At 60.1% G+C, this 56,982-nt stretch carries 41 protein-coding genes, 1 rRNA gene and 2 pseudogenes; 32 read left to right on the forward strand and 12 right to left on the reverse strand.

Going from position 1 to position 56,982, the window contains the following annotated elements; translation table 11 throughout:
* Positions 1 to 75 (forward strand): 5S ribosomal RNA (gene rrf / locus AC07N8_RS26935); the annotation flags it as partial.
* 79 nt (positions 76 to 154) lie between these two features.
* Here rrf and AC07N8_RS26940 read toward each other — a convergent pair.
* The 5 genes from AC07N8_RS26940 to AC07N8_RS26960 all read right to left on the reverse strand — a co-directional run bounded on the left by AC07N8_RS26940 (position 155) and on the right by AC07N8_RS26960 (position 7,166).
* Positions 155 to 622, reverse strand: coding sequence for an SRPBCC family protein (locus tag AC07N8_RS26940; RefSeq protein ID WP_493146689.1), 468 nt, complete (start codon positions 620 to 622; stop codon positions 155 to 157).
* A 23-nt stretch (positions 623 to 645) separates the two neighbouring features.
* On the reverse strand, positions 646 to 4,056 hold the full coding sequence (locus tag AC07N8_RS26945) for an amino acid adenylation domain-containing protein (protein WP_493146691.1): 3,411 nt from the start codon (positions 4,054 to 4,056) through the stop codon (positions 646 to 648).
* A 14-nt stretch (positions 4,057 to 4,070) separates the two neighbouring features.
* Complete coding sequence (locus AC07N8_RS26950) at positions 4,071 to 5,000, reverse strand: diiron oxygenase (protein ID WP_483843942.1); 930 nt, start codon at positions 4,998 to 5,000, stop codon at positions 4,071 to 4,073.
* Positions 4,997 to 5,773: a DUF3050 domain-containing protein gene (locus AC07N8_RS26955; RefSeq protein ID WP_493146693.1), complete on the reverse strand. Its 777-nt coding sequence runs from the start codon at positions 5,771 to 5,773 to the stop codon at positions 4,997 to 4,999. The genes AC07N8_RS26950 and AC07N8_RS26955 overlap by 4 nt, the downstream gene beginning before the upstream one ends.
* 682 nt (positions 5,774 to 6,455) lie before the next feature.
* Positions 6,456 to 7,166, reverse strand: a complete 711-nt coding sequence (locus AC07N8_RS26960; RefSeq protein WP_493146694.1) for a GntR family transcriptional regulator — start codon at positions 7,164 to 7,166, stop codon at positions 6,456 to 6,458.
* Between the two features lie 218 nt (positions 7,167 to 7,384).
* Here AC07N8_RS26960 and lapG point away from each other — a divergent pair, with 218 nt between their 5' ends.
* From lapG to AC07N8_RS26975, 3 genes are all read left to right on the forward strand, one after another.
* Positions 7,385 to 8,077: a cysteine protease LapG gene (gene lapG / locus AC07N8_RS26965; protein ID WP_483843939.1), complete on the forward strand. Its 693-nt coding sequence runs from the start codon at positions 7,385 to 7,387 to the stop codon at positions 8,075 to 8,077.
* A gap of 14 nt (positions 8,078 to 8,091) precedes the next feature.
* Complete coding sequence (gene lapD / locus AC07N8_RS26970) at positions 8,092 to 10,038, forward strand: cyclic di-GMP receptor LapD (protein WP_493146696.1); 1,947 nt, start codon at positions 8,092 to 8,094, stop codon at positions 10,036 to 10,038.
* A gap of 402 nt (positions 10,039 to 10,440) precedes the next feature.
* Positions 10,441 to 10,722 carry a DUF6124 family protein gene (locus AC07N8_RS26975; RefSeq protein ID WP_493146698.1) on the forward strand — a complete coding sequence of 94 codons (282 nt, stop codon included), beginning with the start codon at positions 10,441 to 10,443 and terminating at the stop codon, positions 10,720 to 10,722.
* Between the two features lie 150 nt (positions 10,723 to 10,872).
* On the opposite strand, the gene AC07N8_RS26980 is transcribed toward AC07N8_RS26975, so the two are convergent.
* Complete coding sequence (locus AC07N8_RS26980; protein WP_007948790.1) at positions 10,873 to 11,211, reverse strand: hypothetical protein; 339 nt, start codon at positions 11,209 to 11,211, stop codon at positions 10,873 to 10,875.
* A 149-nt stretch (positions 11,212 to 11,360) separates the two neighbouring features.
* A complete protein-coding gene (locus AC07N8_RS26985) occupies positions 11,361 to 24,254 on the reverse strand; it encodes a retention module-containing protein (RefSeq protein ID WP_493146700.1) in 12,894 nt (4,297 codons plus the stop codon).
* Positions 24,255 to 24,972: 718 nt separating this feature from the next.
* On the opposite strand from AC07N8_RS26985, the pseudogene AC07N8_RS26990 reads away from it, so the two are divergent.
* The 11 genes and pseudogenes from AC07N8_RS26990 to AC07N8_RS27040 all read left to right on the forward strand — a co-directional run.
* Positions 24,973 to 25,130, forward strand: a pseudogene (locus tag AC07N8_RS26990) (TolC family outer membrane protein); the annotation flags it as partial.
* 36 nt (positions 25,131 to 25,166) lie between these two features.
* Entirely contained in the window at positions 25,167 to 27,323 is a 2,157-nt protein-coding gene (locus AC07N8_RS26995; protein ID WP_493146702.1) for a type I secretion system permease/ATPase, read from the forward strand.
* A complete protein-coding gene (locus tag AC07N8_RS27000; protein ID WP_493146703.1) occupies positions 27,313 to 28,680 on the forward strand; it encodes an HlyD family type I secretion periplasmic adaptor subunit in 1,368 nt (455 codons plus the stop codon). The genes AC07N8_RS26995 and AC07N8_RS27000 overlap by 11 nt, the downstream gene beginning before the upstream one ends.
* Positions 28,681 to 28,917: 237 nt before the next feature.
* A complete protein-coding gene (locus tag AC07N8_RS27005) occupies positions 28,918 to 29,805 on the forward strand; it encodes a TauD/TfdA dioxygenase family protein (protein WP_493146705.1) in 888 nt (295 codons plus the stop codon).
* Positions 29,806 to 29,823: 18 nt separating this feature from the next.
* Entirely contained in the window at positions 29,824 to 30,849 is a 1,026-nt protein-coding gene (locus AC07N8_RS27010) for an ABC transporter substrate-binding protein (RefSeq protein ID WP_483843932.1), read from the forward strand.
* A 5-nt stretch (positions 30,850 to 30,854) separates the two neighbouring features.
* A complete protein-coding gene (locus AC07N8_RS27015) occupies positions 30,855 to 31,715 on the forward strand; it encodes an ABC transporter ATP-binding protein (RefSeq protein WP_410922937.1) in 861 nt (286 codons plus the stop codon).
* A 20-nt stretch (positions 31,716 to 31,735) separates the two neighbouring features.
* Positions 31,736 to 32,602 (forward strand): ABC transporter permease, encoded by an 867-nt coding sequence (locus AC07N8_RS27020; RefSeq protein ID WP_493146707.1) that lies wholly within the window; start codon positions 31,736 to 31,738, stop codon positions 32,600 to 32,602.
* A gap of 203 nt (positions 32,603 to 32,805) precedes the next feature.
* On the forward strand, positions 32,806 to 33,726 hold the full coding sequence (locus tag AC07N8_RS27025; protein ID WP_483843930.1) for a LysR family transcriptional regulator: 921 nt from the start codon (positions 32,806 to 32,808) through the stop codon (positions 33,724 to 33,726).
* Between the two features lie 219 nt (positions 33,727 to 33,945).
* Complete coding sequence (locus tag AC07N8_RS27030; RefSeq protein WP_493146710.1) at positions 33,946 to 35,481, forward strand: MFS transporter; 1,536 nt, start codon at positions 33,946 to 33,948, stop codon at positions 35,479 to 35,481.
* A 26-nt stretch (positions 35,482 to 35,507) separates the two neighbouring features.
* The gene (locus AC07N8_RS27035) at positions 35,508 to 36,572 is read left to right on the forward strand and encodes an HlyD family secretion protein (protein ID WP_493146712.1); all 1,065 of its coding nucleotides are present in this window, start codon (positions 35,508 to 35,510) and stop codon (positions 36,570 to 36,572) included.
* On the forward strand, positions 36,569 to 38,128 hold the full coding sequence (locus AC07N8_RS27040) for an efflux transporter outer membrane subunit (RefSeq protein WP_493146713.1): 1,560 nt from the start codon (positions 36,569 to 36,571) through the stop codon (positions 38,126 to 38,128). The genes AC07N8_RS27035 and AC07N8_RS27040 overlap by 4 nt, the downstream gene beginning before the upstream one ends.
* Before the next feature lie 72 nt (positions 38,129 to 38,200).
* Here the strand turns inward: AC07N8_RS27040 and AC07N8_RS27045 are convergent, their stop codons facing one another.
* Together AC07N8_RS27045 and AC07N8_RS27050 are read right to left on the reverse strand one after the other, a co-directional pair.
* Entirely contained in the window at positions 38,201 to 38,506 is a 306-nt protein-coding gene (locus AC07N8_RS27045; protein WP_483843926.1) for an XRE family transcriptional regulator, read from the reverse strand.
* Positions 38,499 to 38,723 (reverse strand): annotated as a pseudogene (locus AC07N8_RS27050) (type II toxin-antitoxin system RelE/ParE family toxin); the annotation flags it as partial. The gene AC07N8_RS27045 and the pseudogene AC07N8_RS27050, both read right to left, overlap by 8 nt.
* Positions 38,724 to 38,915: 192 nt before the next feature.
* Here AC07N8_RS27050 and AC07N8_RS27055 point away from each other — a divergent pair.
* The gene (locus tag AC07N8_RS27055) at positions 38,916 to 40,487 is read left to right on the forward strand and encodes a glycosyltransferase family 39 protein (RefSeq protein WP_493146715.1); all 1,572 of its coding nucleotides are present in this window, start codon (positions 38,916 to 38,918) and stop codon (positions 40,485 to 40,487) included.
* A 22-nt stretch (positions 40,488 to 40,509) separates the two neighbouring features.
* On the opposite strand, the gene AC07N8_RS27060 is transcribed toward AC07N8_RS27055, so the two are convergent.
* Positions 40,510 to 41,268, reverse strand: coding sequence for a slipin family protein (locus tag AC07N8_RS27060; protein WP_483843924.1), 759 nt, complete (start codon positions 41,266 to 41,268; stop codon positions 40,510 to 40,512).
* Between the two features lie 2 nt (positions 41,269 to 41,270).
* On the reverse strand, positions 41,271 to 41,804 hold the full coding sequence (locus AC07N8_RS27065) for an NfeD family protein (RefSeq protein ID WP_483843945.1): 534 nt from the start codon (positions 41,802 to 41,804) through the stop codon (positions 41,271 to 41,273).
* A gap of 198 nt (positions 41,805 to 42,002) precedes the next feature.
* Here AC07N8_RS27065 and AC07N8_RS27070 point away from each other — a divergent pair, with 198 nt between their 5' ends.
* From AC07N8_RS27070 to AC07N8_RS27120, 11 genes are all read left to right on the forward strand, one after another.
* Positions 42,003 to 42,464: an aminoacyl-tRNA deacylase gene (locus tag AC07N8_RS27070; protein WP_310272054.1), complete on the forward strand. Its 462-nt coding sequence runs from the start codon at positions 42,003 to 42,005 to the stop codon at positions 42,462 to 42,464.
* A gap of 140 nt (positions 42,465 to 42,604) precedes the next feature.
* On the forward strand, positions 42,605 to 42,850 hold the full coding sequence (locus AC07N8_RS27075; RefSeq protein ID WP_493146718.1) for a DUF2789 domain-containing protein: 246 nt from the start codon (positions 42,605 to 42,607) through the stop codon (positions 42,848 to 42,850).
* A gap of 80 nt (positions 42,851 to 42,930) precedes the next feature.
* The gene (locus AC07N8_RS27080; RefSeq protein ID WP_483843923.1) at positions 42,931 to 43,176 is read left to right on the forward strand and encodes a type II toxin-antitoxin system prevent-host-death family antitoxin; all 246 of its coding nucleotides are present in this window, start codon (positions 42,931 to 42,933) and stop codon (positions 43,174 to 43,176) included.
* Positions 43,166 to 43,447 (forward strand): type II toxin-antitoxin system RelE family toxin, encoded by a 282-nt coding sequence (locus tag AC07N8_RS27085; protein WP_493146720.1) that lies wholly within the window; start codon positions 43,166 to 43,168, stop codon positions 43,445 to 43,447. The genes AC07N8_RS27080 and AC07N8_RS27085 overlap by 11 nt, the downstream gene beginning before the upstream one ends.
* Before the next feature lie 202 nt (positions 43,448 to 43,649).
* The gene (locus AC07N8_RS27090; protein WP_123436297.1) at positions 43,650 to 44,078 is read left to right on the forward strand and encodes a MarR family winged helix-turn-helix transcriptional regulator; all 429 of its coding nucleotides are present in this window, start codon (positions 43,650 to 43,652) and stop codon (positions 44,076 to 44,078) included.
* Positions 44,075 to 46,147, forward strand: coding sequence for an FUSC family protein (locus tag AC07N8_RS27095; RefSeq protein ID WP_483843920.1), 2,073 nt, complete (start codon positions 44,075 to 44,077; stop codon positions 46,145 to 46,147). The genes AC07N8_RS27090 and AC07N8_RS27095 overlap by 4 nt, the downstream gene beginning before the upstream one ends.
* Positions 46,144 to 46,353 carry a DUF1656 domain-containing protein gene (locus tag AC07N8_RS27100; protein ID WP_046033221.1) on the forward strand — a complete coding sequence of 70 codons (210 nt, stop codon included), beginning with the start codon at positions 46,144 to 46,146 and terminating at the stop codon, positions 46,351 to 46,353. Before AC07N8_RS27095 ends, AC07N8_RS27100 begins: the two co-directional genes overlap by 4 nt.
* Positions 46,350 to 47,237 carry an efflux RND transporter periplasmic adaptor subunit gene (locus AC07N8_RS27105; RefSeq protein WP_123436299.1) on the forward strand — a complete coding sequence of 296 codons (888 nt, stop codon included), beginning with the start codon at positions 46,350 to 46,352 and terminating at the stop codon, positions 47,235 to 47,237. Before AC07N8_RS27100 ends, AC07N8_RS27105 begins: the two co-directional genes overlap by 4 nt.
* Positions 47,234 to 48,682 carry an efflux transporter outer membrane subunit gene (locus tag AC07N8_RS27110; protein WP_483843919.1) on the forward strand — a complete coding sequence of 483 codons (1,449 nt, stop codon included), beginning with the start codon at positions 47,234 to 47,236 and terminating at the stop codon, positions 48,680 to 48,682. The genes AC07N8_RS27105 and AC07N8_RS27110 overlap by 4 nt, the downstream gene beginning before the upstream one ends.
* 82 nt (positions 48,683 to 48,764) lie before the next feature.
* Positions 48,765 to 49,400, forward strand: coding sequence for an NADH:ubiquinone oxidoreductase subunit N (locus AC07N8_RS27115; RefSeq protein WP_483843918.1), 636 nt, complete (start codon positions 48,765 to 48,767; stop codon positions 49,398 to 49,400).
* Positions 49,401 to 49,693: 293 nt separating this feature from the next.
* Positions 49,694 to 51,202 (forward strand): YdgA family protein, encoded by a 1,509-nt coding sequence (locus AC07N8_RS27120; RefSeq protein ID WP_493146724.1) that lies wholly within the window; start codon positions 49,694 to 49,696, stop codon positions 51,200 to 51,202.
* Between the two features lie 75 nt (positions 51,203 to 51,277).
* On the opposite strand, the gene AC07N8_RS27125 is transcribed toward AC07N8_RS27120, so the two are convergent.
* On the reverse strand, positions 51,278 to 52,807 hold the full coding sequence (locus tag AC07N8_RS27125; RefSeq protein WP_493146726.1) for an FAD-dependent oxidoreductase: 1,530 nt from the start codon (positions 52,805 to 52,807) through the stop codon (positions 51,278 to 51,280).
* A 139-nt stretch (positions 52,808 to 52,946) separates the two neighbouring features.
* On the opposite strand from AC07N8_RS27125, the gene AC07N8_RS27130 reads away from it, so the two are divergent.
* The 5 genes from AC07N8_RS27130 to AC07N8_RS27150 all read left to right on the forward strand — a co-directional run bounded on the left by AC07N8_RS27130 (position 52,947) and on the right by AC07N8_RS27150 (position 56,714).
* Entirely contained in the window at positions 52,947 to 53,507 is a 561-nt protein-coding gene (locus AC07N8_RS27130) for a YbhB/YbcL family Raf kinase inhibitor-like protein (RefSeq protein WP_483843915.1), read from the forward strand.
* A gap of 88 nt (positions 53,508 to 53,595) precedes the next feature.
* On the forward strand, positions 53,596 to 55,299 hold the full coding sequence (locus tag AC07N8_RS27135; protein WP_493146728.1) for a vWA domain-containing protein: 1,704 nt from the start codon (positions 53,596 to 53,598) through the stop codon (positions 55,297 to 55,299).
* Between the two features lies 1 nt (position 55,300).
* A complete protein-coding gene (locus tag AC07N8_RS27140; RefSeq protein WP_483843913.1) occupies positions 55,301 to 55,867 on the forward strand; it encodes an RNA polymerase sigma factor in 567 nt (188 codons plus the stop codon).
* Entirely contained in the window at positions 55,864 to 56,445 is a 582-nt protein-coding gene (locus AC07N8_RS27145) for a hypothetical protein (protein ID WP_493146730.1), read from the forward strand. The genes AC07N8_RS27140 and AC07N8_RS27145 overlap by 4 nt, the downstream gene beginning before the upstream one ends.
* A 20-nt stretch (positions 56,446 to 56,465) precedes the next feature.
* A complete protein-coding gene (locus AC07N8_RS27150; protein WP_483843911.1) occupies positions 56,466 to 56,714 on the forward strand; it encodes a hypothetical protein in 249 nt (82 codons plus the stop codon).
* Positions 56,715 to 56,982: the final 268 nt, after the last annotated feature.

Raw genomic sequence — 56,982 nt, forward strand, 5'->3', positions numbered from 1 at the left:
GAACTCAGCAGTGAAACGATGCATCGCCGATGGTAGTGTGGGGTTTCCCCATGTGAGAGTAGGTCATCGTCAAGATTGAATTCCGAAACCCCTGTCTGCTAATGCAGACAGGGGTTTTGTCGTTTCAGGCCTGCGTTATCGATCGAACTCAGGCTTACACAAACAGCTTCAACACATTACTCATCGAATCATCAGCAAACCCCTGCACAAACGCCTTGAACCCCGGCAGAGCCTCCACGCCCTCCTGCGCCGGTTCGGCGATGATGGTCCAGGTCGCACGGGACTTGCCCACTCCCAGCGGCTCAACATTCATGGCTGCCCACAAATTGGCCACGCCCAAGGTGTTGTAGATCGTGGTCCAGGTCATGTTCAACGCGTGGTCATCCCGCGAGTTGAGTTGTTCGACCACCAGGTTGCCGTCCTTGAAGAATTTCTTGCGCAAGGACGACACGCCCTCGCCCGTCATCTCAATGTGCGACAGCGCCGGAATGAACTGATCGAAGCCGGCAAAGTTGCCGACGATTGCCCAGACTTTTGCGGCTTCGGCCGGCACTTCCACCGACGACACCACGTAGCAGCCTTGAGGGTTTTTGATCAGGGTATCGGGTTGCAGAATGCTCATGGTTTTACTCCGTTTGGGTTGAATCAGATGAAGTTGATTTCTTTCAGGTAGTCGCAACCACGACGCAGCAGCGCCGGGGTTTTTTCCGGGTAGTGCGCGCCCATCTGCTGTACACCCGCCTGGGCATTGGCATGGCCGATCATCGAGATGTCGCCGATGTCTTCCTCAAAGCCGTTGAGGTAAAAACCGAGCACGCCGAACAGCGCGTTATCGCTATCGACCCGGCCCAGTTGCTGCTGCCAGTGCGCGACGCTAACCATCGAGAATTCCCGCCCGGCTTCGCGAAAGGACGCCACGTAGTCGTCCCAGCTCAGGGGCTCGGGGTTGTGCAGGTTGAACACGGCTTTTTCAGGCTGATAACGGCTGGCATGGAACGCGATGAACCGGGCGAGAAAGTCCACCGGCATCAGGTCGAAATTCAGCGCGAACTCCGGCACCTGGCCGAGCTGGATCGAGCCTTTGAGCATCAGCATCAAACGGTTTTTGTGCGGCTGACAGACACCCGTGAGGCTGTTGAAACTGATGTTGCCGGGGCGATAGAGATTGACCCACACCCCACGCTCGCGAGCCCGTTCAAGAATCCGTTCGCCGACCCACTTGGAGAGGTTGTAGCCGTTCTTGATATAGATCGGTGGTGTCTGCGCTGCGGGCAATTCCAGCACCCGGCCATCGGCGGCAATCGTGCTGGACGCCGAGAGCGTCGAGACGAAGTTGAAGACCTTCTTGCTGCGCCCTTCACACAACCGAAGGCACTCGAAAATCGGTTCGACGTTGTCCCGCGCCAGTGATTCGTAATCAAGTACGTGATTGACGTTGGCTGCGTTGTGCACCAGCGCGCCGAACTCTCGATCAAGGCGTTCGTAAACGTCATCGGACAGCCCCAGAGACGGACGAGTGATGTCCGCGGCATACACCCGCACCCGGCTCAGGTCCAGGTGCTCCAGACGGTTCTCGCGCAGTGCATGAGCAAAGCGCTCCGCCGCCGATTGCCCTCCGCCATCGCGCACCAGGCACGCGACTTCAGTGGCGCCCCAACCCAGCAGCGCCTCGACGATATGCACACCGACGAAACTGTTCGCGCCGGTGACGATCACCTTGTGCACATCGCCCATTTGGCTGACAGGCAACGGCTGAATATCCAGCTCACGGAAGGCATCCGCCAGGGCCTTTTCACTCAGCACTTCTTCAGTGCCGGAGCCGCGCACCAAGGTTGCCAACTTCGCAATGGTTGGCAGTTCAATGAAGCGGTTGATCGAAATACTGCGCCCGAACTCCTCGCGCAATCGCAGCAACATGCGCGATAACAGGATCGAATGGCCGCCCAGATTGAAGAAGCTTTCGTCGGTTGAAATGTCGCTGGCCGGCAGCTCCAGCAACTCGGCCCAGATCTCCAGCAGCAAGGCCTCATCGGCACTGACTGGTAAGCGCCGTGCGGTGTTTTCCAGGACGTTGACCGGCATCGCAAGCAACGCTTTGCGATCGACTTTGCCATTACTGGCGAAGGGCATACTGTGCAGTTCGGTCCACGCACCGGGCTGCATGTAGTCCGGCAAAAACTGCAACGCGTGAGCCTTCAAGGCCTCGCGAGCGGCACCGGGTCGGTCCTCCTGAGGCTGCGCGAGGAAGGCCAGAATGCGTCGCTGACTGTCGATGACCACCGCAACCTGGCGGTATAACTGGCTGTCGCGCAGGCAGCGTTCGATCTCTTCCGGTTCAACCCGAAAGCCGCGAATCTTCACCTGGTTATCCCGCCGGCCACACAGCTCGATGCCGTCGCCGGTCCACTTCGCCATATCGCCGGTCCGATAGGCGCGCAGGCTTTGGCCGCTTGGCAAGCTCAGGTTCAGATAGCGTTCGGCCGTCTGCTGCGGGTTGTTCAGATACCCCAGGCACACACCCGGCCCGACGATGTACAACTCACCGACGGTGTGGTCGGAGACGGGTTGCAAGTCCTCATCGAGAATCAGCACCTGACTGTTGGCAATCGGTGCGCCGAGGGTCCGGTTGCTGTCGCCGGGACGCAACTGTCGCGCGGTAATCAGCACCGTGGCTTCGGTCGGGCCATACAGGTTGTAGAGCTTGCCCTGGCGCGTCAGTTGCTCGATCACGTACGGTTCGCAAACGTCGCCGCCGGTCATCACATGATCCAGCCCCTGTAACTGATCCAGCGGCAGAATGCTCAGCAGTGCCGGTGGCAAAAATGCGTGGCTGAGTTGCTGGTGGCGGATCAGCTCGACCAGTTGCAAGGGGTCGCGGCGTTGGTCGTCACTGGGCACGATCAGCTCTGCACCCTGCAGCAGGGTCGGGAAAATATCGATCAGCGACGAGTCAAAACTCAGCGACGAAAACTGCAGCACCCGACTCTGTTCGGCGAGTTGTACGTAGTTGGCGTACCACGCAGTGAAGTGTGCAAGGTTGGCCTGACTGAGCAACACGCCTTTGGGATGCCCGGTGGTGCCCGAGGTATAGAGCGCCATGCACGGCGCATCGAGATCGGGCCGCTGACGCATCAAGGGTTGTTGGAGATCCACGTCCTCGATGTCGATGCGGCTGATATCCAGCCCCGGCATGTCGCTGGCGAGCGGGTGCTCGCCGTCATGCAGCAACAACACGGCCCCGGCGTTTGAAAGTATGTACTGCTGACGTTGCAGCGGATGGCTCGGCTCCAGCGGCAAATACACCGCGCCGCTGCCAAGAATCGCCAGAATCCCCGCATACAGCGCGCTGCATTTCGGCAGGCAGATCCCGACCACCAACGGTCCCTGATGCTTATCGAGCAGCGGTTGCAACTGCTGTTGGATAGCACGGCTATAGGCATGCAGTTGCCGATAGCGCAGCGTCGTACCGTCGATGCTCAGCGCGGGTCGTTCGGCGGATTGAACAAGGCGTTGTTCAAGGCGCTCGATCATCGGAATCTGCCCCAGCTCCAGCAGCCAGGGTTGAGCGGTGATGTTGAGCTGATGGACAAACGCCAGGTGTTCAAGCCACACCAGCGTGTCCACACGCTCAAAGTGGGCCGGCGCGGCCGGTTGTGCGTGCAAAAAATATTCGGCATCCCGGGAGAAGCGGCTGACCAGCAGCGCGACGTGATCCACCAGTTCCGCCACCGCTCGCAGGCGTAATGCCTGGCCGTTGCCGTAGGGCTCGTCGGCGATCGGCACGCGCGTGAACAGTGTCGAGTTGTACGAGCACAGCAGGTCCAGCGACGGCAAGCCGCCAGCCTCCGATCCACTGATACCCAGTTGCAGCGTCAGTCGCGGTGTTGCACCGAAACCCGAAAACGGTAGGCTCGCGTCGTCGATCAGCAAATCAAACGATGGCTGCTCAGTGAGCGTGTCGAACCGCACCAGAGAATGACCGTGTTGTTCAAGTTCCAGCGCCAGGTCGGTCAAGGCCTGGCTTTGCCCAATGAGCAAAATGTCGAGACGTCTCATGGATGTTCTCCTCGTTAAACCAGGTAGTCGCTGAGGGCGTCTTGCACGCACGGCGAATCGAGCAGCGAACTGCTACGGAAAAACCGCACGATGTTGGCGACCAGCGGATGATGACGATTGATCGGGAAGGCCAGCCCCGAGACTTCGCTCTTGAGTGCCTGACGCGCCGCGTCGTTGATCTGCAAAGACTCGATCAACCGGAAGTCGAAGGACTTCTGAATGTCGTTGGTCAGGTAATGGCCGATGAACACCGGCAGGATCTGCGCGATGCAATGGCGGTCTTCTTCGCTCGCGGTGTGCCAGTAGATGCGCACCAGGCGCGCCCAGAAGCCGGAGTGGCGACCTTCGTCCAGCAAGTGATCGGCCATCAGGCCTTTGATCGATTGCTTGACCGTGTCGTCCTTGGCGAACGCCGCGACATCGCCGGTCACGGTGTTCTCGGCAATGGCCACGCAGATCAATTCGACGGCACTGCGCAAGTGTTCCGGCGCGAGCGCCACGGCTGCCGGAATGGCGCGACTGAGCTCGATTTCGTCGGGCAATACGATCGGCGTGATGCCGGTCATGGCGACGGTCTGCTGCATGAAGTCCATGGCCACCAAGGCGTGGTAATCCTCGTCCACCACCACGGTCATGGCGTCGTAACGGCAGGCGAACGGGAACGCCACGGCGAAGCGATTCTTGGCGATGCTGCGCGCGGTCTTATCGACGATTTCGGTTTCGAAAATCACCACGTCGTTGATGAATTTGTAGAGCGTCTGCACCAGCGCGAAGTCCCGTTGCTCCGGGCATTCGCGCAGGAAGGTTTCGCTCAACACCAGCGGCTGGCGACTCAAGGGATAGATCAGCTTGTCATCGTTTTCCAGCACCCGCCGTGGGCGAGTGCGGATGGTCGCGCGGCTCTCCCAGGCATCGGCAAAGGATTGGTAATCGGCGGCGTTCATGCGCTCACCTCACGCAACGGCTCGCCCATGCTCAGGCGCAGGCCGTCCCACAGGGCGATGCGGCTTTCCACGGCAGCAATCGCGCTGGCGTAGACGTCCTCCTCCCGTTGCGGATTGCCATCGACCAACCGCGCGAGGAGTTTTTCCGCCGCCGGGCCGTGGTCTTCGGAATCGACTTCGATGTGCCGTTCCAGGTAATAACGGAAGGTCGGCGCTTGCTCGATGCCGATGCCCCAATCGTCGAGAATCCGCTGGAACATCTGCGGAATCACACTCTCACGACCGTGCAAAAACGCCGCTGCAACGCTATGTCCCGGTGCATGCAGCGCCGTGTGCAAGGTGTGCCGCACGAACTGCGCGGCGGCCGGGTCGACGTCCACGCTTTGCAACGCGACGTCGTAGCTCACGCCTTCTTGTTGCAACGCGACAAAGCGCTCCACGGCGACGGTGCTGGCCCCGACTTCGCGCATCGCATCCAGGTACAACTCAAAGTGGCTGTAATGACCCTGGGCCGGACGGTCATCGGATTCTTCACCCAGCACGATCTCGTTGATCAGGCGCGCAGCCTGCGGGTCTCGAGGCGGCAGCCAGGGAAGTTGGACGCAAGTCAGTTCCTGTTGCAGACGCTTGGTCAACGACATGAAGTCCCAGACTGCAAAGACATGGGTTTCCATGAAACGTTGAAGTACCGACAGCGAATGTATTTCAGAGAAAATTGGATGTGCACTAAGTTCGGCTTTCTTCTGGATGAGACGGTCTTTATTCGCTTTCATGAGTGAGCCTATAAGTAATCTGAGATGCCGTTAAGGAAGTTGCGATCAATCCGCGCCTGGCGTTTAAAGTTTTCAGTAGCCGAGCAAGTGCCTCCATCTAATTGATCGGTTTTCGTGGTTATGATCCGCAGGTCAAGCCTTGCAGGCCTGTGTGCAGTGCGGCGAACAAAAACTAATACACGAACAAAGTTCCCGGCAAGTCATTTTTTAATTAAATAAAAGTTCATATTTACTCGGCGCGACAAGTTCCAATAAAACTTTAACTGGCAGTTTTATTTGGGCGTAGTTGCTCCTTCCAACTAATTAAAGTCAGAATTGAAATGAAGAGTGAATGCCTCACTCGAAGCAACTTTCTTGGTTGAATCAGTGACATGACTTTAGAGGGTGGAAGTTGGCTGGGATCAACGCCGATGCTTCCTTTCCCGTGACAAGACTCCTTCCGTAGGTTCTTGTTGCGGGGACTGTTGCGCAGGTGCGCAGCGTCGCCCGTTCATTGGTTGTTGGCAGTCCAAGAGTGAGCGTAAATCACGGCAGCCGCTATCTCCGAGGCGTCATCTTCTCGGTGCAGTTATTGGGCTTGGGAGGGGAAAAGCGAGGGCAAGGCTTTAGAGCGGGGCTGAGCGCAGTCGTGACAAGCGAAAACGAGCAGTTTGTTCTGCTCGTTCTGGCTTGCCGGCACGGTTTACCGGGCGGTTTTCTTGTTCAGTGCATCAGGGCTGGCGAGGTAGCGCGTAATGACCTCGACGCCCCGGTTGAGGTGATGTTCGAGCAGCTTTACTGCGCGCTCGATATCGCGATCTTCCACGGCCAGCAATAGCGCCCGGTGATCGTCCTGGGACAGTTTGCCCAGGCCCATCGCTTCGAGGTTGAAACGCAGGAAGCGTTCTTCTTCGTTCAACCCTTCTTCGATCAGGCTCAACAAGCGACGGTTAGATGCCTTGCAGTACAGCGACATGTGGAACAAACGATTGAGACGGCCGATCTCGCTGTAGTCCTGCTCTGTCTCCATATCATCGATATGACGGGCAGAGGCTTCGAAGTCTTCTTTTTCGAGTAAGGGAATCGACAATCGCAGGGCCTCGGATTCCAGAAGAATCCGCAGCGCGTAGGTTTCCACGGCGTCGCCCTGAACCAGCGGTGCTACGACGGCGCCTTTATGGGCGACAACGTTGAGCAGCGCCTGGGCTTCGAGTTGGCGCAAGGCTTCGCGCACGGGCATACGGCTGACGCCGAACAGGTCGGCCAGGTCTTGCTGGCGCAACGCGGTGCCGCAAGGGATGCGCCCATCGAGAATCGCCGAGCGCAGCGTTTCTTCGATCACCGAACGTGCGAGGTGAGCGGGAATCGGCCCGCTGACTTTGATATTGCTGAGAGGGTTGGTCTTGTGTGGCACTACTCGCACCCTATTCGACTGAAATATTTGGATCCAAATGGACACTAGAGACTGCGATGAGGCTTGTCAAACAAGTCAGGTTTTCAATCGCAAGCTTTTCATGTCATTCACAATACAAAGTCTAGCCCGTCGCCCGTGATTGCACCGTGCCATTGTCTTTTGCCGGGCTAACCTGCACCATCGGCCAAATTCCATTTGCCTGCTCTGGATGCCTCGCATTGGCGGTACGTTTCGCAATCCCACGGATCTTGCGCTGGCTGTGCTGCGCGCTGCTGCTGGCCGGCATCATGCTGGGCGGCCTGCAGGCCGATTGGGACTTTTCGCTGATCAGCCGTCGCGCTCAGGCCCTGTACGGGCCGTTGGGTGAAGGGCAGCAGCGGATCGACGCCTGGCAGCATTTACTGGCCACGCAGAAGCAGGTCAGCGAGCTGGAGCAGCTCAAAGTGGTCAACCTGTTCTTCAACAATCAGGTGCGCTACGTCGAGGACATCGACCTGTGGCACGACGTCGACTATTGGGAAACGCCCATCGAAGCGCTGTGGAAGGGCGCCGGCGATTGCGAAGACTATGCGATTGCCAAGTATTTCAGCCTGCGCCATCTCGGCGTCTCCAGTGACAAGCTGCGCATCACCTACGTCAAGGCCTTGCGCCAGAATCGGGCGCACATGGTGTTGACCTACTATTCAAGCCCCGAGGCCATGCCGCTGGTGCTCGATAGCCTGATCAACGAGATAAAACCGGCCAATCAACGAACCGATCTGTTACCGGTCTACTCTTTCAATGCAGAAGGTTTGTATTTGCCGGGCGCCAAGGGCAACAAAAAGGTCGGTGACACCAAACGCCTGTCCCGCTGGCAGGACGTGTTGAAGAAAATGCAGGCCGAAGGTTTCCCGGTCGAAACGACAAACTAGGAGCACGCGCTCAGATGTCTTTGTTCAAACAGCTGTTGATCGCTATCTGTCTGTTCCTGGTGGTCGCCTTCACCGGCAGCTTCATGGTCAGCCTGGAAAGTTCGCGCACCCAGTACGTCAACCAGTTGCGTTCCCACGCCCAGGACGCCGCGACGGCGCTGGCGCTGTCCCTGACACCCAACATCGACGACCCGGCGATGGTCGAGTTGCTGGTCAGTTCGATTTTCGACAGCGGCTACTACGCGAGCATCCGCGTCGTTGACCTGAGCAACGACAAAACCATCGTCGAGCGCAGCGGGATTCCGGCGGTGAACAATGTGCCGGACTGGTTCGTCAAAATGATTGGCCTCGAAGCCGCTGGCGGCGATGCGATTGTCAGCCGTGGCTGGGAGCAGGCGGCGCGGGTCGAGGTGGTCAGCCACCCGATGTTCGCGTTGGCCAAGCTGTGGCAGAGCGCGCTGGGCAGCCTCGGCTGGTTGTTGGTCTGCGGTGCCGTGAGTGCGGTGCTCGGCGCGCTGTTATTGCGCCGCCAATTGAAGCCGCTGGACTACATGGTCCAGCAATCCCACGCCATCGCCCGTCGTGAGTTCCTCAGCCTGCCTGAGCTGCCGCGTACTCCGGAACTGCGCCGCGTGGTGCAGGCGATGAACCAGATGGTCGAGAAGCTCAAGGCGCTGTTTCAGGAACAGGCTGAGCGCAGTGAAAAACTGCGGGTCGAGTCCTATCAGGACAACCTGACGGGGCTCGCCAACCGTCGTTTTTTCGAGATGCAATTGAACGCCCGGGTGAGCAATCCGGAGCAGGCCAGTTCCGGTTATCTGTTGTTGCTGCGGGTCAAGGACCTGGCCGGTTTGAACCAGCGCTTGGGCGGTCAGCGCACCGACCAGTTGTTGAAAGCGGTGGGCGAGCAGTTGTCCCGCGAGTGTGCCAAATACCCGGAAACCCAGAACCTGGTCACGCGGATTCGCGGCGGCGAGTTCGCAGTGTTGGCGCCGGGGCTGGTGCGCGAAGAGGCGTTGCAACTGGCGCAGAACCTCGACAGTGCGTTGGCGAGCCTGCATGCGACAGGCGCCACCGACGTGGCCTCGGTGGCTTCTATCGGGCTGGCGCCGTTCGTTCATGGCGACTCACCGCAAGCGGTGCTCGGGCTGGGCGACCAGGCACTGGCGCAGGCCGAAAGTCAGGGCGAGCCGAGTTGGGCATGCCTGGATCACAGTGCGTCGGCCAGCGTCGGCGATGACCATCATGCCTGGAACAACTTGCTGGATCAGGCGTTGAATCAGCGGCGCTTCCAGCTGTATTTCCAACCGGTCGTGGCCAGCCAGGACACGCAACTGGTGCTGCATTACAAAGTGCTTTCGCGCCTGGTCGATGAGCAGGGCCAGACCATTCCTGCCGGGCGCTTCCTGCCGTGGCTGGAGCGTTTCGGCTGGACCGCGCGGCTGGATCGGCTGATGCTGGAATTGGTGCTGGAGCAGATGGCGGGCCACGAAGAGTCGCTGGCGTTGAACCTGTCGTCAGCGACGCTGGGCGATCCGCAAACGCTGAATAAAATCTTCGAGATTCTGCGCACGAATTCCAATCTCGGGCCGCGCCTGACCCTGGAAATCGGCGAGGAACAATTGCCCGAGCAGGCGATGCTGGAAGAGCTGACGCGGCGTCTGCGAGAACTCGGCTTCTCCCTGAGCCTGCAACGCTTTGGCGGGCGTTTCAGCATGATCGGCAACCTGGCGCGGCTGGGGTTGGCGTACCTGAAAATCGATGGCGGCTACATTCGGGCGATTGATCAGGAGAGCGACAAGCGCTTGTTCATCGAGGCGATCCAGCGCGCGGCGCACAGCATCGATTTGCCGCTGATTGCCGAGCGGGTCGAGACTGAAGGGGAGTTGTCGGTGATTCGGGAGATGGGGATTTATGGGGTTCAGGGGCAGTTGTTTGGTGAGCCCAAGCCTTGGCAGTGAGGCGGATGCCGCCTTCGCGAGCAGGCTCGCTCCCACAATTGAAATGCATTCCTATGTGGGAGCGAGCCTGCTCGCGAAAGCGTCAGTGCAAGCACCGGAAAATCTGAAGGAAAATTCCTAGGAGATTTCCTTCGAGTTGCGTCGGTTTTGGTGAACTTGTTCCGGGTAATGCGCAGGTCTAGTCTGGCCTTGTCACTGAATAATCGGTGACACGGACGTGCAAGTCCGGGTAAAAGACGACGCGCAACGCCATTGTTTTATGGCGGCTGTGCGTGGGAGATCTTTCTTCCGAGAATGATCTGCCGGGGTCCGTCTGCCCGGTCTTGCACACTCGCGCACAGCTGCCACCCCATTCGCGTGCAAGCGAACGGTCGTAGCTCCCAATACAGATGGAGATACAACATGTTCAAAGTAACGCCAAATCCGCCTTCTCCCCGCAGAGGCCACCTCTTCACCGTCTCCCCCGATATCCCCACCGAAGCCCTCCTGGCCAACGCCTCCGAAGACCTGCGCTCCATCAGCGCCATCGCCGCCGACCTGGCAGACGATGTCGACGGTTCACGCCGCTGCGTCGCGCTAGCGATTAGCCGAATGGCTGATGGGGTTCATTTGTTGGTGGAGCGAGCGCTGGATCACCTTGAATCGCCAGAGTTGACGCCGGGTTCGGGAGGATTGGCAGGATAAATTTGTGTTGGGTTGAAGTCCGCTTTCGCGAGCAGGCTCGCTCCCACAGTTGATTTCCAGTGAACACAATTATTGTGGACGACTGAAGTCCCATGTGGGAGCGAGCCTGCTCGCGAAGGCGCCAGCCCAGACACCCAAAAAGGCGGGGCCTTAGATCAACCCCGTCTCTTCATCATCAATCAAATGACTCAACCCGCCCAACGCCTCGCGCGCCTGGGTCCGGTCCATCAATTTGGCCTGTGCCGCCGGCGGCAGGTCGGTGACGCGGATCACGCCTTTGCTGGTCAGCACCTGGATCAAGTCGTCGAGTACCCGGATCATTTCCAGGTCGCTCTGCTTGAGCTGTTTGAGGCTGGTTTCCATCACTTCGTTGGCATACCAGGCCTGGATTTCATGGTGGTCGGCCGGCAGTGTTTCCGTGGCCTCGGCGTAGGCCGCGGCTTCCACGCGCACTAACTGGCCTTGCGCATCGCGTTGCACGTAGAACATGTGAGCATCCCTCAGAAATGAACCAGCCTCATGCTGTCAGCAGCATAGGCCAACTGCACGCGAGTATGCGGTGCGGCGACGAAATCGTCACCGTGGAGAACGGCACAAACGTGACGGCCGCCCCATAAGGGCGGCCGTTTTTCGTGGGATCAGCTGTTGTTGTGGTCGACTTTGATGGTGGGATCGCTGCCGGCAATCAACGTGTGGATGTTGGCGCTGGACCAGTTGTTGCCTTCCAGTTTGATCGTCACGTCCGGCGTTGCGGCAGCCGCGTCGCCAGAGTTGAACTTGCCACCGGAGCTGACTTGCAGCGACGACACGCCATCCACCGTGCTGATCTTCAGGAAGTTGTCGATGGTGCTTCCAGTCTCGCCCTGCAACAGATCACGCAGGTCGATGCGGTCGCCTTCGCTGGCCTTGAAGTCCTTGATCACGTCGTTGCCGGTGTCGCCCGACTTCCACACAAAGGTATCGGCACCCGAACCGCCAATGAGGATGTCGTTGCCCGAACCGCCCATCAGCGTGTCGTTACCGCTGCCGCCGAGCAGGATGTCATTGCCCTTGCCGCCGTCGAGGCTGTCGTTGCCACCCGAGCCGAAGAGAATGTCATTGCCCGCACCACCCAACAGGGTGTCGTTGCCGTCATGGGCACCGGACACATCAAACGCGTTGTAGTGCTCGGTGATGAACTGATGCACGTTGCTGGTGGTGACCTTGGTGACGTCCACGCCGGTCTGCTGGGCGACGAACGCCTGCATCGCCTGATAACCCTCACCGGCAATGCCGTTGAAGCTCACCAGGTCGCCGAACAGGATGTCGTTGCCGTCGCCGCCATTGACCGTGTCGGAACCCGGCTGCGTCGTTTCGGTGTGACCGATGATCGAGTTGGCCAGGTCTTTCGGATCGATGTTGGTTTGCGGCGTATGGTCCGTGTCGTACGGTTTCAGGTCGGAGAGGGTGACGTCTTTGTTCAGGCCGATCGCCTCGACATTCGACAGGTTGCCCAGCAGCGCAAAGCTGCTGTTGGCGTTGTCGGTGGTGTTCGAGTTTGAGTTGTTGCCGCTGCCCGCGAGGCTGGAAATCTCGTACGTGCCATCGCCCTGAGCGTGAACGGTGCCCAGGGTGCTCGAACTCCAGCCCCACCATGAACTGTAGGTTTGCAGCGTCGCGGTGCCCGCACTGTTGATGTTCAGGATGTGAGTGCTGTCGATGGTCGTGGAGAACGTGTCGCCCGGCTTGTAGTTGCTGGTTTTCACCACGTCATCGAGCTTCACGTTGCCGTACAGGATCGGGTTGGTCTGCTCGCCGTTCTGGTAGTACGTCGGTTGGCCGTCGGTGATGAAGTAGGTCAGGTTCTTCGCCCCGGTGTTCGCCACGGCGTCGGCGCTCTGGAACCAGTTGGCCGTGGTCTTGAACACGTCCTCGTAGTTGGTGCCGCCGCCGGACGACATCGAGTCCAGTACCGATTTGAGCAAGGTCAGGGCGTTCGGATCGTTCAGGTTGACCGATACCGACTTGTTGACCTGGGTATCGAAGTCCACCAGGAAGATGTTCACGGTGCCCGAGTTGCCGCCCATGCTCTGCTTGAGGGTGTTGAACACCGACGTCAGCGAGTCCTTGGCGGAGCTGATCGACGAGGCGCTCATGCTGCCCGAACTGTCGACCATGAACGCGATGTTGTAGTTGGTGCCCGGCACCACGGTCAGCCCGCCGATGTCGGCGACGATGATGTCGTTGCCGTCGGTGCCGGTGACGGTGTCACTGGCGGCCGTGGCGGTGATCGCGTTGTAGACCGCCGGATAAACGGTGACCGGGATCGTCGCGGTGCTGAGTGCCGATCCGCCCAACGCCTCGGTGGACGTCGAGGTCACGGTCAGGTTGAACTGGCCGTTGTAGTACGGCGGCGGGGTCACGGTCAGGGTGCCGAGGTTCCAGCCGGTGACGTTGGCTTCGCCGGAGGTCGCGGTGGCGGTGAAGGTGTGGCCGGCGCCATCGGTGAGCACCGAGCCCGCCGGAATGCCGCTGATTTTCACGCTCAGGCTTTCGGAGCCGTCGGTGTCGGTCAGCGCCGTGTTGATCGCGGTCAGGTGAACGCTGGTGCCTTCGGCACCGGTGTTGAGTTTGTAACCGTCGTAGTAGCCTTCGCCGTTGGTGCCGTGCAAATCGGACACCGTCACGCCGGCCGCGGCCAGGTCCGCCACGCCGGTGTACAACGGCACGCCAGCGCTGCTCAGGTCGACTGCCGCGCCGCCGTTGACCGACAGGTTGACGTCATAACTGCCCGGGCCGCTCTGGTTGTGGTGGTAGATGTCCAGGGTGTAGTAACCGCTGGTGGTCGGGGTGTACGAACCGTTCAAGCTGCCGCCCGCGCCCCACAAGGCACTGGCCACGTTTTTGCCGCCGATGGTCACCAGCAGGCTGTCATCGCCGGTACCGCTGAAGGTGTAAGTCTTGCCCGCTTCGAGGTAGATCAGGCCGGAGGTTTTCGATGCCGTGCCTGCCGCGACGCTGCCGTCGGACTGCACGTTGGTCACGGTGCCACTGGAGTTTGGTGTGCCCGCGCCATCGATGACGCTTTTCAGCGTGCCCGTAGCCGCGCCGTTGCCATCGGTGCCGAGGCCCGACAGGCCGGTCCAGACTTCCTTGATCAAGCCCGTCGAGGTTACGTTGTTGCTCGCGACGTTCAGCGTTGGCGCGTCAGCCACCGGGGTGATGTCGATTTTGATCGTGCCGGTGTTGCCCTGCAGCGAGCCATCGGTTGGCTGGAACTGGATCTGCGCGTAGTCCGCCTTGTTGTTGCCCATGCCGGCGCTATTGCCGTTGGCGCCAGACTCGTTGGCATCCGGCGTGAAACGCACTTTACCGGCGTCGATATCAGTCTTGCTGAGGGTCTGGTTGGCCGTGACGTCGGTCCAGGTCGAACCGTTCAGGTACTGCAATTTGCCTTCGCCCGGCAGGCCGGTGATTTTCACACCGAGGCTGGCGGCGGGGCTGTCGACATCGCTGACGCCAAAGGTCGACCAGCTCAGGATCAGCGGGGTGTCTTCGGTGCCGGTGACGTTGACCGGTGCGGCGGTCGGTGCGTCATTCACCCCGACCACGGTCACGGTGGTGGTCGCAGTGTTGGAGTAGTTGCTGCCATCGGTCACGGTCACGGTGATGATCCGCGGCACGGTGCTCGGGTCTTCACTGCCGTTGGTGAAGCTGATGTTCTTGATCTGCTGCATGTAGTCGGCGAGCGTCGCGTTGCCGGACAACGTCAGCGTGACCGTGCCATTCGTGCTGTTGGCATTGATGGTGATGCCATTCACGCTGTTGCCCAGGTTCAGCGCATCGCCCGTCTGACGGTTGGTCAGCACGATGGTCGCGCCGGTCAGCATTGTGCTGTCCGGGTCGGTGATTTTCAGGTCGGTGTCGCCGATCGATACACCCTGGCCGGTAGTGCCTTCGGTGAACGTCACGTTGTAATTGGCACCGGTGGCGCCGCTGGAGTTGTTGGCGTCGAGGTCGAGCACCGGCGGCGCATCGTTGTCGATGATCGAGGTGCTGACGCTGCCATTGGTCGAACTGACCGCCAACGTCTCGAAGTTGCCGCCGGTGGCCGAGTCGATCTTGACCACGAAGTTTTCAGTGCCTTCGGTGATCCGGTCGTCCAGCGTCGCGACGCTGAAATTGGCGCTGCTGGCGCCGGCGGGAATCTTCACGGTGTACACACCGGTGAAGTCCGAACCGTCGGCTGCGGTGCCGCTGTAGACGATTTTCAGGGTCACTTCGGTCTGCGCCGGGTTGGTCAGACTCACCGTGTAGCTGGCGGTCTGGCCTTCGGTCACCGAGGTACTGCCAGTGATGCTGACCGTGGTGGTGTCCTTGAAGTCGCCGACCGTGGTCGAGACGCTGGTCTTGTCCGCGCCGAGGGCCTCGAGATTACCGCCGCTGGCGCTCTTGATCGATTCAGTGACGGTTGGCGCGCCGTTGTAAACGTCGTTGCCCGCGGTCACAAGCAAGGTTCCGGAGCTCTGGCCGACGGCGATGGTGATGGTCTTGCCGCTGTCGAGGGTGACCGTCACTGGCGCATCGTGAGCGGTGACCAGTGCGCCGTTCTTGTCGGTGATCGTCGCGGTGTAGGTGATGGTGCCGTTTTCGTTGACCGACGGAGTGGCGGTCAGCTTCACGGTGGTTGTGTCGTTGACGTCATTGACCGAGGTGCTGACTTTGTCAGCGTTTGGAGCGATCAATTCCAGGTTGCCACCGGCCGCCGATTTGATGCCTTCGGTGACAGTGGTCGGACCTTTGTAGACGTCGTTGCCTGCGGTCACGGCCAAGGTGCCGGAACTCTGGCCGACGGCTATGGTGATGGTCTTGCCGCTGTCGAGTGTGACTGTCACTGGTGCATCGTGCGCGGTGACCAGTGCGCCTTTGGCGTCGGTCAGCGTCGCGGTGTAAGTGATGGTGCCGTTTTCATCAACGCTCGGAGTGGCGGTCAACTTCACAGTCGTCGCGTCGTTGACGTCATTGACTGTGGTGCTGACCTTGTCGGTGTTCGGAGCAATCAATTCCAGGTTGCCGCCGGCGGCCGATTTGATGCCTTCGGTGACGGTGGTCGGACCTTTGTAGACGTCGTTGTCTGCGGTCACCAACAAGGTGCCGGAGCTCTGGCCGACGGCGATGGTGATGGTCTTGCCGCTGTCGAGAGTGACGGTGACCGGTGCATCGTGCGCGGTGACCAGTGCGCCTTTGGCGTCGGTCAGCGTCGCGGTGTAAGTGATGGTGCCGTTTTCATCAACGCTCGGAGTGGCGGTCAACTTCACAGTCGTCGCGTCGTTGACGTCATTGACTGTGGTGCTGACCTTGTCGGTGTTCGGAGCAATCAATTCCAGGTTGCCGCCGGCGGCCGATTTGATGCCCTCGGTGACGGTGGTCGGACCTTTGTAGACGTCGTTGCCCGCCGTCACCAACAAGGTGCCGGAGCTCTGGCCGACGGCGATGGTGATGGTCTTGCCACTGTCGAGGGTGACGGTTACTGGCGCATCGTGCGCGGTGACCAATGCGCCTTTGGCATCGGTCAGGGTCGCGGTGTAGGTGATGGTGCCGTTTTCGTTGACCGACGGAGTGGCGGTCAGCTTCACGGTGGTTGTGTCGTTGACGTCATTGACCGAGGTGCTGACTTTGTCAGCGTTTGGAGCGATCAATTCCAGGTTGCCACCGGCCGCCGATTTGATGCCTTCGGTGACGGTGGTCGGACCTTTGTAGACGTCGTTGTCTGCGGTCACCAACAAGGTGCCGGAGCTCTGGCCGACGGCGATGGTGATGGTCTTGCCGCTGTCGAGGGTGATGGTGACTGGCACATCGTGCGCGGTGACCAGTGCGCCTTTGGCGTCGGTCAGGGTCGCGGTGTAGGTGATGGTGCCGTTTTCATTGACCGACGGCGTGGCGGTCAGCTTGGCGATAACTTCGCTGATGGTGTCGGTGATGACCACCGACGCCGGGTTGCCCACCACCAGGTTTTCCAGCGCAGTGCCACCGGAAGTCGCGCCGTTGATGCCCAATGTCGCGGTGCCGGCGTCTTTGTAGACGTCTTCGCCTTGAGGCGCCAGGGTGTGGACTTTTTCCGTTTCGCCTGCGGCGAAGGTCACGGTCTGGCCGTCGCTCAACTTCACGGTCAGCGGAACATTCTGGGCCTTGTCGAGCTTGATGGTGAAGCTCGGCGCCTGGTTTTCCAGGACCGCGCCGTTGCCGACGATGGTGATGCCGACTTTGTCGCCCTGGTTGTTGATCGAGGTACCCGAACCTGATTCGTCAGTCACGCTGGTTTGCGACGAATTTTGAGCCAGGGTCAGTTGTTGGAAGTTGTCAGCACCGCTGACGCTTTCGAGTTTGTTGACGATGGTCGGCTGACCGCCCATCAGGATGTCGTCCGGGGCGGTAATGGTGAACGATCCCGACGCCGCGTTGGCGGGCACTTTGATGAGTGTGCCGTCGGACAGCTTGAAGGTCAGCTCGTCGTGGCTGCTGATGGCGATCCCGTCTTTGTTGGACAGGGTCACGGTGTAAGTGATTTGGCCACCTTCGGCCACGGTGGTTTTATCCACGGTGAGGGTCGCGACCACTTCGCTGACATAGGCCGTCGGGTAAACCGTGACCGGAATCGTCGCGGTACTTGGCGCCGAACCGCCGAGGGTCTCGGTGGACGTTGAGGTTACGGTCAGGTTGAACTGGCCGTTGTAGTTCGCCGGCGGGGTCACGGTCAGGGTGCCGAGGTTCCAGCCGGTGACGTTGGCTTCGCCGGACGTCGCAGTGGCGGTGAAGGTGTGGCCCGCGCCATCGGTGAGGACCGAGCCGGCCGGAATGCCGCTGATCTTCACGCTCAGGATTTCGGAGCCGTCGGTGTCGGTCAGTGCCGTATTGATGGCGGACAGGTGAACGCTGGTCCCCTGCGCGCCTTCGTTGAGTTTGTAGCCCTCGTAGTAGCCTTCACCATTGCTGCCGTGCAGGTCGGAAACCGTCACGCCTGCATGGGTAAGGTCCGCCACGCCGGTGTAGATCGGCACGCCAGCGCTGCTCAGATCGACTGCCGGACTGCCGTTGACCGAGAGGTTGACGTCGTAGTTGCCCGGGCCGTTCTGGTTATGGTGGTAGATGTCCAGCGTGTAGTAGCCGCTGGCAGACGGTGTGAACGAACCGTTCAGGTTGGCACCCGTGCCCCACGTAGTGGCCGCGATGTTCTTGCCACCAATGGTCACCAGCAAGCTGTCATCGCCGGTGCCGCTGAAGGTGTAAGTCTTGCCGGCTTCCAGGTAAATCAGGCCGGAGGTTTTCGACGCGGTGCCTTGGGCCACATCGCCACCGGATTGCACGTTGCTGACGGTGCTGCTGGAATTCGGCGTGCCCGCGCCATCGATGACACTTTTCAGCGTGCCCGTTGCCGCGCCGCTGCCATCGGTGCCCAGACCCGACAGGCCGGTCCAGACGTCCTTGATCAATCCAGTCGACGTTACGTTGTTGCCCGCGACATTCAGCGTTGGCGCATCCGCCACCGGAGTGATGTCGACCTTCAGGGTCGCTTCAGTGCCCTGGTTGAAGCCGTCGGTAGGCTTGAACTGAATTTGTGCGTAATCCGACGCTTGGTTACCGATGCCGGTACCGCCGTAACCATCGGCGCCTGACTCATTGGCGGCGGGCACAAAGGTCAGTTTGCCCAGGGCGATATCCGCCTGGCTGATGGTCTGGCCCAAGGTAACCGCCACGCCGTTGAACAGCAGGGTGCCACCGCCCGATACCTGGGTGATGGTGATGCCTAGCGGGCTGTCGTTATCGACGTCGGTGACCTTGAAGTCGTTCCAGCTCAGGGTGATGGTCGAATCTTCGAGACCGGTGACAGCGCCACCGATGGACACTGGCGCGTGGTCGTTGTCGAGGATGGTGACGCGGGTCTTGTCGGTGCTCAGTACCAGGTTTTCATAATTACTGGTGCCCGAAACGCCAGTCAGTTGATTGACCACTGTCACCGACTGGTTGATGACGTGATTGTCCTGGGTGGTCACCACGGTGTTGCCGCTGGTTTGGTTGGCCGCCACTTTAACCACGGTGCCGTCAGTCAACGTAAAGGTCAGGTCACCGTGATTGTTGACCGGCAGGCCATCGGCGTTGGTCAGGGTCACGGTGTAGGTGACTTTGCCGCCTTCGGTGACGCTGGCGTTGTCCACCGTCAGTTTGGCGACCACGTCGTTGAGGGTATCGGTGATGTCCGTGGACACCAGAGACTTGTCCGGCACCAGGCTTTCAAACTTGCCGCCGCTGACTTGGTCGATGCTGGCGGTGACTTTGCCGGCGTCCAGGTACACGTCGTCTTTCGGTGCGTCCACGCTGACGTGGCCGGACACCGCATCCTTGAGGATGGTGATAGTCGAGCCGTTGCTCAGTTTCACGGTCATGTCGCTGCCGGCGGCATGGGACAAGGTCGCGGTGTAGACGATTTGCCCGCCTTCCTGCACCGAACCGCTGGCGCTGAGGGTCAGGCTGGTGGTGTCGGCGGTGTCGGTCACTTTGGTGACGACGGCCGAGCGGTCGGTGTCGAGTTTTTCGAAGTTGCCGCCGGTGCTGTCCGCGATGGCTGCGCGGACGACCGGTGCGCCGGTGTAGATGTCATTCGGTACGGTGTACGGCACCGAACCGCTGGACTCGCCGGCCTTGATGTTGATCACCAGGCCATTGTTCAGCGTCACAGTCATCGCTGTGTCGGCCGGGTGGCTCAGGGTGGCGGTGTAGAGGATCTGGCCACCTTCGCCGACGGTGCTCACGTCTGCGCTGAGCTTGAGCGTCGTGGTGTCGATGGTGTCATTGACGGTGGTGGTGTGCGTGGTCTGGCTGACGTCGAGCTTCTCGAAATCGCCGCCGCTGGTGCTGGCGATGCCGACGGTGATCTTGCTGCCGTCCTTGTAGACGTCATCGCCCGGCGCCGGGATGGTGATGGAACCTGACTTGTCACCAGCCTTGATCACGACGCTCTCGCCGTTGCTCAACTTGACCGTCATATCAGTGCCGGCGGCATTGGTCAGGTTGACGGTGTAAGTGATGTTGCCGCCTTCGACCACGTAGTCGCTGGCGGTCATGGTCACTTTGGTGGTGTCCACGGTATCGCTGATGGCGGTCGAGGTCGGCGTTGTGTCGGCGACCAGCTTCTCGAAGTTGCCACCGGTCACCTCCTTGATGGAGTTGATCAGTGGTTCGTGACCGACCAGCGCATCGTTCGGCGCCTTGACGGTGATCGAGGCATTGCTTTCACCGACGGCGATGGTGATTTTTTCACCGTTGGCCAACGTAACGACCACGGCCTGGCCGGTGACCGGTGCATTGACGGACGCGGTGTACACCACGTTGCCGCCTTCGGTCGTAGCGGGCGTCGCCGTCAGGCTGACCGTCGAGGTGTTGATCGTGTCAGTGACGTCAGTCACCGCTGCTACCGGGCTGCTCACCAGGTGTTCGAAGTTGCCGCCAGTGGCGTCCTTGATGGTCGCTTCGACTTTGCCGGCGTCTTTGTAGACGTCATCGGCCGGCGCCTTGACGGTCACCGAGCCAGTGGTCGCACCCGCAGCGATGCTGATCACCGCACCATTGCTCAGGGTGACGGTCACCGGGGTGCCGGCAGCGTTGGTCAGGGTCGCGGTGTAAACGATCGAGCCGCCTTCAGCGACGGAATCGGTCGCGGTCAGGCTAACCGTGGTGGTGTCTTTAACATCGGTTACTGAAGTGACTGCCGGGGTTTTACTCGCCACCAGATTTTCGTAGTTGCCACCGGTGGTGCCGTCGATTTTCACGCTCAGCGTTGCGCCGCCAGCCAGGGCATCGTTGGGGGCCTTGAAGTTCACATGGGCGCTGCTGGCGCCGACCGGAATGGTGATGGTCTGGCCGTTCGACAAGGTCACAACAACCGGCGTGCCGGTCACAGGCGCATTGACCGAGGCGGTGTAAACCACGGTGCCACCTTCGGCCGTGCTAGGTGTGGCGGTCAGGGAAACTGTGGTGTTGTTAATGGTGTCGGTCACGTCGGTGACGGCTGGCGTCTTGTCGGCGACCAGGTTCTCAAAGTCGCCGCCGGTGGTCTTGGTGATGCTGGCTTCCACTTTGCCGGCGTCTTTATAGACGTCATCCGACGGTGCGGCGTAGTTCACCGAACCCGTGAGGGCGCCTTTGGCAATATGGATCACTGCGCCGTTGCTCAGTGTCACATTCATGGCTGTGCCGGCAGCATTGGTCAGCGTCGCGGTGTAGACGATTGAACCGCCTTCAGCGACCGAAGGGGTGGCGCTCAGTGTCAGGCTGGTAGTGTCTTTCGTATCAGCAACGGTGGTGACCGCCGGCGCGTAATTGACCGCGACGTTTTCGAAGTTGCCACCGCTTTGGCTGACGATGATCGCCGCGACTTTGCCGCCATCGACGTACGGTGTGTCAGCCGGTGCCGCGATCTCGACCGAGCCGCTGGAAGCGCCTGCGGCGATCTGAATGACCGCGCCGTTGCTCAACTTCACGGTCATGGCCGTGTCTGTCGGGTTGGTCAGGGTGGCGGTGTAGGTGATCTGGCCACCTTCGCTGACGGTGTGGCTGGCTGACAGAGACAGCAACGTGGTGTTGATGGTGTCAAAGACGATGGTGATGGCGGGTGCCGGGCTGACGACGAGGTTCTCGAAGTTGCCGCCGGTGGCGTCGGTCACTTTCACAGTGAGCAAACCGGTGTCTCTGTAGACGTCGTCGCTTGGCGCCGCGATGGTCACCGAACCGCTGGTTTTGCCCGCGGCAATGGTGATGGTCTCACCGTTGCTCAGCGTGACGGTGACCGGGGTTTGTGCGGCGTGGCTCAGGGTCGCGGTGTAAGTAATGTGCGAACCTTCAAGTACCGCGGTGTCCGCACTGAGGGTCAGGCGTGTGGTGTTGGTGGTATCAGCCACGTTTGTCACGGCTGGCGCCGGGTTGGTGACCAGGCTTTCAAAGTTGCCGCCAGCAGCGTCTTTGATAGTGACTTCAACTTTGCCGGCGTCCTTGTAGACGTCGTCCTTCGGCGCATCGACTTTGACGGTGCCGGTGGTTTTACCGGCATCGATGGTGATGGTCGCGCCGTTGCTCAGGGTCACGGTCACTGGCGTGCCGGCCGGGTTGGTCAGGGTCGCGGTGTAAACAATCGAACCGCCCTCGTTGACGTTGCCGGTAGCGGTCAGCGAGACGGTGGTGGTGTCGACGGTGTCGGTCACGCTGGTGCTGACCGGTGTCTTGTCGGCGACCAGGTTTTCGTAATTGCCACCGCTGATGTTGGTGATCGAGTTGGTGACCGGTGCGTGACCATTGACCACATCGTTCGAAACCACGGCATTGACGGTGCCGCTGCTTTTGCCAATGTCGATGGTGATGGTCTGACCGTTGGCCAGGGTCACGATGACGGGCGAACCGGTGACCGGAGCGCCAACCGACGCGGTGTAGACCACGGTACCGCCCTCGGCCACGCTGCTGGTGGCGGTCAGAGTGACGGTTGAGGTGTCGACGGTATCGGTGACACTGGTCACGGCGGCAGCCGGGTCTTTGACCAGATTTTCGAAGTTGCCGCCCGTGGCGTCCTTGATGGTCGCTTCGACTTTGCCGGCGTCTTTGTAGACGTCGTCGGCCGGTGCCTTGACGGTCACCGAGCCAGTGGTCGCCCCCGCAGCGATGTTGATTACCGCGCCATTGCTCAGGGTGACGGTCACTGGCGTGCCGGCAGCGTTGGTCAGGGTCGCGGTGTAAACGATCGAACCACCTTCAGCGACGGAGTCGGTCGCTGTCAGGCTCAGTGTGGTGGTGTCTGCGGTGTCAGTCACCGAGGTGTCCGCCGACTTGCCGTCTACGTCCAGCTTCTCGTAGTTGCCACCCTTGGCATCATCAATCTTGACGCTCAAGGAGCCGCCGCCGGCCAAAGCATCATTCGGCGCAGTGAAATTGACGCTGGCGCTGCTCGATCCGACCGGAATGGTGATGGTCTGGCCGTTGGACAAGGTCACGACCACCGGCGAACCGGTAACGGGAGCGGTAACGGACGCGGTGTAAACCACGGTGCCGCCTTCGGCAACAGTGCCGCTGGCGGTCAGGCTGACCGTCGAGGTATCAAGCGTGTCAGTGACTTGAGTCACCGCCGCTGCCGGATCGGTGACCAGATTCTCGAAATTACCGCCCACCGCTTCTTTGACTGTGACTTCGACTTTGCCGGCGTCTTTGTAGACATCATCAGCCGGCGCCGGGACGCTCACGCTGCCAGTGGTCGCGCCCGCCGCGATGGTAATGACCGCGCCGTTGCTCAAGGTCACGGTGACTGGCGTGCCGGCCGGATTGGTCAGGGTCGCGGTGTACAGAATCTGTCCGCCCTCGGCCACTTCGGTCGATGCCGACAGGCTCAGGCCGGTGTCGTCGCGGGAGTCGGTGATGGTAGTGACCGCCGGCGTGGTGCTCGGGACCAGGTTTTCGAAGTTGCCACCCGTAGCACCGGTAATCGTGGTGGTGACGGTGCTGCCATTGTTATAGACGTCGTTGGCAGCGGTCGGCACGTTGACGGTGCCCGTGGTGTTGCCGGCGTCGATGGTGATGGTCGAACCGTTGGACAGCGTGATGGTCACCGGGGTTTGAGCCGGGTTGGTCAGCGTCGCGGTGTAGGTGATCACGCCGCCTTCGGTAACGTTGGCGCCTGCGCTCAGCGTAACCGTGGTGGTGTCGACGGTGTCGGTGACCTGAGTCACGGCCGGGGTCGTCGGCGGCGTGACGATGATGCCGTTGCCGCCCGTGGTGCCGGTGACGGTCACATCGATCTGGGTCGGGTCGTTATAAACAGTATCGTTCGGCGCCAACGGTACGCTGACGGTGCCGGTCAGTTGGCCGGCCTGGATCACGATCACCGAGCCGTTGGACAAGGTAATGCTCAGGTCGGTCAGGGGTGCCTGGCTCAGGGTCGCGGTGTAAACCAGTACGCCGCCGGCTTCGGTGATGGTCGGCGTGGCGCTCAGGCTCAGGGTCGACTCACGTTGCAAGTTCGGGTTGGTGTCGGCCGTTTGTCCGTCGAGAGGGTTCTGTGCCGCCAATGCGCTGGTGCCGAAGCCCGCCGTCGGGAAACCCACGGTCGGGTCCACCCGGCCAGCGGTGGCATCCAGCATCACGAAGCTGTGACCACCACCTGCCGCGCCGCCCGTGCCGGCAGCCGTAGGGCCGGCTGCGGTGGCTTCAAGGTCTTTGGTCGGGTCGGCGCCGGCGACGATGGCTTGCTGCAGTTCTTCAACCGATGGCGCGGCCTGTGCGGTGGCTTCTGCCAGGTCGGTGCTGGAGTCCGGAGTGTTTGCGCTCCACTGAGTGTCACGCCCCAGGTCCAGGGTCCGGCCGTCAGCCAGTTCGAGCGTGACAGCGCCCGCTGCACCAGTGTCTACCTGATCGCCCACCAGCAACCGATCGCCTTCAACGAGTACACGACGGACGCCCTCTGGGGACACCGCGAAAACTTGACCGACAATGCTTTTGACGATGGCAACAACACTGCTCATTGAAGACTCTCCGGGTGGCGCATTCAGTTGACTTGCACAGGTGACTTACTGAGACATGACGGCATTCGGCCTGCCCTGTCCGGGCGTACTTTTAAAACAAGAGTAGACGCAAGATTGACGCGGATATTCGTCAATTAATTGTCTATATTTTTTCGCTATTGACTATATGCCAAACTATTGACCTTGCAGGTGTCATCCTAAACACTCGTCCCAGTAATGTCACATTGATATTTGAGTGACGAGCCGTCTTGCCGACTGTGATTTGGCTCCAATTTTTAACTTTCCGACATACGGTCATTCGCGCGGTCATTTTCCGATGTGTTCGTATGCTTCGCAGTGATTCACGACAAGTAACTCAGGGAAATCGAAGCCGTTCGTCTTGCAGTGGTTCAAGGATTTATTCATCGCTACAGGCACCGGTTTTGTTCAGGTACAGAGCTTTACGCAGGCCATGCGACAGGCGCTGGAAGTCCATGCGGAAGTCCAGGCTGGTGTTAATAATCGATTGGGCGCGGATTATCAGTTAAAGGAGGCAAAAGGGGGATACTTTCCAAGGATCGATCTGCTGGGCGGTCAAGTTGGAAAAGGCAATGACAGCGACATCACGCGAACAGCATCGACCCATAATCACCGGGGGATTTTTGCTCCGCAGGTGTCGCGCCAGCGCCTCTCGCAAATAGCTTTTGACGGTTTTTCGACGTTCAATGAAGTGGTGCGTCAACAAGCCGCCGAGATCAAAAACATTCAGTTATTTACTCATTACCGATTCAAGGCGACCATGAGCCAGTTGCTCAAAAGCCAGGGAGTGGTCGCACCGTTGGCATCCGTTGTGCAGAACGACGAGAAGCCCAGGTTCAGCTCCCCGGGATGAATTGAGTCCTCCCTTTTTACCGTTAGCCAAGAGTGTCGAGCGTGGAATCAGAAGTCAGTCGGGTTCAACTCATCCATGATCCACGCGTGTTGCATGACGATCCGTTACTGGATGGCCTGCTCGCCCTGTGCACTCTGCACCAGAAGCCGGCCAGCGCCGCGATGTTGACCACCGGCCTGCCATTGCCCAAGCAACGCCTGAGCGTTGAACTGCTGCCTCGCGCCGCCGCTCGCGCCGGCCTGCAAGGTCGGGTGCTGCAACGCAAGCTTGAGCAGATCCCGGCGATTGCGATGCCGGCACTGCTGTTGCTCAAGGATGGCCGCAGTGCGGTCCTGCTTGGCTGGCACGGTGACGACCAGGCGCGCGTGCTGCTGAATGAGTGCGATGGCGGCGAAAGTGTCGTCAGTCGCGAACTGCTCGCCGACGACTACACCGGCAAAGTGTTTTTCGCTCAACCGCAGCACAAATTCGACGTCAATCACGGCACGCTGATTCCGCGTGCGCGTTCGTGGTTCCGCGACACCCTCAAGCGTTCGCGCTGGTTGTACGCCGACGCCATCGCCGCGAGTTTCCTGATCAACATCATCGCCATGGCCGCGCCGTTGTTCGTGATGAACGTCTACGACCGTGTGGTACCGAACCAGGCTGAATCGACCCTGTGGGTCCTGGCCATCGGCATTACCGGTGCCTACCTGTTCGACCTGATTCTGAAGAGCCTGCGCAGTCTGTGCCTGGACCTGGCCGGCAAGAAAACCGACCTGATCATCTCCGCCACATTGTTCGAACGCATTGTCGGCATGGCCATGAAGTACCGCCCGGCGCGGGTCGGCAGCTTCGCCCAGAACATCCATGAGTTTCAGAGCCTGCGCGACTTCCTCGCCTCGCTGACCCTGACCAGCCTGATCGACCTGCCGTTTACCCTGCTGATCTTCATGGTCATCGCGATCCTCGGCGGACACCTGGTGTGGATTCCGGTGCTGGCATTCCCGATTGCCCTGTTGATCGGCTACGCGTTGCAGAAGCCGTTGGTAGCGACCATGGAACGAACCATGGCCCTCGGTGCCGAGCGCCAGTCGAGCCTGATCGAAACCCTCGCCGGCCTCGACGCGGTGAAGGTCAACAACGCCGAAAGCGAACGCCAGTATCAGTGGGAACAAACCATCGGCACCCTCAGCCGCCTCGAACTTCGGGTGAAAATGCTCTCCGGCCTGGCGATGAACATCACCTTGCTGATCCAGCAACTGGCCGGGGTGATCATGATCGTCTTCGGTGTGTACCAGATCATCGACGGTCACCTGAGCATGGGCGGTCTGATTGCCTGTTACATGCTCAGCGGTCGCGCGCTGAGCCCCCTGGCCTCGCTGTCTGGCCTGCTGACCCGTTATCAGCAAGCGCGGGTGACCATGACCTCGGTCGATCAAATGATGGAGTTGCCGCAAGAGCGCAACTTCGAAGAGCGTCCGTTGAGCCGCAAGGTGCTGCAAGGCGCCATCGAGTGCCGGCAGATGAACTTCACCTACCCGCAACAGCAAAACCAGGCGCTGAAGAACATCAACCTGACCATCAAGCCGGGCGAGAAAATCGGCATCATCGGTCGCAGCGGCTCGGGCAAAAGCTCCCTGGCCAAACTGCTGGTGGGTCTGTACCAGCCGGACGACGGCGCGCTGTTGGTGGATGGCGTCGACATCCGTCAGATCGACGTCAGCGAGTTGCGCCACAACATCGGCTACGTGGCTCAGGACATTCAGCTGCTGGCGGGCACCCTGCGCGATAACCTGGTGTCGGGCGCACGTTATGTAGAAGACGAATTGGTCTTGCAAGCCGCCGAACTGGCTGGCGTGCATGAGTTCGCCCGTCTGCACCCACAAGGTTACGAACTGCAAGTCGGTGAGCGCGGGCAGAACCTGTCCGGCGGTCAACGCCAGAACGTCGCGCTGGCGCGGGCGCTGTTGCTCGATCCGCCGATTCTGCTGCTCGATGAGCCGACCAGTGCCATGGACAACACCGGTGAAGAACGCCTCAAACAACGCCTCGCGGCGGTGGTTGAAAGTAAAACCGTGGTGCTGGTCACGCACCGGGCTTCGCTGTTGTCACTGGTGGATCGCTTGATCGTCATCGACCGTGGACAAATTCTTGCCGATGGCCCGAAAGCCGCCGTGATGGAAGCGTTGAAGAAGGGGCAGATCAGTGTTGCTTAAGTCGGGTTTCAAGGGTGCGATCGGCCGTTACTTCAAAGGCTCCGAGTCGCTGCATGGCCAGCCACTGCCCGAGGTCAACAAGGCCCTCATCGAAGACGCCCCGCGCGTGGTGCGATTGACGATCTGGGCGATCATCGCCTTCTTCGTGTTTCTGATGCTGTGGGCCAACTACGCGGTGATCGACGAGGTCACCAAGGGCGACGGCAAGGCGATTCCATCGTCGAAGATCCAGAAAATCCAGAATCTTGAGGGCGGTATCGTTTCCGAGCTGTTCGTCAAAGAAGGGCAGATCGTTGAGGCCGGTGCGCCGCTGATTCGCCTCGACGACACGCGCTTCGCCTCCAACGTCGGCGAGACCGAAGCGGATCGCTTGTCGATGCTGCTGCGGGTCGAACGCCTGAGCGCGGAAGTCGACGACCGTCCGCTGAATTTCGCGGCGGACGTGCTCAAAGCCGTGCCCATTCAGGCGGCCAGCGAAGAGTCGTTGTACACCAGCCGTCGCCAGCAATTGCACGATGAAATCGGTGGTTTGCAGGAGCAGTTGATCCAGCGTCAGCAAGAGCTGCGTGAGTTCACCTCCAAACAGTCGCAGTATCGCCAGCAACTGAGTATGCAACGCCAGGAAATCAACATGTCCGAGCCATTAGTGGCCCAGGGCGCGGTGTCGCCGGTTGAAGTGCTGCGCCTGCGGCGTGCCGAAGTCGAAACGCGCGGACAACTGGATGCCACGACACTGGCGATCCCTCGCGCCGAATCGGCGATCAAGGAAGTGCAGCGCAAGATTGACGAGACGCGCGGTAAATTCCGCAGCGAAGCCCTGACTCAACTCAACGAAGCACGCACCGATCTGAACAAGGCCCAGGCCACCGGCAAAGCGCTGGAAGACCGGGTCAGCCGAACGCTGGTGGCATCGCCGGTCCGCGGCATCGTCAACAAGCTGCTGGTGAACACCATTGGCGGTGTGATCCAGCCGGGCAGTGACCTGGTGGAAATCGTGCCGCTGGACGACACCTTGCTGGTCGAGGCGAAAATTCGCCCGCAAGACATCGCCTTCCTGCACCCGGGGCAAGAGGCGACGGTGAAGTTCACGGCGTACGACTACACCATCTACGGTGGTTTGAAGGCCAAGCTTGAACAGATCGGTGCGGACACCATCACCGATGAAGACAAGAAGACCACGTACTACATCATCAAGCTGCGCACGGATCGCAGTCACCTGGGGACGGATGAAAAGCCGTTGTTGATCATTCCGGGGATGGTGGCGTCGGTGGATATCATCACCGGCAAGAAGTCGGTGCTCAGCTATTTGCTCAAGCCGATTATTCGGGCGCGGGCTGAGGCGTTGCACGAGCGGTAGGCAGTCAAGCTGTGGCGAGGGAGCAAGCTCCCTCGCCACAATTTGTACATCGTCTGTTCTGCCATATCGTTATTCACTAACGGTATTTAAATTTCGATTCTTATACCTATAAAGTCACTCTCCTGCGTACCTGCCGACCAATCGGCGCGCCGCACGACACGAACGAACACGGGACCTCCGTGAGTTTCTTGATCGACGCGCGCGCCCTTGAGCGTGCCGTGCGTGGGAGTGATTTTTATGTCAGCTGTCTCTGCTACCAACCGCATCGCGCCACAAACCTTCGACATCCGCCCGTTCAGCGGCGCCGTCGGTGCCGAAATCATCGGCCTTGACCTGTCCCGCCCGATCAATGACCAGGACTTCGCCCGCCTCCATCGCGCGCACCTGGATCATCACGTCGTGGTGTTCCGCGACCAGCGCATCACCCCCGAGCAGCAGATCGCCTTCAGCCGAAGATTCGGTGTGTTGCAGATTCACGTGCTCAAGCAATTCCTGCTGGCCGGCCACCCGGAAATCCTCATCGTTTCCAACATCATCGAAAACGGCCAATCCATCGGCCTCGGTGATGCCGGCAAGTTCTGGCATTCCGACCTTTCCTATAAAGAACTGCCCAGCCTGGGCTCGATGTTGCACGCCCAGGAGCTGCCGTCCGAGGGCGGCGACACCCTGTTCGCCGACATGCACAAAGCCTGGGACAACCTGCCCGACGCGTTGCGCAAAGCGGTTGAAGGCCGGTCCGCTGCGCACTCGTACACGGCGCGCTACAGCGAGACAAAATTCGAAGGCAACTGGCGCCCGACCCTGACGCCGGAGCAACTGGCTCAGGTCGCAGAAGTGGTTCACCCGATTGTCCGTACGCACCCGGAAAACGGGCGCAAGGCGCTGTTCGTCAGCGAAGGCTTTACTACCCGCATCGTTGGTTTGCCGGAAGACGAGAGTCAGCAGCTGCTCGCCGAGCTCTACGCCCACAGCGTGCTGCCGCAAAACATCTACCGCCATCAGTGGCAGCCACATGACCTGGTGTTCTGGGACAACCGCTCGCTGATCCACCTCGCCGCCGGATGCCCCAGCCATCTGCGCCGCAAGCTGTATCGCACCACCATCCAGGGCGACGCGCCTTTCTGATTTGTCGGAGATTTGATCATGTCCAAACGTCTTCCCTTTGCACCGCTGGCGGCTGCCATCGGCCTGGGTTTCAGCCTGATCGCCGGCAGCCTGGTGGCGCCGACTGTGGCCCACGCCGAAGGTGAAATCCGCATCGCCGAGCAGTTCGGCATTGTTTACCTGTTGCTCAACGTGGTGCGCGATCAAAACCTGATCGAGAAGTACGGCAAGCAGGAAGGCATCGACATCAAGGTCGACTGGACCCAGTTGTCTGGCGGCGCCGCGGTCAACGATGCGCTGCTCTCCGGTTCGATTGATATCGCTGGCGCGGGCGTCGGCCCGTTGCTGACCATTTGGGATCGCACCCACGGCAAGCAGAACGTCAAAGCCGTGGCCTCCCTCGGCAACTTCCCTTACTACCTGGTGAGCAACAACCCCAAGGTCAAAACCATCGCCGATTTCACCGAGAAGGACCGCATCGCGGTGCCGGCGGTGGGTGTGTCGGTGCAGTCACGCTTCCTGCAATACGCGGCTGCCAAGCAGTGGGGTGACAAGGAGTTCAATCGCCTCGACAAGTACACCATTGCGGTACCGCACCCCGACGCCACGGCGGCGTTGGTGGCCGGTGGCACCGAGCTGTCCGGGCACTTTTCCAACCCGCCGTTCCAGGATCAGGAACTGGCCAACCCCAACGTCCACGTGGTGTTGAACTCCTACGACGTGCTCGGCCCGAACTCGCCGACGGTGCTGTTCGCCACCGAGAAATTCCGCGAAGAGAACCCGAAAACCTATAAGGCCTTCATCGCGGCGCTGACCGAAGCGGCGGAGTTTGCCCAGAACGATAAAGGCGCGGCTGCCGACACTTACATCCGCGTCACCAAGGCGAAAATCGACCGCGCCGCGTTGCTGAAAATCATCGACAACCCGCAGTTCGAATTCAGCGTCACGCCGAAGAATACGTATCCACTGGCCGAGTTCCTTTACCGCGTCGGCGCGATCAAAAACAAACCGGATTCGTGGAAGGATTACTTCTTCCAGGACGCCAAACCACTGCAAGGGAGCTGACTGAAATGAACGCCCCTTTGCAAGGCCACACGGTCAGCAAACCGAACGTCGCAGCCCAGGCGCTGCTGTCGGTCGACAACGTCAGCCTCGAATACCGCACGCCGCAGCGTGTGGTTCGGGCGACCCACCAAGTCAGTTTTGAAATCGATCCGGCGGACCGCTTTGTGCTGCTCGGCCCGTCCGGTTGCGGTAAATCAACCTTGCTCAAGGCAGTTGCCGGGTTCATCCAGCCGTGTGAGGGCGAGATCCGTCTTCAAGGGCAAACCGTGCATGCGCCGGGGCCGGACCGGATCGTGGTATTCCAGGAGTTCGATCAACTGCCACCGTGGAAAACCGTCAAACAGAACGTGATGTTTCCGCTGCTGGCGTCCAAAACCCTGAAGCGTAAAGAGGCTGAAGAGCGCGCGCTGCACTACCTCGAAAAGGTTGGGCTGGCGGCGTTTGCCGACGCTTATCCGCACACTCTGTCCGGTGGCATGAAAGCGCGAGTCGCCATCGCTCGCGCCTTGGCGATGCAACCGAAAATCCTCTTGATGGACGAACCCTTCGCCGCCCTCGATGCGCTGACCCGCCGCAAGATGCAGGAAGAATTGCTGCTGCTGTGGGAAGAGGTGCGTTTCACGCTGCTGTTCGTCACGCACTCCATCGAAGAGGCGCTGGTGGTGGGCAATCGCATTCTGCTGTTGTCCCCGCATCCGGGCCGTGTGCGGGCGGAGGTCCACAGCCATCAATACGATTTGCACAGCCTCGGTGGCGTGGCGTTTCAGGAATCGGCGCGACGGATTCATCGGTTGTTGTTCGATGAAGGCCAGTCGCCGGAGACCGAGCGCGAGCTGGATTTCTCCGACATTCGCATCGCTTATTGAGCCATTGAGAGGAGTGCCCGATGAGCCATTTATCATCTGCGCGTGAAGAGTTCGAAACGGTTTTGCAGCCGCTGACCAGCGTACCGCTGGAGCGTGAATTACCCCTCGGTCAGCGCCTCTGGCAGCAGGGCTGGATTCGTAAAAGCCTGATCCTGATATTGCTGGCGGTGCTGTGGGAAGTGGTCGCCCGCGTTCAGAACAACGACCTGCTGCTGCCGAGTTTTCTGCAAACGGCCAGCGCGCTGTATGACGGTTTGCTCAGTGGTGAGTTGCTGGGCAAGGTCTGGATTTCGCTGGTGGTGTTGCTCAAGGGTTACCTGATCGGCATCGTCCTGGCGTTTGCCTTGACCACGCTGGCGGTGTCGACCCAGTTCGGTCGGGACCTGCTGAGCACGTTGACCTCGATGTTCAACCCGCTGCCGGCGATTGCGTTGTTGCCGTTGGCATTGCTGTGGTTCGGCCTGGGGCAGAACAGTTTGATTTTTGTGCTGGTGCATTCGGTGCTGTGGGCGTTGGCCTTGAACACCTATGCCGGGTTTCTCGGGGTTTCGGAAACGTTGCGCATGGCCGGGCGTAATTACGGACTCAAGGGCATGCGGTTTGTGCTGTTTATCCTGATTCCGGCGGCGTTGCCGTCGATTCTTGCCGGGTTGAAGATTGGTTGGGCCTTCGCCTGGCGTACGTTGATTGCCGCAGAGTTAGTGTTTGGCGCGACCAGCGGCAAGGGTGGGTTGGGGTGGTACATTTTTCAGAACCGAAATGAGCTGTATACCGACAAGGTGTTTGCCGGGTTGGCGGTGGTGATCTTGATCGGGTTGCTGGTGGAGAATCTGGTGTTTGATTCGTTTGAGCGGGTGACGGTTAAGCGCTGGGGGATGCAGCGGTAAGCGTTGTGGTGTCTGGTCTGGCCCCTTCGCGAGCAGGCTCGCTCCCACAGTGGATCTTCATTGGATGCCAATTTTGTGAACCACATAAATCCCCTGTGGGAGCGAGCCTGCTCGCGAAGGGGTCAGAACAGCCGCCGCATCAATGGGGAGATGTTTGCTAGCATTGCGTCTGAATCAATCCAGATCAGCCACGAGTGCTCAGCATGCAACTCCCGGACATGAACCTGTTAGTCGCCCTCGACGCCTTGCTCGACGAAGGCAGCGTGGTCGGTGCCGCGCGGCGGATGAACCTCAGCCCGGCGGCCATGAGCCGAACGCTGACGCGCATACGCGAAGCCATCGGCGACCCGATCCTGGTGCGCGCCGGTCGCGGTCTGGTGCCAACACCCAAGGCACTGGAGCTGCGCGAACAGGTGCGTGACGTGGTCGAGCAGGCTGCCTTGCTGTTTCGTTCCGCCGATGAGGTGGACCTCGGTTCGTTGCGCCGGCGGTTCAGCATCCGCGCCAATGATTTTTTCGTCGGCGTGTATGGCGGCAAGCTGTTCGACACCCTGGAACGCCAGGCGCCGCACTGTGAATTGCGCTTTGTGCCGGAAGGCGATGGCGATGATGAAGCGCTGCGCGAAGGGCGGATCGATTTGAGTGTCAGCAACAACCGTCCGGTCATGCCGGAAGTGAAAGTGCAGAACCTGTTTTCGACGCACTTTGTCGGTCTGGTGCGCGAGGACCATCCCCTGTTCGACGAAGAGATTACCGCCGAGCGCTATGCCGGTTTTTCTCATATCAGCATGTCGCGCCGTGGCATTGCCCGTGGGCCGATCGACACGGCCCTCAACGCCTTGGGGCTGGAGCGTCGGGTGGCGGTGATTGCGCCGAGCTTCCATGCGGCGATGTTCGCGTTGCCCGATTCCAATCTGATTCTGCCGGTGCCCCAAGAGGCGTTGTTGAGCGTCCGTCGCCTGGGCTTGAAACTGCGCTCGTTCACCCTGCCGATTCCGCTGCCGACCCTGATGCTGACCCAGGCCTGGCATCCACGGTTTGACAACGACCCGGCCCACCGCTGGTTGCGTGAAACCCTGAAAGCCTGCTGCGACGAGACATGGCTGGCCGCACAACCCACCTGAAGCAACCCCCAATCCCCTGTGGGAGCGAGCCTGCTCGCGAAAGCGGTGTATCAGTCAAAGTTGATGTTGGATGTGAAGTCCTCTTCGCGAGCAGGCTCGCTCCCACAGAGGTTTTGTATTGTTGCGTCTGGCGCATTTATAAACTGCCGATAAGTCAATTTTCGTCAGTCATCATGCTTCATAGAATGCCCCGGTACCTAAGCCCCGGAGCAAGCAGTAATGACTTCCCTCACGGTCCCGGCACCCCTCGCCGCGATCCCTCCAGCCGCCGTCACGCCACCGGTTTTCGGCCCGCGGATCATCATCGGTCTGGTGGGTGTGTTGCTGGCGGTGCTGGTGTCGGGCCTGAACGAGATGGTGACCAAGGTAGCGCTGGCGGACATTCGCGGTGCGTTGGCCATCGGTTACGACGAAGGCACCTGGCTGGTCGCCAGCTACACCGCGACCTCGGTGGCGGCCATGGCGTTTGCGCCGTGGTGTGCGGTGACGTTCTCGTTGCGCCGATTCACCCTGTGCGCCATCAGCGTCTTCACGTTGTTGGGCCTGTTATGTCCGTTCGCCCCGAACTACGAAAGCCTGCTGGTCATGCGCACGTTGCAAGGCCTGGCCGGCGGTGCGTTGCCGCCGATGCTGATGACCGTGGCGCTGCGCTTCCTGCCAGCCAATGTGAAGCTCTATGGCTTGGCCGGGTATGCGCTGACCGCCACGTTCGGCCCCGGTCTCGGCACGCCACTGGCCGGATTGTGGACTGAGTATGTCGGCTGGCAGTGGACGTTTTGGCAGATTATCGTGCCGTGCCTGCTGGCCCTAGGCGCGGTGGCCTATGGTTTGCCCCAGGACCCGCTGCGCCTGGAACGCTTCAAGCAGTTCAACTGGCGCGGTCTGCTGCTGGGTTTTCCGGCGATCTGCATGCTGGTGATCGGCATCTTGCAGGGCAATCGGCTGGACTGGTTCGAGTCGAGCCTGATCGGCGGTTTGCTCGGCGGTGGCTTGGTATTGCTGGTGTTGTTTCTGATCAATGAATGGTCGCAACCGATACCGTTTTTCAAGATGCAGATGCTCGGCATCCGCAACCTCTCATTCGCTTTGCTCACCTTGGCCGGGGTGCTGGTGATACTGCTGGCAGTGATCATCATTCCGTCCTCTTATCTCGCTCAGGTGCAGGGTTATCGCCCCGTCCAGACTGCGCCGATCACGCTGTTGGCGGCGTTGCCGCAGTTGATTGCGCTGCCGTTGGTGGCGGCGTTGTGCAACCTGCGATGGGTCGATTGTCGCTGGGTGTTGGGCGCGGGTCTGAGCATGTTGGCGCTGTCTTGCATCGGTGGTTCGCAGTTGACGTCAGCGTGGATTCGCGACGATTTCTACGCGCTGCAACTGCTGCAAATCTTCGGTCAGCCCATGGCCGTCCTGCCGCTGTTGATGCTGTCGACCGGCAGCATCTCGCCGATGGAAGGCCCGTTCGCCTCGGCCTGGTTCAACACCGTTAAAGGCCTGTCAGCGGTGATTGCTACCGGCGTCATCGAGGCGTTGACCACCGCCAGGCTGCATTTTCACTCGACGATGCTGGTGGATAGCATCGGCAATTCGCCCCTGGCCGAGCGCGATAGCGCAGGCCTCGCGCACCGTCTGCATGAGCAGGCCGTGGTGCTGACGTCTTCCGATCTTTATCTGTGCATGGCGGGCGTCGCGCTGGCGTTGATCCTGTTGATTTTCTGGCTGCCGACGCGGATGTATCCACCGCGCGCGCCGACTTGAACGCTTCACTGAAACAGAAGGTTTTTATGACGACTCAAACCAAGCAAAAAATAGCTGTCGGTGTCGCCGTAGTGGTGGCGGTCGGTGTGCTGATTTGTCTGCTGACGCCCGGCCTTTTCGGTCAGCGCACGCAGCAAAAAACCAATGACGCCTTTGTCTCGGCGGACTTCACGCTGGTGGTCCCGCGCGTGGCCGGGTTTATCAAGGAGGTGCTGGTGGAAGACAACCAGCAGGTCAAGGCCGGGCAGTTGCTGGCGCTGATCGATGATCGTGATCTGCGCGCCGCGGCCCAGGCGGCGGACGCTGAAACCCTGGTGGCCAGGGCGCAGCTGCAAAATGCCCGCGCGACCCTTGAGCGTCAGGCTTCAGTAATCGCTCAGGCTCAAGCTTCGGTGGTGTCGGCCAAGGCTGAAATGGCTTTCGCCGAGCATGAGTTGAACCGCTACGACCACTTGGCCGGTGTTGGGGCCGGCACGGTGCAGAATGCTCAACAAGCACGCACGCGCATCGATCAGGCCAACGCGCGGTTGGCCAACGCGATGGCGGTGCTGGCGGCGGAGCGCAAGCAAGTGGACATTTTGACCGCCCAACGCGATGCGGCGGAAGGCGGACTGAAACGGGCGCAAGCCGCGCTGGAAATCGCCAGTTTTGAGCTGTCTTACACGCGCATTGTCGCGCCGCAGGACGGCATGGTCGGCGAGCGCGCCGTGCGAGTCGGCGCTTATGTGACGCCGGGTAGCAAGATTCTGGCGGTGGTGCCGCTGGCGCAGGCTTATGTGGTGGCCAATTTTCAAGAGACGCAACTGACTAACGTACAGCCTGGGCAGGGCGTGCAGGTGCGGGTCGACAGCCTCGGCGGTGAGACGCTGAACGGTCGCGTCGAGAGCATCGCCCCGGCGACGGGCGTGACGTTTGCCTCGATCAAACCGGACAACGCCACGGGTAACTTCACCAAGGTTGTGCAGCGAATTCCGGTGAAAATCGTCCTGGAACCTGGGCAGGCTTTGGCTTCGCGGTTGCGCGTGGGGATGTCGGTGGAGGCGATTATTGATACGGCGAGCGCGGCGTCGCATGAGGTGGCTCAGCGATGAAGATTTTTGTTGGCCGGGCAGATGCCATCGCGAGCAAGCTCGCTCCCACATGGGATCTGGGCACCAATGGAAATCCCCTGTGGGAGCGAGCTTGCTCGCGAAGAGGCCGGTGGCCTCAACTGACCTTTTGCACCTTGCTGGTCATGAGCCTGTCAGCCTGCACCGTCGGCCCCGACTTCCAGAAACCTCAAGCCCGACAAATCGCTGAATGGTCAAAACCAACCAAACCCGCCGCCAGTGAAGCGGTCACCGCCGACATGAACGAACACTGGTGGGAAGTCTTCAACGACCCAAAACTCTCCGCCCTGACCCGGCGCGCCCTGACCGACAACCTCGACCTGAAACTCGCCAGCAGCCGTTTGCAGCAAAGCCGCGCCGCGCGCCAGGTGATCACCGCCAACCGTTACCCCAATACGGCCGCGACGGGCAGCTATGGACGCAAACGCAACAGCGGCGAAGGCTTGAACGATCCCTCGGGACACAACGGAAACTCGGCATTCAACCTGTGGGACGCCGGCTTCTCCGCGTCCTGGGAGCTGGACTTCTGGGGCCGCGTGCGCCGCGAAACCGAAGCTGCCGACGCCACGCTGGAAGTCGCGGAAAACGATCGTCGCGGTGTGCTGTTGTCGGTGCTCGCGGAAACCGCTCAGGACTACATTCAACTGCGCGGCGTGCAAAGCACTCGGGCCGTCACTGAGCAGAATCTCGACGTCGCCCGCCACAGTTTGAAACTTTCGCAACTGCGCCTGGCCGACGGCGTTGCCACTGACCTGGACGTCGCCGAGGCCGCTGCCCAAGTTGCCGCCATCGAATCGCGCCTGCCCGCGCTGGAGCAGCGGCAGTCGCAACTGATCAACGCGCTGAGCCTGCTGATGGGCGAACCGCCGCAAGCGCTGCACGCCGAGTTATCCACAGACGCGCCCGTGCCGCAAACCCCGCGCCAGGTCGCGATCGGCTTGCCGTCGCAACTGGCGGAACGCCGTCCGGATATTCGTCAGGCTGAAGCGCAACTGCATGCTGCTACTGCGAACATCGGCGTGGCCAAGGGTGATTTCTATCCACGGATTACTTTGTCGGGCAACCTGGGTTCGCAAGCCATGCAGCTCAGCGATTTTGGTTCGTGGGGTTCGCGTTCGTTCGGCATCGGTCCGCAATTCAGCCTGCCGCTGTTTGACGGCGGTCGCCTGCGCGGTGTGCTGAACCTGCGCGAAGCCCAGCAACAGGAAGCGGCCATCACCTACCAGCAAACCGTGCTGCGCGCCTGGCATGAAATCGACGATCAACTGAGCGCCTACAACGCCAGCCAACTGCGCCGCGACAGCCTCGCCGAAGCCGTGCGCCAAAACCAGATCGCCCTGCGCACTGCGCAGCAGCAATACACCGAAGGCGTGGTGGATTTCGTTAATGTGCTGACGGTGCAAGGCGCATTGCTGGCGACTCAGGAGCAGTTTGTGGAGAGTTCGACCGGGGTTTCGCTGGCGATGGTTGGTTTGTACAAGGCGTTGGGCGGGGGATGGGAGTCGGTGTATCCGTTGGCGGAGTTCACAAAGCGTTAGTTCACTCGTATCAATCCAGGTGGTCTGTCTTGAACGCTTTGGCTCGACGCGATTAAACAGCCGGTAGGCTGCTCAATTAGCGAAATTTTCGATCTTTATCTGGCCATCGGGGAAAGTGGCGATTATTTCAAGTTCACCACCCATTGCACGGATGTAGTTACGTAACGTGCTTATGTACATATCCGTGCGACGTTCCATCTTTGAAATTGCTGCTTGATTGATATGCAGCGTTTCCGCAAGCGTGGCCTGGCTGAGTGCTTTGGCCTGACGCAATTCGTGTAATGGCATTTCCTTGATGTGTTGTTCATAAATCGACTCGGCGCGAACCCGGGATTCGGGTGTCATCCGCGCTTCAAGTTCGGCAAATTTCTTAGCCATCGTAGTGACCCTCTTTGCGCAATGTGTCGAGATGCTCATCGTACAGCTGATCTGCCAGCGGTACATTGACTTCATACCATCGATCCTGACCGGTTTTATCACCGCCAATCAACAGCAGAGCACACCGCCTGGGATCAAATGCATAAAGGATGCGATAAGGACGTCCCGCGTGTTGAATTCGTAGCTCTCTTAGATGGCCATGGCGCGCTCCGTTTATGCCAGCGTCTTCGCTTTTAATAAGGGATTGCTCTGCGCTTGACGCGCACCCACGCGGTCGACGCTTCCAATCATCCCCTAGGAGATACGATCGCCGAGTCACTGGTCGCAAAGCCAGCATCGACGACGAACCTGTGCCGCCTTAAAGTGATCCATAGGCTTCGTGATGTCGGGCCGGTTGCAGGGGGAGGCAATGGAAGCGCGCAGAGAGACTTCGCTTGGCGGCACCCAGGATCCGCATGCGGTACCCGGCGGCTGGGCGGTGGTACAGCGTTGGTTGCGGTGGGCGCAGGAGCACCGGCTGTTGCCGATTCTGGCGTTGGCTGCCCTGGTGCGTTTCTACGACCTGACGGCGGCGGCCATTTGGGGTGACGAAGGGTCGAGTTTGCTGATGAGCCAATATTCATTGGCCGAAATATGGGTGCATGCTGCCCATGACGTGCACCCGCCGCTGTATTTCATGCTGCTGCATGGCTGGATCGAGGTGTTCGGCGACAGCATTTTTTCGATTCGCTGTCTCAGCGCTCTGCCCGGGATTGTCACGGTATGGCTCGGTGTCTGGTTGATGGACTTGATTGCCACCCGGCGTGCTGCGTTATTGGCCGGGTTTCTCTTGGCGCTGCTGCCGACGGCGGTGCGTTATAGCCAGGAAGTGCGCATGTACTCGCTGCTGGGCCTGTGGCTGATCGGCGCGACGATTGCGCTGGTCTACTGGGTCAGGCATCCCCGGCGTACACGCTATCTGGTGGCGTATGTGCTGCTGATGAGCGCGGCGTTCTACACCCATTACTTCACTGCCCTGTGCGTGTTGTGCCACTGGCTGTACCTGGGGGTGATTCGCGTACTGCCAGAGTATCGCTTGCGCACTCTTCAACGCCCCGGCTGGTGGCTGGCGAACGTGGGAATCGTGCTGATCTACCTGCCGTGGGTACCCAGCCTGATCGATCTGATCCAGCACATGGATCTGCTCAAAGCCAATGGCGATGTGGGGTGGGAGTTGCCGGTCACGTTCGGCTCGTTGCCGTCGATGATCTGGTCGTTGCTGACCCAGGACGATGGCGAAAACCTGCCGACGCTGGTTTTTATCGCGCTGCCGCTGGCGTTGCTGGCTATTGCAGGCGTGGCGCTGGCGCGGGACCGCAGCGTCATTCGCGGCAGTATCCTGCTGGTGATCTACACGGCGTTGCCGATGTTGTTGGTGTTCGGCGTGTCATTTATCTCGCCGGTGTTCATCGAGCGCTACCTGACGGCCTATGCACTGGGGTTGCCGATGATTGTCGCGTTGGCCATCGATCGCCTGTATTCAGGCTTTCGAATGCTGGCGCTGACGCTGCTGGTGTTGTTTGTCGGCGTTGAACTGGTCGGCTTGAAGAACAACGCCACGGTCGATACCCACGATCAGATCAATGTGATGGTCAATTACGTTAACCAGCACTTCGTTGCCGGCGACCAGATCGTCACCAGCGATATGCTCTGGTACCTCGCCTACGTTTATTACAACCGCACCGACACTAAACCATTGCTGTACACCCCACCGCTGGCCAATGGCGGGTCGAGCCGGCCAAATGCCTATGGATTCGGCACGCTGGTCACCCAGGATATTTATCTGGACCGCCTCGACAGCTTGCCAAAAGGCACTGGCCGGGTGTGGCTGATCGGCACCGTCGGAGTGCCGGACGAGTTCGCGCCGCTGCCCGTGGGCTGGAAAAACGCCGTCACTACGCAGGCGGGCGGGGCTAATGCGCGCTTGTTTGTGCTGCATTGAAAGCTTTGGTATCACCCCTGCCTTATGGCTTCGGCGACAAATCCGCCATCCCCTTGAGCAATTCAATCGGCAGAGGGAAGACAATGGTCGAGCTCTTGTCCCCGGCAATCGAGCTTAGCGTCTGCATGTAACGCAACTGCATGGCCCCAGGCTGCCGGCCGAGCATTTCGGCGGCCTGCATGAGTTTTTCCGAGGCCTGCAATTCACCTTCGGCATGAATCACCTTGGCCCGGCGCTCCCGCTCGGCTTCGGCCTGTTTGGCGATGGCGCGGACCATCGATTCATTGAGGTCCACATGTTTGATCTCGACGTTGGCGACCTTGATGCCCCAGGCGTCGGTCTGGGCATCGAGCACTTGCTGGATGTCGATGTTCAGCCGTTCGCGCTCGGCCAGCAATTCATCGAGTTCATGTTTACCCAGCACCGCGCGCAGGGTGGTCTGGGCCAATTGGCTGGTGGCCGCCAGAAAGTCTTCGACCTGGATAATCGCTTTCTGTGGATCAAGCACGCGGAAATACAGCACTGCGTTGACCTTGACCGAGACGTTGTCGCGGGTGATGACGTCTTGTGGGGGAACGTCGAGGACGATGGTTCGCAGGTCGACACGGACCATTTGCTGGACCACCGGAATCAGCAGGATCAAGCCGGGGCCCTTGACCTGCCAGAAGCGTCCGAGCTGGAACACCACGCCGCGCTCGTATTCGCGCAGGATGCGGAAGGTCGACCCCGCCAGTGCAATCAGCAATAGCAGCAGCGCGGCGAAACCTACTTGCAGGCCCATGTCTATTCTCCCACCGGTGCCGCGTCAGTCGCGGCCACTTGCAACAGTAGTCCTTTTCGCGCCACCACCCGGACATGTTGCCCCGGCTGCAGCGGTGTCGAGCTTGAAACCTGCCAGCGCTCCCCTTGCAGATGCACCCAGCCGTTGCAGGCATTGTCGGGCAGCAACGACAGGACCGGCGTCACGCTGCCGAGCAACCCGGCATCGCCACTGACGTTGCGCCGCGGTCGGGTTTTCAGGGCGCGGATCAGCAGGAAAATCAGCAGCAGGGCACTCACCAGCCCCAGGCCGATCATTAAGGGAACAGGCATTTCGGTATTAGTCAGAATCACTGCACCGATCACGAACATCACAATGCCGCCCAAACCGATCACGCCGTAATTGGGCAACGCGGCCTCGGCGATCAGAAAGGCGATGCCGAAGGTGATCAACCAGATCCCGACGGGATTTGGCATCAGCAGCACAACGGTATCGGCGGCGAACACCGATCCGCTCAACGCCAACAGCAGCGCAACGGCACAGCAACGAATATTCACGTGACCCTCCGCGAGAGTCATCAGGTGGCTCTGTATACAGTTTAGTTGAGCCTTGGCGTATCTGAATTCTGCTCACTTTACGCTGGCGGCCGATGAGCGGATTTCCCGCCGGAATGCACCGGCAGGCCTAGACTTTCAGTACGAAGAAAAGCGTCAACCATCGTCCGCTCGTCACTGTTGCGGACACCGAGGTGCATCATGCGTATGGCAAGAACCGTGCAGAGAAGCCTGGAAACGGCTCACTGCGAATATGACATCGTCACCCATCCCCATTCGGCCAGCAGTCTGGAAACGGCGCGGCTGGCGGGTGTTCCTGCCGAACGGGTGGCCAAGTCGGTCATTCTCGACGACCACCATGGGCATTACCTGATGGCCGTGCTGCCTGCCAGTCGTCACCTGGACCTGAGCAAAGTTCGCAGCAGCGGCGAATGGCAGGTCTCGCGCGAAAGCAATCTGCCGCACCTGTTCGACGATTGCGAACGCGGTGCCGTGCCGGCGCTGGGTGAGGCCTATGGGCTGGATGTGGTCATCGACCCGTTGGTAACCCGGCAGAAAGACATCTATCTGGAAGCCGGCAATCACACCAATTTGCTGCACATGGACATGCCGCAGTTCTTGAAAATGGTGCCGCATGCCGAGGTGCGGGAATTGAGTCAGTGAGTGCTGTGTTTTAAGTGCTGCCGCCATTGCGAGCAAGCTCGCTCCCACAGGGTTCTCGCAGCTCCTGTGGGAGCGTGGCTTGCCCGCGATTGACTGAACCGCAGTCACCCAATCATTTGGCATGAAAAAAGGAGCCCGACATGGAATCCCCAACCCACAGTCTGCCCAACCTGTTCAAGCAACTCGGCCTGGCGGATGACGCCGAAAGCATCGATAAATTCATCGCCACCCACTCACCGCTCAAGCCCGAACTGCACCTTGCAGATGCGTTTTTCTGGAACAAGAGCCAGGCGGATTTTTTGCGGGACGATATTTTGGATGATGCGGATTGGGCGGAGGTGGTGGATCAGTTGGATGTGTTGTTGAGGAAGGGGCGGGGGGTGTAGGGGGACAAGAGTTTACGTTTTTCAGGTTGCCCATAAGGCGTTAATAGACCAGTATTAAGACCTGAATTGAGGTCTTATTTATGCAGAATGTTCTGGCCGACATGGCCGTTAGTGTGTCCGAGTTGAAGAGAAATCCATCTGCGGTATTGAACGGTGCCCACGGCGGGCCTGTTGCCGTGTTAAATCACAATCGAGTGATGGGGTACATGGTTCCAGCAGATGTTTTCGAGGCGATGATGGAGCGCCTCGATGACCTTGAATTGGCGGAAATTGTTCGGTCTCGTCGTCATGAAACGCCGGTCCCGGTAAATCTGGATGATCTATAAGCTTGAGTTCCTGCCCTCTGCACGCAAGGAGTGGGACAAGCTGGGGCATACGTTGCGGGAGCAATTCAAAAAGAAACTGGCGGAGAGACTTGAAGGGCCCCGAATCCCTTCCGATTCGCTGCACGGAATGCCCGACTGCTACAAAATAAAATTGAAATCAGCAGGATACAGGCTGGTGTATCAGGTTATAGAAGAGCGGGTAGTCGTTTCTGTTGTGGCAGTTGGCAAGCGAGAGCGCAGTGCAGTCTACGACCGAGCCAAACAAAGCTAGCTAACAACTATTTCTTCATTTCTGCTGCGTGCGCTCGCATCGCGGCATTCTTGCTTCGATCCCCTCATCTAATGGATTGCGCAGCAATCCTCGTCAATTTGTTTCAAAACTTGACCACCTTTCCCCCCAAATGCGATATTGATAGTTAGCAAACTAACAGTGTGTGTTTCCCCTCGTGCCGAAGAACCTCGACGCTCTCCAGATGAACATCAGCAGCTCCATGGTGGTGGCCGCCAGGCATTGGCGGAAGATCTGCCAGACCACGCTGGTCAACTACGGAATCTCCGAAGCCTGTGCCGTCCCGTTGTTGATGATCGGGCGCTTGGGCGAGGGCGTGCGTCAGGTGACCGTGGCGCAGGCGGCGGGGATGGAGAGTCCGTCCCTGGTGCGTTTGCTCGATCAGTTGTGTCATTCGGGCTACGTCTGCCGCACCGAAGATGCCCATGACCGACGCGCCAAGTGCCTGAGCCTGACCGCCACCGGTCGCGAATTGGTGCAAGCGGTCGAAATCGAGCTGGTGCGTTTGCGCCATGAGGTGCTTGAAGGCATCGACCAAAGCGATCTGGAAGCTACGCTTCGGGTACTGAAAGCCTTTGAAGCGGCGAATGCGCCGTCGGTGGTCAACCCTTGAGCGGATTTTTCAGCGGTATGCCCGCGGCGCGAGACTGGTTCTACGGTGTGCGCACTTTTGCCGCCTCGATGATTGCGTTGTACATCGCCCTGCTCATGCAAATGCCGCGTCCGTATTGGGCGATGGCCACGGTCTACATCGTGTCCAGCCCCTTTGTCGGCCCTACCAGCTCGAAAGCGCTCTACCGTGCCATCGGTACCTTTTTCGGCGCGGCGGCAGCGGTTCTTTTCGTGCCGATGTTTGTCCAGAGTCCGTACGTATTGGTGGTGGTCATCGCACTGTGGACCGGGACGCTGTTGTTCCTGTCCTTGCACCTGCGCACCGCCAACAACTACGCCTTGATGCTCGCCGGTTACACCTTGCCGCTGATTGCCCTGCCGGTGGTGAATAACCCGTTGGGCGTCTGGGACGTGGCGGAAGCGCGGACGGAAGAAATCTTCCTCGGCATTGCCGTGGCGGCAGTGGTCGGCGCCATGTTCTGGCCACGGCGGCTGGCGCCGGTGTTCAACGACGCGGTGAGCAAATGGTTTGCCGATGCCTCGACGTACAGCCTGCGTTTCCTCAGCCGCCAGGTGCAGCCCGACGAAGTCAGTGCACTGCGCTCGGCCATGGTTACAACCTTCAACACCCTGGAATTGATGATCGGCCAGTTGCCACACGAGGGCGCGCACCGGCAAACCGTACGCAACACCAAGGAACTGCGTGGGCGGATGATTCACCTGTTGCCGGTGATCGATGCCCTCGACGATGCGCTGTATGCCCTTGAACGACGCACGCCCGAGTTGGTGGAGAAGTTCGCACCGTTGCTGGTCGCAGCGACCGAATGGCTCAATCACAAAGACGCCGACCTCGCGCGCTGGCAGGCGCTGAAAGATCAGCTTGAAGCGCTGCAACCGCCCGCCGAAGCCCTGAACGATCGCAAGCAGCTACTGTTTTCCAACGCGTTGTATCGCCTCGGAGAGTGGATCGATGTGTGGCAAGACTGCCGCAGCCTGCAATACGCTATCCAGTGCGAAAGCCCGGACAGCTGGCGCGCGGTGTATCGCCACTGGCGCCTGGGTCGCCTGTCACCGTTTCTCGACCGTGGGTTGATGCTCTACTCGGCGGCCTCGACGGTCACCGCGATCATCGTTGCCTCGGTGTTGTGGATTCTGCTCGGCTGGACCGATGGAGGCTCGGCGGTGATTCTGGCCGCCGTGTCGTGCAGCTTTTTCGCCTCGATGGATGACCCGGCACCACAGATTTACCGGTTCTTCTTCTGGACCGCGATGTCGGTGGTACTGGCCAGCCTTTACCTGTTTCTGGTGCTGCCCAACCTGCACGATTTCCCGATGCTGGTGTTGGCGTTTGCCGTGCCGTTTATCTGCATCGGCACCCTGACGGTCAAGCCGCAGTTTTACCTGGGCATGCTGCTGACCCTGGTCAATACCTCGTCCTTTATTAGTATTCAGGGCGCCTACGACGCGGATTTCCTAAGCTTCGCCAACTCCAACCTGGCCGGTCCCATCGGCTTGTTGTTTGCCTTCATCTGGACCCTGATCGCTCGGCCATTTGGTGCGGAACTGGCGGCCAAGCGGCTGACCCGTTTCAGCTGGCGCGACATTGTCAATCTCAGCAAACCGGCCAACCTGGCCGAACACCGGCAATTGGGCGTACACGTGCTCGATCGTCTGATGCAGCACTTGCCGCGTCTGGCCATGACAGGCCAGGACACCGGCATCGCGTTGCGTGAGGTGCGTGTAGCGCTGAACGTGCTCGATCTGCTGGCTTACACGCCGCGAGTGGACGGTGTGCCGCGAGCGCTGCTGCATCAGGTGGTGGCGGAAGTCGGTGAGTATTTCAAGGCCTGCCTGAAGGCGGACGAGCGTCTGCCGGCCCCCGGCCCGTTGCTGATGACCCTCGACCGCGCCCGCCGGGCACTGGACACGAATTGTGATGAGGGTGCCCGTCTGAATTTGTTGCATGCCCTGAGCGGCCTGCGCCTGGCGTTGTTGCCCGGCGTGGAATTCGTAAGCGTGGGCGAACTCGAAGAACCGCTGCCCCATGGCATCGATGGAGCGCCTTTATGATCGGTGATGTGGACATCAGCGGGGTGTTTCTGCCCACGCTGCTGGTATTGATGGGCATTACGTATGTGTTGTTCCTGTTGGTGCACGGGTTGTTGATGCGCTTGCACTTTTACCGTCTGGTCTGGCACCGGGCATTGTTCAACGTGGCTCTCTACGCTTTGCTGCTCGGCGCCGTGGACTCACTCAGTCGATACCTGATGACATGAAAAAACCTTTTTTGACCCTGGGTCGCGTGGTGCTGACCCTGTTGATCGTGACCTTCGCCGTCGTCGTGGTCTGGCGCATGGTGATGTACTACATGTTTGCGCCGTGGACCCGCGACGGGCATATCCGTGCCGACATCGTGCAAATCGCTCCGGACGTCTCCGGGCTGATTCAGCAAGTGGACGTGCGCGACAACCAGCTGGTGAAGCGCGGCCAGGTGTTGTTCAGCATCGATCAGGACCGTTTTAAACTGGCTTTGCGCCAAGCCAAAGCGGCGGTCGCCGACCGCCAGGAAACCCTGGCTCAGGCGCAACGCGAAGCCAAGCGTAACCGTGGCCTGGGCAATCTGGTGCCGGGCGAGCAACTGGAAGAAAGCCAGTCCCGGGTCGCTCGGGCCGAAGTGGCGTTGATGGAAGCGCAAGTGGCGGTGGACAGTGCCCAGCTGAACCTCGACCGCTCGACCATCCGCAGCCCGGTCGACGGCTACGTCAACGACCGTGCACCGCGTGCCCAGGAATTCGTCACCGCCGGGCGGCCGGTGTTGTCGGTGGTCGACAGCAATTCGTTTCACATCGACGGTTATTTCGAAGAAACCAAACTGAACGGCATTCATGTCGGCCAAAGCGTCGACATCCGCGTGATCGGCGATCGTGCGCGGCTGCGTGGTCATGTGGAAAGCATCGTCGCCGGCATCGAGGACCGCGATCGCACTATCGGCAACAACCTGCTGCCCAACGTCAACCCGGCGTTCAGCTGGGTGCGCCTGGCACAGCGGATTCCGGTGCGGATTGTCTTTGACGATGTACCGGCGGACTTCCGCATGATCGCCGGGCGGACCGCGACCGTGTCGATCCTCGACGATCAACCGCAGGAGCCGGCGAAATGAGCAAGGCGTCGGGTTTGGCGGTTGCCGGATTAGGTTTGCTGCTGTCGGCCTGTCAGGTCGTTGGCCCGGATTATCACCTGCCTGACGAAGCGGCTGTCCAGCGACCCGATTTGCAGGGCGATCTGGCGGTCGACGGCAAAACGGTGGTGTCCGCACCGGTGCCGGCCGATTGGTGGCGCCTGTACAAGGACCCACGACTCGACCAGTTGGTGCAACAGGCCATGGCCTCCAATACCGATTTGCGCGTGGCGGCGGCCAGTCTGTCGCGGTCCCGCGCTCAGGTCGATGAGGCAGAAGCGGCGGGTGGCTGGAGCGGCGGTGTGAAGATGGGCGCCCAGCGATTGCAGGAGTCTGGCCAAGCATTCCTGCTTCCGGAAAAAGTGCCGGTGGCCAACGTCGGTGATATCGGCATCAGCGCGTCGTACCAGTTCGATCTGTTCGGCACGTTGCAGCGCGGCATCGAAGCGGCCAAGGCCAACGCCGATGCGACGCAGGCAGCTGCCGATACGGCTCGCATCACCGTGGTGGCCGACGTGGTCCGAGCCTACACCCAGGTGTGCGCGGCCAATGAGGAGCGGGAAATTGCCCAGCACTCCCTCGACCTGCAGGCCCAGAGCACCACGCTGATCCAGCGTCTGCGCGATGCCGGCCGTGGCGACGAAACCCAGGTCACCCGTTCGCAAACCCAGTTCAAATCCCTGCGCGCCGACATGCCGCGCTATGAGGCCTCGCGTCAGGCCGGGCTGTATCGCCTGTCGATGTTGCTGGCCAAGCCAGTGGATCAACTGCCGGCCGGCACCGCCACCTGCGACGAGCTGCCGAAAATCGCTCAATTGATCCCTGTGGGCGATGGCGCTGCATTGCTCAAGCGTCGTCCCGATGTGCGGCAGGCCGAGCGCCGGCTGGCGACGGCGACGGCCGGGATTGGCGTCGCCACGGGTGAGCTTTACCCGAACATCAGCATCGGCGCGACCATCGGCACCGTCGGTATCCTCGACGATCTCGGCGACCCGTCCACCAACCGTTGGGGCTTCGGTCCGTCGCTGACTTGGAACGTGCCGACCAACGGCGCCCGGGCCCGCATCCGCGAAGCCGAAGCAGTGACCCAGGCGACGCTGGCGCATTTCGATGGGGTGGTGCTCAACGCCATCCGCGAAACCCAGACCAGCCTGGCCCAGTACGCCGCGTTGTTGCAACGTCGTGACGCCCTGGCAGACGCCGAGCAATCGGCAAGACTGGCAGCGGACCAGACGCATCGTTTCTTCCAGGCCGGCCGCGAATCGTTCCTGGCGGACCTGCAAGCGACCCGCACCTACACGGATGTCACTGCGCAACTGGCCGCTGCCAACACCCAGGTGGCCGCCAGCCAGATCGATTTGTTCCTCGCCCTGGGCGGCGGCTGGGAAAGCGGACGAACGCAAGGCACGAACGCCAGCAAACCCTGAGGCCGTTGCTATGCTTTGATTTGATGGAGTCGCGAGTCGACTTCATCGATCAAGCTCGCGTTGGTCATGGGGATTAAAAATAATGAAAAACCCTTATGCTCCTGGCTTCTGGTGCGCTATTGCAGCATTGGTTTTGCTGTCGGCCACCTATTTCTACGGCATCATGCTGGCCCACCAGATCGACAAGGCGCTGGTGTTTCTCGACAGTGCTACCGCGCTCATTGCCGTGATGGCGATCGTGGTGGTGGCCTGGGCTTCCGTCCAGGGTCAGCGCATCAAAAAAAGACAATTCGAACAAGGCAAGACCCTGGTGCTGATCTGGGACACCAAGGTAGCGCTGCGTCGTGTCGAAACAGTGTTTGACCAATATTTCTGGGGCAGCTACTGGCAACCGGGGCGCACGTTCCAGGAAGTCATGGGCGAGCTCACCGGCACACCGCTGGAAAAAAGCCTCGAAACTTTAAAGAAGCAATGCCTGGCGCTGGATAAACAGGTGTCCGAGGACGGCTGGCATTGGCTCAACAATGCCCGCGAGCTGTCGGACGTCGCCACCAAAATGGCGCGGGAACGCTATCAACTGGACGTCTGTGATCCGCACTCGGAGGTGACCGGCGGGGCGGTGATCAACCGGGACTTCGAGGTGCTGGTGTATACGTGGACGGCACGGCTCAAGAGCTTTGATCATCAGCTGGATGAGATGGAAGTGCAGTATTCGTGAGTTTTTGTTGGCTGGACTGACGCCATCGCGAGCAGGCTCACTCCTACAAGGGTTCTGTGAACAACACATAACCTTTGTAGGAGTGAGCCTGCTCGCGATGGCGATTTCTTGTCCGCCGAAACTCTCAAGCCCCCGGCGTAGTCCATAGACATTCTTTAACCTTTAAACATTGGGCCGCCCGATGCGCCTAGTGCTAATCTCCACCCCACTTTTAGCGGAGTCGAGCCGCAACCCCTCTAGGGTTCAGGGAAGACGACGACACCTTCAAACAACGGACATTGACTGGGTCATTCATGAATAAATCAGCAGGCGTGCTTCTTGGAATCGTCGTAGCCATCGGTGCAATCAGCGCGGGTGGTGCCTGGTACACCGGGACCAAAATCGAAGGCGTGTTGAACACCTCGATCGCCGACGCCAACAAAGAGCTGAAGGCTGCACTGGTCGGTTCCAATGGCACGGCCTCGCTGGAACTGGTGTCCCTTGAGCGTCATGTGTTCAGCAGCACCGCGCACTACCGCCTCAAGGGCGAAGGCGAGATGTTCGGTGAAGCCCCGGTTGAATTGCTCTTTGTCGACCACATCGAACACGGCCCGCTGCCGTTCTCGCGTCTGGTCTCTTTGAAATGGCTGCCGGTCATGGCCACCAGTCACTACGAACTGGAACGCACCCCGCTCACCGAGAAATGGTTTGCTGCGGCCAAAGACAAATCCCCGCTCACCGGCGTGGTCAACATCGGTTACGACAACGCCACCAACGGCACCCTCGAATTCTTGCCGCTGGACGTCGCGCTGGATGACAAGTCCAACCTGAAATTCTCCGGTTTGAACCTCGAAGTCGCCGCCAGCGCCCAGGCCCAGAAGGTCAAGGCCAATGGCTACATGGACAGCCTGACGCTGACCACCGTCGCCGAAGATCAGACCCCGGTGAAGGTAGAGCTCAATGGCCTGACCATGGCCAGTAACCTGGTAAAAAGCACTTACGGTTTCTACACCGGCGAGAACACCCTTGAGCTGACCGACAGCAAATCCACCTTCGGTCCCAAGCAATCGGTGCTGGGTCTGAAGAAATTTGAAATGAAAAACCAGACCGAGGAGTCGGGCACCAGCGCTTCGGGGCGTGCCGATTACAAGGTGGGTGAAGTGTCGGTGAACGGCAAGGCGGTCGGTTCCGCGCAAATGGCCATGAGCCTGAAGAACCTCGACATCCCTGCGACCATGTCGCTGATGCAGGTTTACCAGACCAAACTGCAGCCTTACGAGAAAGCTGCCGCCGAGGCCGCTGCGGCTGGTCAGCCGTCTCCAGAACTGGTCCTGACCCCGGCCGAAGAGGCACAGGTCAAAACCGGCCTCGAAAAACTGCTGGCTGCCGGCCCGCAGGTGGCGTTGGAAAACCTGTCGTTCAACACCACCAATGGCGAAAGCCGCGCCAACCTGGTGCTCGATCTGACCAAACCAGCGACCATGGACCTGCCGCCCGATCAACTGACTCAACAGTTGATTGCACTGCTGGATATCAATGTAAAAGTGTCCAAGCCAATGCTCGTCGACGTGTTCACCGTGCAAAGCCAGCTTGATGGTCAGACCGATGCCAAGCTCATCGCCGATCAGGCGGCCGCCACGGCCGACATGTTCGGCAGCATGGCGGTCGGTACGCAGTTCGCCAAACTGGACGGCAACGACATCGTCAGCAAATTTCACTACGCCAACAATCAAGTGGAATTCAATGGCCAGAAAATGACCGTTGAAGAGTTTGTGGGCTTCGTGATGAGCAAAATCGGTGGTGGTGCTGAAATCCAGGAATAACACCTGTCGTTCAAAACAACGCCCGGCTTCTGCTGCACGCAGAAGTCGGGCGTTTTGCTGTCGGGTGTTTGTCTGCTAACCCATGTCCCGAATCAGTTGCCACGCTTCATCCACTGACAGCGGCTGCTTCATGCGTTCGGCGAGCAGCGCCATGGCCCGTTCTTCATCGCAGGCAACCGCAGCCGCCACCACGCCGTTCTTGCCGAACAGGCCTATAAAGGGTGGATGGGAGGGATCACCCTTGAACTCGACTTCGTCCCAGGCTTCGGCATGGCCGAGATAGTCGTAGTTTTTGCCGAAGTGCCAGGTCCAGAAATACGGCACGTCGAGGTAATGCTCGTCTGCGCCGAGCATATTCGCGGCGGCGATCCGCGCCTGTTGCTGAGCCAGGCGCCAATGCTCGATGCGCTGAGGCTGGCCGTTGAACGGGAAGGTCGCGATATCGCCGACCGCCCACACCCCGTCGGTGACGCGCATGGCGCCGTCGACCTTCAGCGAGCGGTCTTTTTCCTTGGGCAGATCGGTAAACGCATCGGTGGCGGGGGTGACGCCGATGCCGGCCAGCACCAGATCCGCAGGCAAGCGTTGACCATTGTCCAGGCACACCGCTTCGACGTTTTCCGTGCCTTCTATATAGGAGGCTTCGCCTTCAGTGTGAAACACCACGCCATTGGCCTCATGAAGGGCGCGAATCGCCTTGCCGACGGTTTCGCCAAATTGTGCGGCGAAGGGGATGGCATGCCGGGCCAGCACAGTCACGTCCAACCCGTATTCACGCAGGGCTGAAGCGGACTCGAGGGCAATGAAACTGTCTCCGATGATCACCGCTTTCTGGCCGGGCTTTGCCGCCTGCAGAATCTCCCGCGCCTGATCTTTTGAGCGCAACACGAACACTTGTGGCAAATCCGCGCCAGGCAGCGTGAGTGGATTGGGCGTGCCACCGGTGGCAAGCAACACGGCGTCATAGTTCAGCGATCGCCCATCAGTCAGCCGCAGGGTTTTGCTCGACGAGTCCAGGCTGGCGACTTCACCGTTGATGCGCTCGATACGCTGGTCGCGATAAAACGCGTCATCTCTTAACGGCGGGACTTCTTCCGGTGGCATCTCCCCGGCAATGACAAATTTGCTCAGGACGGTGCGGTCGTAGCCAGCGTCGGCTTCGCGGTCGATCAGCAACACTTGGCCGCCGAAGCCCTTTTCGCGCAGCGCCGCCGCACACGCCGTACCGGCCGCCCCGGCACCGACGAGAACAAATGTCCGTTCGTCATCAGCCGGCGGCGTATGCGCATCGGCTAATGGTTGGTCGTCGACCCAGATCTCGCCATCGCGTACTTCCAGCGGATAACGCTTGAGACTGTCCAGGGCCGGCGGTTCGCACAATGCCCCGTCCTCAATCCGATACGCCGCTTTGTGCCACGGGCAGATCAAACGTCCGTGGCACAGCGCACCTTCCGCCAGCGGTGCCCCGGCATGCGGGCATTCACCCTGATAGGCGCGCAATTGATCGCCCACTCGCAACAACACGATTTTGGTGTCTGCAATCCGGACCTCAAGGCCCCGGTTTTCGGACACATCGGCGAAACGAGCAACGCGGTGCAGTGCCATGGCGGCTCTCCAGACAGACGTTTCACTTAAGAGTTTGGCGCTTTACGCGAGGTTCAGCCAATTCCCACTGCCACCGCACGAACGGTACAGCTATAGTTCGCAAGCCGACGACGGCCCTATCCGCACAAGGTGCTCCGGAATGACCCGATTGACCTCTCTGAACCCTTGGCTGGCGGCCGTTGCAGTCGCCCTTTGCGTGCAATTTTCGGCGCAGGCCCAGGAGCGTTTCACCCTGAACATCCCAGGTGTCACGGATGACCGGCTGTTCACCTCGGCGGCTGCCAGCGATGCTCCGGGTTGTGGCGGACACAATGCATCACCGGCGCTGAACTGGAATACCGGGCCGGCGGGGACGTTGAGTTATGCCATCGTCATGCACGACCCGGACGGCCAGAAGGGCCAAGGCGTCGATCATTGGGTGCATTACGGCATCAAGGCCACCACCCACCAGATTCCTGCCGGTGTCGGAGCAAAGTCGGCCCTGGAGGGTGTCGGTGGTACCAACAGTAAAGGCACTACCGGTTACATGGGACCCTGCCCACCGACTGGCGACAGTGCCCATCACTACATTATTCAGTTGTATGCGCTGGACCTCGCTCCAGACGCCTTGCCTGCCGGCCTGACGCGTGCGCAACTGCTGGAAAAAATCAAAGGCCACGTGCTCAGGAACAGCAGCGTGGTGCGCCGTTACCACCGCTGAGATTAATGTTCAGCCGGCTTAACCCGAACCTGAACGGGGGCTCGTCTCAGAGGATGAATGGATCATTTTCCTCCTGAGGTCAGCCCCCATGTCCCTCCCTCTGCATTTCCTCCGCCCGGCCGCCCGGGGTTTCACCACCGGGTTGCTGCTGGCCATCGCCGGTTGCGGCGTTTCCTCCGCACCCGATTCTGCGCAAGTGTCGCCACCGGCTCAAAGTGAGATGAAGACGGCTGAGGTGGTGCGCAGTGAAGCGGCCATGGCGGATACGTCGATGGCCAAGCGCAGCGTTCGTCCGGCACCGGTCGCCAGTTTTGCACCTGAGTCGTTGCCGCCGGGGTATCGGGATGAACAGCGAGAGCAATACCAGACGCTGGCGGACAACCCTATCCACCGCGTGGCCGAGGCGCCGGTCTCGACCTTCAGCGCCGATGTGGATACTGGCGCTTACGCCAACGTCCGACGGTTACTGAATCAGGGGCGCTTGCCTCCCGACGGTGCGGTACGGCTGGAGGAAATGGTCAACTACTTTCCCTACGACTATGCGCTACCCACCGACGGCTCGCCATTCGGGGTCACCACTGAACTGGCACCGTCACCCTGGAATCCGCATACGCGCCTGCTGCGCATCGGCATCAAGGCCTCTGACCGCGCGGTGGCGGAACTCGCCCCGGCGAACCTGGTATTCCTGGTGGACGTGTCCGGGTCAATGGACCGCCGCGAAGGCCTGCCTCTGGTCAAAAGCACCCTGAAATTACTGGTTGATCAATTGCGCGAACAGGATCGTGTTTCGTTGGTGGTCTACGCTGGCGATTCGCGTGTGGTGCTCGAGCCCACTTCCGGACGCGAAAAGGCGAAAATTCGTACAGCTATCGATCAATTGGCCGCCGGTGGTTCGACCGCTGGCGCGTCGGGTATCAAACTGGCGTATCAAATGGCGCAGCAGGCGTTTATCCCCAAGGGGATCAACCGCATCCTGCTGGCCACCGACGGTGACTTCAATGTCGGCATCAGTGACTTTGATAGCTTCAAGCAAATGGCTGTGGATAAACGCAAGACAGGCGTTTCCCTGACGACCCTGGGTTTTGGGGTGGATAACTACAATGAACACCTGATGGAGCAACTGGCCGACGCCGGCGACGGTAACTACGCCTACATCGACAACCTGCGTGAAGCGCGCAAGGTGCTGGTGGATCAGCTCGGCTCAACCCTCGCGGTCGTGGCGAAAAACGTGAAGCTGCAAGTGGAGTTCAACCCGGCTCAAGTCAGCGAATATCGACTGTTGGGGTATGAGAATCGGGCGCTGAAGCGCGAGGACTTCAGCAACGACAAGGTCGATGCGGGCGAGATCGGTGCGGGGCACACGGTCACGGCGCTGTACGAAATAGTGCCGAAGGGTGAGAAGGGATGGCTGGAGCCGTTGCGCTATGGCAAGCCTGAGTCGGCCGTTTCGGGGAATGCCGGAGAACTGGCGATGCTGCGAGTGAGGTATCAGCTGCCGGAAGGTGGGAATAGTCGCTTGATCGAGCGGCCCATCATGGACAGTCAGGCCGGAAAAGCCAGCGATGACCTGAGGTTTGCGGCGGCGGTCGCGGCGTTTTCCCAGCAGCTCAAAGATGGGCGCTATACCGGTGATTTCAGTTTGAAGGACACGCAAGCACTGGCTCGCGGTGCGCGGGGTGAGGATCGATTCGGGCTGCGCGCCGAGTTCGTGCAGTTGGTTGAGTTGGCGCAAAGCCTGCGCACCACGACAGCATCGAACAGTGAACCGCTTACTAAAGGAGGCTACAACTGACATGGCAGCTCCTGAACCGGGCGATGAAGCGCTGCTGGCCCGTTATCGAGCAGGTGACGGGCCGGCGTTCGAGATTTTGTACGCCCGCCATCGCCTAGGCCTCTATCGGTTCCTGCTCGGCCTCAGCGGTAAACCCGAGCTGGCCGAAGAGGTTTACCAGGACACCTGGCTGAGCCTGATTCGCAGCACCAGTCAGCCACAAGGTCGGGCGAACTTTCGTACGTGGCTTTACCAGATCGCCCGTAATCGACTGATCGATCACTGGCGCAAGCATGGAATCCACAACCCCTTGCACGACAGCTATGACGAACAGGTCCATGCGGTGATTGATGAGGCGACCGATCCGCAGCTATTGCTGAGTCTGAGTCGCGACAGCCAGCGTCTGGAAACGGCGCTGCAAGACCTGCCTGCTGACCAGCGTGAAGTCTTCCTGTTGCGTGCTCATGGCGATCTCGATCTGGCGCAGATCGCCACGCTCACTGGAACACCGCTTGAAACCGTCAAAAGCCGTTTGCGTTACGCCCAGCAAAAACTGCGTCGGCTGCTGGCCGAGGAGGTACTGACATGACTGACGCCCGTCCTACACCTGAATCTGAAGTGGTGACGCACTTTCGTGAGCACGCTACGGGTGAACCGCCGGCTCATCTGGATTCATTGATCCTTGCCGTGGCCCATCGGGAAATGCCGGCGCCGAAGCCGAACTTGTGGCAGCGCTGGGTTCAGGTTTGCCAGAAGCCTCGCTGGCAGGTTGCGTTTGCGAGCCTTGTGGGTGTCGCGTTGATGCTGGCGTTGGTGCAGCGTACGCCGGAACAAGCGCCGGCCTATGACTTCGCCCCGGCGCCCAAGGCATCCGCCCCGGTCGTCAAAAAGGAGGCTGCGCGCTCTCTGGCTGCCCCGGCAGCGCCGATGGCTGATGTTGCTGCGCCTGCACAGAGCGAGTCGATTAATGCCGAGAGGGCCGAAGAGGCGAAAGTTGCCAAGCGTGCAGCGGCGCCGGCAATAACCCTGGATGAGCAACTGCGTGAGGTGGTGCGCCTGCAGAATGCCGGTCAGACAAAGGCGGCAGATACATTAATGAAGGCATTGCACAAACGCTTTCCTGACGAAAACGTCGAGGCCCGACTCAAGGAAATGCCGAGAAACTGAGTCGCAAGACGGTCAGCCATTTGGCATCCGTGCCCGAAAGCGCGCACTATCGGGCCATAGCCGATGCGTTGGAGGAAGCCGTGGCGAAAAAAATCGATCGCATCGCCCAAATGCTCAACTGCCCCGAGAAGGGGGAGGAATTAAGGCGGGCAATTACTGAGAGTCGTAAGGATTTCCTCCTTAACCAACCGGAAGCAGAGGAGGTTGATGAGGAGGACTTTGAGGACGATGAAGAGTGGGACGATGATCTCGACTGGACGACCGAGTAGGAGCGTCGTTGGTTTACCTAACGAATGCGGGTTGGGAGGGGCTTGAAAAGGCTCTCTGAAGCACAGGTGTTCGGAGTGGGTAAGAAAGTTCAAAAAGAGGCTTGACGTAGTATTGGAACGCTGTAGAATTCGCCTCCCGCTACCGAGTGATCGGAAGCGCAAGTGGTTGAAGTTGTTAAAGATTTCCAAGCGAAACTTTGAAAACTTCTGAAAATAACCGCTTGACAGCAACAGAGGCTGCTGTAGAATGCGCGCCTCGGTTGAGACG

This window comes from Pseudomonas sp. GW821-FHT10C09, from assembly GCF_059415465.1.

What these genes read in the sequence shown, in the direction of transcription:
- AC07N8_RS26940 (WP_493146689.1), bottom strand. Translation starts at nt 622, where the DNA reads ATGAGCATTCTGCAACCCGATACCCTGATCAAAAACCCTCAAGGCTGC.
- AC07N8_RS26945 (WP_493146691.1), bottom strand. Translation starts at nt 4,056, where the DNA reads ATGAGACGTCTCGACATTTTGCTCATTGGGCAAAGCCAGGCCTTGACC.
- AC07N8_RS26950 (WP_483843942.1), bottom strand. Translation starts at nt 5,000, where the DNA reads ATGAACGCCGCCGATTACCAATCCTTTGCCGATGCCTGGGAGAGCCGC.
- AC07N8_RS26955 (WP_493146693.1), bottom strand. Translation starts at nt 5,773, where the DNA reads ATGAAAGCGAATAAAGACCGTCTCATCCAGAAGAAAGCCGAACTTAGT.
- lapD (WP_493146696.1), top strand. Translation starts at nt 8,092, where the DNA reads ATGTCTTTGTTCAAACAGCTGTTGATCGCTATCTGTCTGTTCCTGGTG.
- AC07N8_RS26975 (WP_493146698.1), top strand. Translation starts at nt 10,441, where the DNA reads ATGTTCAAAGTAACGCCAAATCCGCCTTCTCCCCGCAGAGGCCACCTC.
- AC07N8_RS26980 (WP_007948790.1), bottom strand. Translation starts at nt 11,211, where the DNA reads ATGTTCTACGTGCAACGCGATGCGCAAGGCCAGTTAGTGCGCGTGGAA.
- AC07N8_RS26985 (WP_493146700.1), bottom strand. Translation starts at nt 24,254, where the DNA reads ATGAGCAGTGTTGTTGCCATCGTCAAAAGCATTGTCGGTCAAGTTTTC.
- AC07N8_RS27005 (WP_493146705.1), top strand. Translation starts at nt 28,918, where the DNA reads ATGTCAGCTGTCTCTGCTACCAACCGCATCGCGCCACAAACCTTCGAC.
- AC07N8_RS27010 (WP_483843932.1), top strand. Translation starts at nt 29,824, where the DNA reads ATGTCCAAACGTCTTCCCTTTGCACCGCTGGCGGCTGCCATCGGCCTG.
- AC07N8_RS27015 (WP_410922937.1), top strand. Translation starts at nt 30,855, where the DNA reads ATGAACGCCCCTTTGCAAGGCCACACGGTCAGCAAACCGAACGTCGCA.
- AC07N8_RS27020 (WP_493146707.1), top strand. Translation starts at nt 31,736, where the DNA reads ATGAGCCATTTATCATCTGCGCGTGAAGAGTTCGAAACGGTTTTGCAG.
- AC07N8_RS27025 (WP_483843930.1), top strand. Translation starts at nt 32,806, where the DNA reads ATGCAACTCCCGGACATGAACCTGTTAGTCGCCCTCGACGCCTTGCTC.
- AC07N8_RS27030 (WP_493146710.1), top strand. Translation starts at nt 33,946, where the DNA reads ATGACTTCCCTCACGGTCCCGGCACCCCTCGCCGCGATCCCTCCAGCC.
- AC07N8_RS27035 (WP_493146712.1), top strand. Translation starts at nt 35,508, where the DNA reads ATGACGACTCAAACCAAGCAAAAAATAGCTGTCGGTGTCGCCGTAGTG.
- AC07N8_RS27040 (WP_493146713.1), top strand. Translation starts at nt 36,569, where the DNA reads ATGAAGATTTTTGTTGGCCGGGCAGATGCCATCGCGAGCAAGCTCGCT.
- AC07N8_RS27045 (WP_483843926.1), bottom strand. Translation starts at nt 38,506, where the DNA reads ATGGCTAAGAAATTTGCCGAACTTGAAGCGCGGATGACACCCGAATCC.
- AC07N8_RS27055 (WP_493146715.1), top strand. Translation starts at nt 38,916, where the DNA reads ATGGAAGCGCGCAGAGAGACTTCGCTTGGCGGCACCCAGGATCCGCAT.
- AC07N8_RS27060 (WP_483843924.1), bottom strand. Translation starts at nt 41,268, where the DNA reads ATGGGCCTGCAAGTAGGTTTCGCCGCGCTGCTGCTATTGCTGATTGCA.
- AC07N8_RS27070 (WP_310272054.1), top strand. Translation starts at nt 42,003, where the DNA reads ATGCGTATGGCAAGAACCGTGCAGAGAAGCCTGGAAACGGCTCACTGC.
- AC07N8_RS27075 (WP_493146718.1), top strand. Translation starts at nt 42,605, where the DNA reads ATGGAATCCCCAACCCACAGTCTGCCCAACCTGTTCAAGCAACTCGGC.
- AC07N8_RS27080 (WP_483843923.1), top strand. Translation starts at nt 42,931, where the DNA reads ATGCAGAATGTTCTGGCCGACATGGCCGTTAGTGTGTCCGAGTTGAAG.
- AC07N8_RS27085 (WP_493146720.1), top strand. Translation starts at nt 43,166, where the DNA reads ATGATCTATAAGCTTGAGTTCCTGCCCTCTGCACGCAAGGAGTGGGAC.
- AC07N8_RS27090 (WP_123436297.1), top strand. Translation starts at nt 43,650, where the DNA reads ATGAACATCAGCAGCTCCATGGTGGTGGCCGCCAGGCATTGGCGGAAG.
- AC07N8_RS27100 (WP_046033221.1), top strand. Translation starts at nt 46,144, where the DNA reads ATGATCGGTGATGTGGACATCAGCGGGGTGTTTCTGCCCACGCTGCTG.
- AC07N8_RS27105 (WP_123436299.1), top strand. Translation starts at nt 46,350, where the DNA reads ATGAAAAAACCTTTTTTGACCCTGGGTCGCGTGGTGCTGACCCTGTTG.
- AC07N8_RS27110 (WP_483843919.1), top strand. Translation starts at nt 47,234, where the DNA reads ATGAGCAAGGCGTCGGGTTTGGCGGTTGCCGGATTAGGTTTGCTGCTG.
- AC07N8_RS27115 (WP_483843918.1), top strand. Translation starts at nt 48,765, where the DNA reads ATGAAAAACCCTTATGCTCCTGGCTTCTGGTGCGCTATTGCAGCATTG.
- AC07N8_RS27120 (WP_493146724.1), top strand. Translation starts at nt 49,694, where the DNA reads ATGAATAAATCAGCAGGCGTGCTTCTTGGAATCGTCGTAGCCATCGGT.
- AC07N8_RS27125 (WP_493146726.1), bottom strand. Translation starts at nt 52,807, where the DNA reads ATGGCACTGCACCGCGTTGCTCGTTTCGCCGATGTGTCCGAAAACCGG.
- AC07N8_RS27130 (WP_483843915.1), top strand. Translation starts at nt 52,947, where the DNA reads ATGACCCGATTGACCTCTCTGAACCCTTGGCTGGCGGCCGTTGCAGTC.
- AC07N8_RS27135 (WP_493146728.1), top strand. Translation starts at nt 53,596, where the DNA reads ATGTCCCTCCCTCTGCATTTCCTCCGCCCGGCCGCCCGGGGTTTCACC.
- AC07N8_RS27140 (WP_483843913.1), top strand. Translation starts at nt 55,301, where the DNA reads ATGGCAGCTCCTGAACCGGGCGATGAAGCGCTGCTGGCCCGTTATCGA.
- AC07N8_RS27145 (WP_493146730.1), top strand. Translation starts at nt 55,864, where the DNA reads ATGACTGACGCCCGTCCTACACCTGAATCTGAAGTGGTGACGCACTTT.